At 66.3% G+C, this 55116-nt stretch carries 55 protein-coding genes, 1 pseudogene and 1 riboswitch (2 of these 57 running past the window's edge); of the genes and pseudogenes, 31 read left to right on the forward strand and 25 right to left on the reverse strand.

The window, feature by feature from the left end:
• Both NFC73_RS12890 and NFC73_RS12895 read left to right on the forward strand, forming a co-directional pair.
• Window positions 1-397, forward strand: partial view of an ABC transporter ATP-binding protein gene (locus tag NFC73_RS12890; RefSeq protein ID WP_254750788.1) — the 3' end only. 1193 nt of this gene lie to the left of the window's left edge; only the last 397 of its 1590 coding nucleotides appear in the window; its start codon lies beyond the left edge, outside the window; it ends in the stop codon at window positions 395-397.
• Window positions 394-1188 carry an energy-coupling factor transporter transmembrane component T family protein gene (locus NFC73_RS12895; protein ID WP_254750789.1) on the forward strand — a complete coding sequence of 265 codons (795 nt, stop codon included), beginning with the start codon at window positions 394-396 and terminating at the stop codon, window positions 1186-1188. The genes NFC73_RS12890 and NFC73_RS12895 overlap by 4 nt, the downstream gene beginning before the upstream one ends.
• 48 nt (window positions 1189-1236) lie before the next feature.
• Here NFC73_RS12895 and NFC73_RS12900 read toward each other — a convergent pair whose 3' ends face one another.
• Window positions 1237-2070 carry a glycoside hydrolase family 25 domain-containing protein gene (locus NFC73_RS12900; RefSeq protein ID WP_254750790.1) on the reverse strand — a complete coding sequence of 278 codons (834 nt, stop codon included), beginning with the start codon at window positions 2068-2070 and terminating at the stop codon, window positions 1237-1239.
• A 191-nt stretch (window positions 2071-2261) separates the two neighbouring features.
• Between NFC73_RS12900 and NFC73_RS12905 the strand changes: the two genes are divergently transcribed.
• Both NFC73_RS12905 and NFC73_RS12910 read left to right on the forward strand, forming a co-directional pair.
• Window positions 2262-3785 carry a UDP-N-acetylglucosamine 1-carboxyvinyltransferase gene (locus NFC73_RS12905; RefSeq protein WP_254750791.1) on the forward strand — a complete coding sequence of 508 codons (1524 nt, stop codon included), beginning with the start codon at window positions 2262-2264 and terminating at the stop codon, window positions 3783-3785.
• 64 nt (window positions 3786-3849) lie between these two features.
• Window positions 3850-5076 carry a glutamate--cysteine ligase 2 gene (locus NFC73_RS12910; RefSeq protein WP_254750792.1) on the forward strand — a complete coding sequence of 409 codons (1227 nt, stop codon included), beginning with the start codon at window positions 3850-3852 and terminating at the stop codon, window positions 5074-5076.
• A 95-nt stretch (window positions 5077-5171) separates the two neighbouring features.
• On the opposite strand, the gene NFC73_RS12915 is transcribed toward NFC73_RS12910, so the two are convergent.
• Window positions 5172-5795 carry a LysE/ArgO family amino acid transporter gene (locus NFC73_RS12915; RefSeq protein WP_254750793.1) on the reverse strand — a complete coding sequence of 208 codons (624 nt, stop codon included), beginning with the start codon at window positions 5793-5795 and terminating at the stop codon, window positions 5172-5174.
• A gap of 69 nt (window positions 5796-5864) precedes the next feature.
• Here NFC73_RS12915 and NFC73_RS12920 point away from each other — a divergent pair, with 69 nt between their 5' ends.
• Together NFC73_RS12920 and NFC73_RS12925 are read left to right on the forward strand one after the other, a co-directional pair.
• Window positions 5865-6767 carry a LysR family transcriptional regulator ArgP gene (locus NFC73_RS12920; protein WP_254750794.1) on the forward strand — a complete coding sequence of 301 codons (903 nt, stop codon included), beginning with the start codon at window positions 5865-5867 and terminating at the stop codon, window positions 6765-6767.
• An 80-nt stretch (window positions 6768-6847) separates the two neighbouring features.
• Complete coding sequence (locus NFC73_RS12925; RefSeq protein WP_254750795.1) at window positions 6848-7189, forward strand: DUF1905 domain-containing protein; 342 nt, start codon at window positions 6848-6850, stop codon at window positions 7187-7189.
• A gap of 89 nt (window positions 7190-7278) precedes the next feature.
• On the opposite strand, the gene NFC73_RS12930 is transcribed toward NFC73_RS12925, so the two are convergent.
• From NFC73_RS12930 to NFC73_RS12940, 3 genes are read right to left on the reverse strand one after another with little or no spacing between them, the layout of a single operon-like run.
• Window positions 7279-8487 (reverse strand): O-succinylhomoserine sulfhydrylase, encoded by a 1209-nt coding sequence (locus NFC73_RS12930; RefSeq protein WP_254750796.1) that lies wholly within the window; start codon window positions 8485-8487, stop codon window positions 7279-7281.
• Window positions 8484-8897 (reverse strand): rhodanese-like domain-containing protein, encoded by a 414-nt coding sequence (locus NFC73_RS12935; protein WP_254750797.1) that lies wholly within the window; start codon window positions 8895-8897, stop codon window positions 8484-8486. Before NFC73_RS12935 ends, NFC73_RS12930 begins: the two co-directional genes overlap by 4 nt.
• A complete protein-coding gene (locus NFC73_RS12940; protein ID WP_254750798.1) occupies window positions 8894-9151 on the reverse strand; it encodes a DUF1737 domain-containing protein in 258 nt (85 codons plus the stop codon). Before NFC73_RS12940 ends, NFC73_RS12935 begins: the two co-directional genes overlap by 4 nt.
• A gap of 13 nt (window positions 9152-9164) precedes the next feature.
• Window positions 9165-9280, reverse strand: a riboswitch (SAM riboswitch).
• A 125-nt stretch (window positions 9281-9405) separates the two neighbouring features.
• On the opposite strand from NFC73_RS12940, the gene NFC73_RS12945 reads away from it, so the two are divergent.
• On the forward strand, window positions 9406-9906 hold the full coding sequence (locus NFC73_RS12945; protein WP_254750799.1) for a hypothetical protein: 501 nt from the start codon (window positions 9406-9408) through the stop codon (window positions 9904-9906).
• Between the two features lie 8 nt (window positions 9907-9914).
• Here the strand turns inward: NFC73_RS12945 and NFC73_RS12950 are convergent, their stop codons facing one another.
• From NFC73_RS12950 to NFC73_RS12970, 5 genes are all read right to left on the reverse strand, one after another.
• Complete coding sequence (locus tag NFC73_RS12950; RefSeq protein ID WP_254750800.1) at window positions 9915-11111, reverse strand: acetyl-CoA C-acetyltransferase; 1197 nt, start codon at window positions 11109-11111, stop codon at window positions 9915-9917.
• 105 nt (window positions 11112-11216) lie between these two features.
• Complete coding sequence (locus tag NFC73_RS12955; protein WP_254750801.1) at window positions 11217-11774, reverse strand: GNAT family N-acetyltransferase; 558 nt, start codon at window positions 11772-11774, stop codon at window positions 11217-11219.
• A gap of 13 nt (window positions 11775-11787) precedes the next feature.
• Complete coding sequence (locus NFC73_RS12960; RefSeq protein ID WP_254750802.1) at window positions 11788-12252, reverse strand: pyridoxamine 5'-phosphate oxidase family protein; 465 nt, start codon at window positions 12250-12252, stop codon at window positions 11788-11790.
• 44 nt (window positions 12253-12296) lie between these two features.
• A complete protein-coding gene (locus tag NFC73_RS12965; RefSeq protein ID WP_254750803.1) occupies window positions 12297-12761 on the reverse strand; it encodes an NUDIX hydrolase in 465 nt (154 codons plus the stop codon).
• Window positions 12762-12825: 64 nt separating this feature from the next.
• Window positions 12826-13767, reverse strand: a complete 942-nt coding sequence (locus tag NFC73_RS12970; protein WP_254750804.1) for an aminodeoxychorismate lyase — start codon at window positions 13765-13767, stop codon at window positions 12826-12828.
• 128 nt (window positions 13768-13895) lie between these two features.
• Here NFC73_RS12970 and cls point away from each other — a divergent pair, with 128 nt between their 5' ends.
• Window positions 13896-15335 (forward strand): cardiolipin synthase, encoded by a 1440-nt coding sequence (cls, locus tag NFC73_RS12975; protein ID WP_254750972.1) that lies wholly within the window; start codon window positions 13896-13898, stop codon window positions 15333-15335.
• A gap of 76 nt (window positions 15336-15411) precedes the next feature.
• Here the strand turns inward: cls and NFC73_RS12980 are convergent, their stop codons facing one another.
• The 5 genes and pseudogenes from NFC73_RS12980 to NFC73_RS13000 all read right to left on the reverse strand — a co-directional run bounded on the left by NFC73_RS12980 (window position 15412) and on the right by NFC73_RS13000 (window position 20107).
• The gene (locus tag NFC73_RS12980) at window positions 15412-17565 is read right to left on the reverse strand and encodes a chorismate-binding protein (protein WP_254750806.1); all 2154 of its coding nucleotides are present in this window, start codon (window positions 17563-17565) and stop codon (window positions 15412-15414) included.
• Window positions 17562-17972, reverse strand: a pseudogene (locus tag NFC73_RS12985) (bile acid:sodium symporter family protein); the annotation flags it as partial. The pseudogene NFC73_RS12985 and the gene NFC73_RS12980, both read right to left, overlap by 4 nt.
• A gap of 37 nt (window positions 17973-18009) precedes the next feature.
• Window positions 18010-18633 (reverse strand): LysE family transporter, encoded by a 624-nt coding sequence (locus tag NFC73_RS12990; RefSeq protein WP_254750808.1) that lies wholly within the window; start codon window positions 18631-18633, stop codon window positions 18010-18012.
• A 91-nt stretch (window positions 18634-18724) separates the two neighbouring features.
• Window positions 18725-19546, reverse strand: a complete 822-nt coding sequence (locus tag NFC73_RS12995; protein WP_254750810.1) for a methyltransferase domain-containing protein — start codon at window positions 19544-19546, stop codon at window positions 18725-18727.
• A 45-nt stretch (window positions 19547-19591) separates the two neighbouring features.
• Entirely contained in the window at window positions 19592-20107 is a 516-nt protein-coding gene (locus NFC73_RS13000; RefSeq protein ID WP_254750812.1) for a MarR family winged helix-turn-helix transcriptional regulator, read from the reverse strand.
• A gap of 183 nt (window positions 20108-20290) precedes the next feature.
• On the opposite strand from NFC73_RS13000, the gene NFC73_RS13005 reads away from it, so the two are divergent.
• Complete coding sequence (locus NFC73_RS13005; protein WP_254750814.1) at window positions 20291-22519, forward strand: MMPL family transporter; 2229 nt, start codon at window positions 20291-20293, stop codon at window positions 22517-22519.
• Between the two features lie 28 nt (window positions 22520-22547).
• Here the strand turns inward: NFC73_RS13005 and NFC73_RS13010 are convergent, their stop codons facing one another.
• A complete protein-coding gene (locus tag NFC73_RS13010; protein ID WP_254750816.1) occupies window positions 22548-23477 on the reverse strand; it encodes an NAD-dependent epimerase/dehydratase family protein in 930 nt (309 codons plus the stop codon).
• 126 nt (window positions 23478-23603) lie between these two features.
• Between NFC73_RS13010 and NFC73_RS13015 the strand changes: the two genes are divergently transcribed.
• The 13 genes from NFC73_RS13015 (at window position 23604) to NFC73_RS13075 (ending at window position 36683) form a co-directional block, all read left to right on the forward strand.
• Window positions 23604-24401, forward strand: coding sequence for a TetR/AcrR family transcriptional regulator (locus tag NFC73_RS13015; protein ID WP_254750818.1), 798 nt, complete (start codon window positions 23604-23606; stop codon window positions 24399-24401).
• 50 nt (window positions 24402-24451) lie between these two features.
• The gene (locus NFC73_RS13020; RefSeq protein ID WP_254750820.1) at window positions 24452-24679 is read left to right on the forward strand and encodes a hypothetical protein; all 228 of its coding nucleotides are present in this window, start codon (window positions 24452-24454) and stop codon (window positions 24677-24679) included.
• A 221-nt stretch (window positions 24680-24900) separates the two neighbouring features.
• A complete protein-coding gene (gene dnaK, locus NFC73_RS13025) occupies window positions 24901-26781 on the forward strand; it encodes a molecular chaperone DnaK (protein WP_254750822.1) in 1881 nt (626 codons plus the stop codon).
• Window positions 26782-26783: 2 nt separating this feature from the next.
• Complete coding sequence (locus NFC73_RS13030) at window positions 26784-27428, forward strand: nucleotide exchange factor GrpE (protein WP_254750824.1); 645 nt, start codon at window positions 26784-26786, stop codon at window positions 27426-27428.
• Window positions 27429-27513: 85 nt separating this feature from the next.
• Window positions 27514-28485 (forward strand): DnaJ C-terminal domain-containing protein, encoded by a 972-nt coding sequence (locus tag NFC73_RS13035; protein ID WP_254750826.1) that lies wholly within the window; start codon window positions 27514-27516, stop codon window positions 28483-28485.
• A gap of 15 nt (window positions 28486-28500) precedes the next feature.
• Window positions 28501-28926 (forward strand): heat shock protein transcriptional repressor HspR, encoded by a 426-nt coding sequence (locus tag NFC73_RS13040; protein WP_308292683.1) that lies wholly within the window; start codon window positions 28501-28503, stop codon window positions 28924-28926.
• A 369-nt stretch (window positions 28927-29295) separates the two neighbouring features.
• The gene (gene urtA / locus NFC73_RS13045) at window positions 29296-30561 is read left to right on the forward strand and encodes an urea ABC transporter substrate-binding protein (RefSeq protein ID WP_254750828.1); all 1266 of its coding nucleotides are present in this window, start codon (window positions 29296-29298) and stop codon (window positions 30559-30561) included.
• A gap of 34 nt (window positions 30562-30595) precedes the next feature.
• Entirely contained in the window at window positions 30596-31480 is an 885-nt protein-coding gene (gene urtB, locus NFC73_RS13050) for an urea ABC transporter permease subunit UrtB (protein WP_254750830.1), read from the forward strand.
• Window positions 31477-32619 carry an urea ABC transporter permease subunit UrtC gene (gene urtC, locus NFC73_RS13055; RefSeq protein ID WP_254750832.1) on the forward strand — a complete coding sequence of 381 codons (1143 nt, stop codon included), beginning with the start codon at window positions 31477-31479 and terminating at the stop codon, window positions 32617-32619. Before urtB ends, urtC begins: the two co-directional genes overlap by 4 nt.
• Window positions 32616-33419: an urea ABC transporter ATP-binding protein UrtD gene (urtD, locus tag NFC73_RS13060; protein ID WP_254750834.1), complete on the forward strand. Its 804-nt coding sequence runs from the start codon at window positions 32616-32618 to the stop codon at window positions 33417-33419. The genes urtC and urtD overlap by 4 nt, the downstream gene beginning before the upstream one ends.
• Window positions 33419-34111 (forward strand): urea ABC transporter ATP-binding subunit UrtE, encoded by a 693-nt coding sequence (urtE, locus tag NFC73_RS13065; protein ID WP_254750836.1) that lies wholly within the window; start codon window positions 33419-33421, stop codon window positions 34109-34111. Before urtD ends, urtE begins: the two co-directional genes overlap by 1 nt.
• A 76-nt stretch (window positions 34112-34187) precedes the next feature.
• Window positions 34188-34634, forward strand: a complete 447-nt coding sequence (locus tag NFC73_RS13070; protein WP_254750838.1) for a hypothetical protein — start codon at window positions 34188-34190, stop codon at window positions 34632-34634.
• 156 nt (window positions 34635-34790) lie between these two features.
• Complete coding sequence (locus NFC73_RS13075; protein ID WP_254750840.1) at window positions 34791-36683, forward strand: FAD-binding monooxygenase; 1893 nt, start codon at window positions 34791-34793, stop codon at window positions 36681-36683.
• Here NFC73_RS13075 and NFC73_RS13080 read toward each other — a convergent pair.
• The 4 genes from NFC73_RS13080 to NFC73_RS13095 form a co-directional block, all read right to left on the reverse strand.
• The gene (locus tag NFC73_RS13080; RefSeq protein ID WP_141138661.1) at window positions 36673-37530 is read right to left on the reverse strand and encodes a prephenate dehydratase; all 858 of its coding nucleotides are present in this window, start codon (window positions 37528-37530) and stop codon (window positions 36673-36675) included. The genes NFC73_RS13075 and NFC73_RS13080 overlap by 11 nt on opposite strands.
• Before the next feature lie 173 nt (window positions 37531-37703).
• Window positions 37704-38423, reverse strand: a complete 720-nt coding sequence (locus tag NFC73_RS13085) for a GntR family transcriptional regulator (protein WP_254750842.1) — start codon at window positions 38421-38423, stop codon at window positions 37704-37706.
• Window positions 38424-38428: 5 nt separating this feature from the next.
• Window positions 38429-38941: a PTS sugar transporter subunit IIA gene (locus tag NFC73_RS13090; RefSeq protein ID WP_254750844.1), complete on the reverse strand. Its 513-nt coding sequence runs from the start codon at window positions 38939-38941 to the stop codon at window positions 38429-38431.
• Window positions 38938-39168, reverse strand: a complete 231-nt coding sequence (locus NFC73_RS13095; RefSeq protein ID WP_056341275.1) for a PTS sugar transporter subunit IIB — start codon at window positions 39166-39168, stop codon at window positions 38938-38940. Before NFC73_RS13095 ends, NFC73_RS13090 begins: the two co-directional genes overlap by 4 nt.
• Before the next feature lie 186 nt (window positions 39169-39354).
• Here NFC73_RS13095 and NFC73_RS13100 point away from each other — a divergent pair, with 186 nt between their 5' ends.
• The 5 genes from NFC73_RS13100 (at window position 39355) to NFC73_RS13120 (ending at window position 45715) form a co-directional block, all read left to right on the forward strand.
• The gene (locus tag NFC73_RS13100; protein WP_254750846.1) at window positions 39355-40629 is read left to right on the forward strand and encodes a PTS transporter subunit EIIC; all 1275 of its coding nucleotides are present in this window, start codon (window positions 39355-39357) and stop codon (window positions 40627-40629) included.
• A complete protein-coding gene (locus NFC73_RS13105) occupies window positions 40619-41914 on the forward strand; it encodes an N-acetylglucosamine-6-phosphate deacetylase (RefSeq protein ID WP_254750848.1) in 1296 nt (431 codons plus the stop codon). The genes NFC73_RS13100 and NFC73_RS13105 overlap by 11 nt, the downstream gene beginning before the upstream one ends.
• Window positions 41895-42707, forward strand: a complete 813-nt coding sequence (gene nagB / locus NFC73_RS13110) for a glucosamine-6-phosphate deaminase (RefSeq protein ID WP_254750850.1) — start codon at window positions 41895-41897, stop codon at window positions 42705-42707. Before NFC73_RS13105 ends, nagB begins: the two co-directional genes overlap by 20 nt.
• Before the next feature lie 86 nt (window positions 42708-42793).
• The gene (gene gdhA / locus NFC73_RS13115) at window positions 42794-44131 is read left to right on the forward strand and encodes an NADP-specific glutamate dehydrogenase (protein ID WP_254750852.1); all 1338 of its coding nucleotides are present in this window, start codon (window positions 42794-42796) and stop codon (window positions 44129-44131) included.
• 294 nt (window positions 44132-44425) lie between these two features.
• Window positions 44426-45715, forward strand: coding sequence for an ammonium transporter (locus NFC73_RS13120; RefSeq protein ID WP_254750854.1), 1290 nt, complete (start codon window positions 44426-44428; stop codon window positions 45713-45715).
• A 146-nt stretch (window positions 45716-45861) separates the two neighbouring features.
• Here the strand turns inward: NFC73_RS13120 and NFC73_RS13125 are convergent, their stop codons facing one another.
• The 3 genes from NFC73_RS13125 to NFC73_RS13135 form a co-directional block, all read right to left on the reverse strand.
• Entirely contained in the window at window positions 45862-46110 is a 249-nt protein-coding gene (locus tag NFC73_RS13125; RefSeq protein ID WP_254750856.1) for a glycoside hydrolase family protein, read from the reverse strand.
• Window positions 46107-46424: a glycoside hydrolase family protein gene (locus NFC73_RS13130; protein ID WP_254750858.1), complete on the reverse strand. Its 318-nt coding sequence runs from the start codon at window positions 46422-46424 to the stop codon at window positions 46107-46109. The genes NFC73_RS13125 and NFC73_RS13130 overlap by 4 nt, the downstream gene beginning before the upstream one ends.
• Before the next feature lie 92 nt (window positions 46425-46516).
• Entirely contained in the window at window positions 46517-48139 is a 1623-nt protein-coding gene (locus NFC73_RS13135) for an HNH endonuclease signature motif containing protein (RefSeq protein WP_254750860.1), read from the reverse strand.
• 87 nt (window positions 48140-48226) lie between these two features.
• Here NFC73_RS13135 and NFC73_RS13140 point away from each other — a divergent pair, with 87 nt between their 5' ends.
• Window positions 48227-49015 carry an HNH endonuclease family protein gene (locus NFC73_RS13140; protein WP_254750862.1) on the forward strand — a complete coding sequence of 263 codons (789 nt, stop codon included), beginning with the start codon at window positions 48227-48229 and terminating at the stop codon, window positions 49013-49015.
• 24 nt (window positions 49016-49039) lie between these two features.
• On the opposite strand, the gene NFC73_RS13145 is transcribed toward NFC73_RS13140, so the two are convergent.
• Window positions 49040-52507 (reverse strand): DEAD/DEAH box helicase, encoded by a 3468-nt coding sequence (locus tag NFC73_RS13145; protein ID WP_254750864.1) that lies wholly within the window; start codon window positions 52505-52507, stop codon window positions 49040-49042.
• Between the two features lie 192 nt (window positions 52508-52699).
• Here NFC73_RS13145 and NFC73_RS13150 point away from each other — a divergent pair, with 192 nt between their 5' ends.
• Window positions 52700-53551: a DMP19 family protein gene (locus tag NFC73_RS13150; RefSeq protein WP_254750866.1), complete on the forward strand. Its 852-nt coding sequence runs from the start codon at window positions 52700-52702 to the stop codon at window positions 53549-53551.
• 72 nt (window positions 53552-53623) lie between these two features.
• On the opposite strand, the gene NFC73_RS13155 is transcribed toward NFC73_RS13150, so the two are convergent.
• Window positions 53624-53773, reverse strand: a complete 150-nt coding sequence (locus NFC73_RS13155; RefSeq protein ID WP_254750868.1) for a hypothetical protein — start codon at window positions 53771-53773, stop codon at window positions 53624-53626.
• A 202-nt stretch (window positions 53774-53975) separates the two neighbouring features.
• Here NFC73_RS13155 and NFC73_RS13160 point away from each other — a divergent pair, with 202 nt between their 5' ends.
• Entirely contained in the window at window positions 53976-54611 is a 636-nt protein-coding gene (locus NFC73_RS13160) for a protein tyrosine phosphatase (RefSeq protein ID WP_254750870.1), read from the forward strand.
• A 154-nt stretch (window positions 54612-54765) separates the two neighbouring features.
• On the forward strand, window positions 54766-55116 hold the 5' portion of the coding sequence (locus NFC73_RS13165; RefSeq protein WP_141138651.1) for an RNA polymerase sigma factor. 228 nt of this gene lie beyond the right edge of the window; 351 of the gene's 579 nt are visible here — the first part of the coding sequence; the start codon lies at window positions 54766-54768; its stop codon lies beyond the right edge, outside the window.

Genomic DNA, 55116 nt, shown 5'->3' on the forward strand with positions numbered 1-55116 from the left:
GTTCGTTACCGGCCGCGTGCTGGACGAACTGATGTTCGGCCCGCGGCACCTGGGCCATGGCGAGGAGCGGGTTGATGAGCTGCTGGAACGGCTGCGCCTGACGCACCTGGTGGACGCCAATCCGTACACGCTCTCGGGAGGCGAAAAGCGGCGCCTCTCGGTGGCCACTGTCCTCGCGGCCCACCCTCGTGTGCTGGTCCTCGACGAGCCGACGTTCGGCCAGGATGCCAACACCTGGGCTGAGCTCGCATCGTTCCTCTCAGAACTGCTCGACGCCGGGACCTCCGTGGTTTCCGTGACCCACGACCAGGAGTTCAGCGCCGTCCTGGGCGGGGCCGAACTGCGGCTTGGACCGGCCTCACGCGGCGGCGCACGCCAGGAAGCGGGTGCGGCATGAGGGATGCCCTGACCCTCCGCAGCAACCACGCGCTGCTGACGCGCGCCAACCCGCTGGCCAAGTTCGCCGTCGTCTTCCTCATCACCCTGGTGCTGGCGCTCTCCATCGACTGGGTGTCTGCTTCGGTGGCGCTTGGGGCCGAGCTCGTGATCTTCCCGCTGGCGGGCCTCACCCTGCGCCTGCTGTGGCAGCGCGGCTGGCCGCTCATCATCGCGGCAGCCCTGGGCGGCTGGAGCACGGCGATCGTCGCGGCGGACGGCGGCGCTGTACTGCTCGACGTCGGGATCTGGTCGATCAGCGAAGGTTCCCTCCAGCTGGGAATCGGTTTTATGCTGCGCGGCCTCGCGATTGCCCTGCCGGCGATCCTGCTGATGACCTGCACGGACCCCACCGACCTTGCCGATGCGCTGGCCCAGAAGGCCCGGCTGCCGCACCGTTTTGTCCTCGGCACGCTGGCCGCGATGCGGCTGGTGGGACTTATGGCCGAGGAATGGCAGACCATCGGCATGGCGCGGCGGGCCCGCGGCGTGGGCTCGCAGGGCAGCCCGCTGCAACGGCTGCGGGCCACGCTCGGGCAGAGCTTCGGGCTCCTGGTCCAGGCCATCCGCCGTGCGTCCCGGCTGGCCATCACCATGGAAGCGCGCGGTTTTGGCACCGGCCTGCGGACATGGGCCCGGGAATCCACCTATTCGCCGTTGGACGCCTGGGTGCTGGCGGGCGGTGTGCTGATCGCGGCGGCTGCTGTGGTTGCCGCGGCCGGGATGGGGACCTGGAACTTCGTCTGGCGCTAGTCCGGGCGGGCCATGCTTCTGGATTCGGGCTACGGCGCGCTTTGCCTGCTAAATGCACGAGTGATCGTAGTCGAAGCCCCTGGAGACGAACTGGGTCAGGGTGACTGTGCCGCCGGGGGTTAACGGCGCATTCGAGCAGTTGGCGGTGGCTCCGAAGGCAGTGCGGGCGCCTGCCAGCCAGCTGGGCAGGGCATAAAGGTTGCTGGAGCTGCTGACGGTGCCCACGATCTGTACCCATTGATAGGCCGAGGAGTAGATGCCGACGTCGGCGCCGATGCTGTGAAAAAAGTCGGTCATACCTTCTAGGACGGCACGGTTGGCATTCTTGTCGAGGGACCAGCTGTTGCCTGTTTCAACATCGAGCCACCACAGGTAGTCCGAGGGGCTGCTGATGCCGCGGATGTAGGCGTCGTCGTATGCCTTGGCGTAGCCGTACATGTATGCGCACACCGGGCCAACGTCCTTGTCCTTGCAGGTGCCGTAGGGGTTGTCTACAGCGTGGGCAGCGGGGTAGTTGTTACTGGTCGGCCACCAGGAGCCAGCGTGCCCCGGGTTGGCGGTGTTGACGTAAAGGGCCACGGACGGCTGATCGGTCGGGTTCACCGTGATGGCTTTGGCCCAGCGGAGAAGTTCGGCGAGGCAGGGGTTAGTGGTGCTGGCCAGGCCATTGTTGACGCCCACGATCCCGAAAGCTGGAGCGGCGGGAAGCGCCTTGTCGCACTGAGGCCACGAGATATCGTTACCCAATGCTTGCTCGGCGCCCTCGCCCGGTGAAGGGGCGGCCACGGACGCCGGCGCCACGACAATCCCGCAAAGGGCCATGAGCAGGCACAAGATGGCACACGCTAAAGCACGGGATGCTGTGGCCGCATTCCCGTACATGGCAGGCCTCCTGCAGGGCATTCTTCCGTTGATCGGGTGAACCGGATGTCTCAGTCTCCCGCTGAGCGAGTGGCGGGTCAAGGACAAGCATTAAGGAGCCTCTATCTCATGAATCGGGTATTTCATGGAATCTCAGTCCATCCTTCCGCTGCGCGTGCCATGGAATAGCTCATCTGTGATATTTTTTATCTATGATTCAGGAAACTGCCGAGCACGTCGCCGCCACACTCAGGGACGCCCGGGCCGAGAAGGGCTGGACCCAAGGTCAGCTCGCGTCAGCGCTGGGAACCAGCCAAAGCGCCGTCGCCCGGATGGAGCAGGGCAAGCAGAACCTGAGCCTGAAGATGATCCAGCGGCTCGAAACCATTCTCGACCGCAGCATCGTCAAAGTGGGCAAACCGCAGATGACGCACCTGCGGATCGAAGGCGGCCGCACGCTTTCCGGGGCGGTGGATGTCAACAGCAGCAAAAACGCCGGTGTGGCGCTGCTGTGCGCCAGCCTGATCAACCGCGGCACCACCGTCCTGCGCCGCCTCGCCCGGATCGAAGAGGTCAACCGGATCGTGGAGGTCCTGACCAGCATCGGTGTCGAGTGCACGTGGCTTAACGACACCGATCTCCAGCTCCGCCGCCCCGCCGTCCTGGACCTCAGGGCCATGGATGTTGACGCGGCGCGCCGCACCCGCAGCGTGATCATGCTCCTGGGCCCGCTTCTTGACGAAGCCGCGGAATACCGCCTGCCGTATGCCGGAGGTTGCGATCTGGGCACCCGCACCGTGGAGCCGCACATGCAGGCTTTGCGCCAGTTCGGGCTCTCCGTGGAGGCGACTGCCGGTTTCTACGCCGTGCAGGCTCCACCGCCGGACACCCACGACCGGTCCTTTGTGCTGACGGAGCGCGGGGATACTGTCACCGAGAACGCCATCATGGCAGCGGCGCACCGCCGCGGCACCACCGTTATCCGTAACGCCAGCCCCAACTACATGGTCCAGGACCTCTGCTTCTACCTCGAGATGTTGGGCGTGCGCATCGACGGCGTGGGCACCACCACACTGAAGATCACCGGGCAGCCGCTGATCGACGTCGACATTGAGTATTTCCCGTCCGAGGACCCCATCGAGGCCATGAGCCTCATCACCGCCGGGATCGTCACCAACTCAGAGGTGACCATCCGCCGCGTGCCCATCGAGTTCATGGAAATCGAGCTGGCCACGCTGGAACAGATGGGCCAGAAGCTGGAGATTTCCGGCGAGTACGTGGCGCGCAACGGACGCACCCGGCTGGTGGATGTGACCACCAAACCGTCCGAGCTGCGGGCGCCGGAGGACAAGATCCACCCCATGCCGTTCCCGGGCCTGAACATCGACAACTTGCCGTTCTTCGCGGTCATCGCCGCCAACGCCCACGGCCAGACCATGATCCACGACTGGGTCTATGAGAACCGGGCCATCTACCTCACTGAACTCAACCGGCTCGGCGCCCAGGTGCAGCTGCTGGACCCGCACCGGATCTACGTCAAGGGCCCCACGAAGTGGCGGGCCGCCGAGGTGGGCTGCCCGCCGGCACTCCGCCCTGCCGCCTGCCTGCTGCTGGCCATGCTCGCGGCGCGGGGTGTTTCGGAGCTGCGGAATATCTACGTGATCGAGCGCGGCTACGAAGACCTGGCCGAGCGGCTCAACACCATCGGCGCCAAGGTGGAGTACTTCCAGGACTAGCGCTCGCAGAATCCGCCGACCCCGCGGGCTGCCGCGGGCCGGCCCGTTGCAGCACAATATAACCATGCGTACATTCGGCGTCGAGGAAGAACTCCTGATCGTTGATCCGGACACGGGGGAGCCGCTTGCCCTCGCGGATGCGATGTTGTCCGGCCGCCGGATGGCAGCCGACGACGCCCCGGAACGTCCCTATGCGCTGGCAGCCAAGGAAAAAACCGCTCACGACGACTGGACTGGCCTGACTGCCGAGCTGAAGCTCGAGCAGATCGAGACCCAGACCCGTCCCTGCCTCGAGTACGCAGAACTGCTGCAGCAGATCCGGGCCGGCCGGCTGCTGGCGGACCAGGCGGCCACCAAGAACGGTGCAAGGGTCGCCGCGCTGGCCACTTCTCCGTTCGGCCTTGCGAGCCACACCACTCCGGACGCCCGCTATGCCCGGATGCTGGAACGTTTCGGCCTGACCGCGCAGGAGCAGCTGACCTGCGGCTTCCACGTCCACACGTTCATCGAATCCAAGGACGAGGGCGTGGCCGTGCTGGACAGGATCCGGGACAAGCTGGCAGTGCTCACGGCATTGAGCGCAAATTCGCCGTTCTGGAACGGGATGCCCACAGGATTCGAGAGCTACCGAACCCAGGCCTGGAACCGCTGGCCTATGTCCGGTCCTTCGGCTATTTTCAGCACGTACTCCGCATATCGGAGGGTGGTCACGCGTCTGCTGGACAGCGGCGTCCTGCTGGATGAAGGCATGATCTACTTTGACGCCCGACTGTCCCGGAACCACCCCACGGTTGAGGTCCGGGTGGCCGACGTCTGCCTGCGCGCCGAGGACGCTGCCCTGATCGCGGTGCTGGTGCGGGCCTTGGTCGAATCGGCCAGCCGTGAGTGGCGCGACGGCGTGGAGCCGGCCCCGGTGCCCACGGTGCTGCTGCGGATGGCGGCATGGCAGGCGAGCAGCAGCGGCCTGAACGGTGAGTTGCTGGATTTTGGCACGTTCAGGCCGGCGCCGGCCGTCGACGTGGTGCGATCCTTGGTGGACTATCTGGCTCCGGTCCTCGCCGAGCAGAACGAGCTTTCCCTGGCCCGGCAGGGCATCGAGGACATCATTGCCCGCGGCACCGGCTCCACCGAACAGCGCAGGGTGCGGGACGCGGTGATGGAAGAATCGGCGCCCGACGACGGCGGGCTGGGGGCCGTGGTTGCCCACGCCGTGCGTGTCACGATGCGCGGCACCTCCGGGTTGCGTGAGGCGGACGAGGTCCCGGAGCTGCTGCGCGTGCGCCTGTCCTGACTTCTTCCTGAGGCTTTGCCCGAACGGGCAGATACTGCCCTGTTCTTCGCTGTGTGAGGGGCCCAAGTGTCCGTTCGCGCCAAGAAACGACGACGTCACGCACCGGCAGCCAGGCGCACACCCAACGTGAGCATGACCGCAGCGACGAGTCCGTCCAGGATGCGCCACGAGGAGGGCCGCGCGAAGAACGGCCGGAGGACCCTGGCCCCGAACCCCAGCGCACTGAACCAGGCGATGCTGGCGGCAATGGCTCCGCCCCCGAACCACCAGCGCACATCCTGCGCCTGCTGGTTGGCCACCGATCCGAGGAGCAGCACCGTGTCGAGGTAGACATGCGGGTTGAGCCACGTCAGGGCCAGTACCGTGCTGAGGGCGGCGCCGAGGCCGACGGCGGGCTGCCGCCCCGACGCCGTTAGTGCTCCAGGACGAACCGCCCGGCGCGCCGCCATAACGCCGTAGCCCACGAGGAAGGCGGCGCCGGCAAACCTGACCACGTCGACGATCACAGGACTCGACCGAAGCAGCGCTCCCACTCCGGCGATGCCCGCCGCGATGAGCAGGGCATCGGAGACGCTGCAGACCAGGACGACGGCGGCCACATGCTCGCCGCGGATGCCCTGCCGGAGGACAAAGGCGTTCTGGCTGCCGATGGCCACGATGAGGGCAAGCCCCGTGCCGAAGCCCAGCGCAGCGGGGCCCAGAAATGCGGTCAGATCCATATTCTCCAACGTACGGGCGGACGTAGGATTACTCCAGCTAAAGATTCTTAGCTCTATTAAGGAAAGCTAATGAAGACGTTCCAGTTCGAGCAGCTCCGTACCTTCGCGGCCGTCGTGGACGAGGGGACGCTCGAGGCGGCGGCCCGCAGCCTGTACGTCACGCCGTCGGCCATTTCCCAGCGTCTCAAGGCGATGGAGGACGCGGCCGGCCAGATCCTGTTGCAGCGCACCAACCCCGTCCGCCCCACAACCGCCGGGGAAGCCATCCTACGGTTCGCCCGGCAGGTCCGGCAGCTCGAATGGGACGCCCAGCAGGAGCTCGGCGGGAGCCGGGACCGCCCGACGGCGCCCATCCCCTTGGTGGTGAACGCGGACTCACTCTCCACCTGGTTCATGCCTGCCCTGGCAGGTCTTCCGCCGGATCTCGGCGCGTGCTTCGAACTCCGCAGGGAGGATGAACAGCATTCCACCCAGCTTCTGCGGACAGGATCGGTGATGGCCGCGGTTACCGCAACGCCGGAACCGGTCCAGGGCTGCAGCGTGGAACCGCTGGGTTCCCTGCGGTACCGGGCGGTGGCAAGCCCCGGCTACCTCCGGCACTGGTGGCCCGACGGGCCGGAACTTGTTGCAGGGAGCCGGGCACCGGTGGTGGACTTTGACCGCAAGGATGACCTGCAGGACGGGTTCTTCCGCACGATGACCGGCGCGGAACTGACCGCGCCGCGGCACTATGTGCCGTCGTCGGCCGAGTTCGCCCAGGCCATCCGGCTGGGACTTGGATGGGGGTTGCTCCCGGAGCAACAGTGCCTGGCGGACCTCCGCAGCGGCGCCCTCGTGGAGCTGGCCTCCGCGAGCCCTGTTGACGTGTCCTTGTACTGGCAGCGCTGGAAGATCGACTCCCCGGTGCTCAACCAGCTGACCGCCGCGGTCCGGGAGACGGCCTCCCGGGAACTGCGCCAGCCAGGCACCTGAGCCGGCATTAGCCCGAGCCGCCGTTCTCATACAGCCCGGCAGGGGATGCGTCCGGCAACGCGTCATGCCATACTCAGGCCGTGACGTCGTCGTACTCATTCCGGGCCGAACTGTGGCGCTATCCCGACGAATCCGGCTGGCACTTCCTGACCCTCCCGCCGGAGGTCGGGGACGACCTCCGGGACGAGGCAGCGGTGTTCCGGAAGGGCTTCGGCTCGGTCAGAGTCACCGCGGAAATCTCCGGCTGCACCTGGCAGACCTCGGTCTTTCCGGACAGCAAAAGCCGCTCCTACCTGTTGCCCGTCAAGAAGGCTGTCCGGGACGCGGCGGGCATCAGCGACGGTGATGACGTGGCCGTCCGGCTCGCGATCCAAGGCGAAGACGAGGCACGTACCGGGGAACGGACAAGCGGTACTGGCTGAACTCTGCCGGGAATGACGCTGGCCCCGAAAGACGCAAGAAACAGGGCCCTAACGTCCCTTCGCGCCAATCAGAACCAGGCCACCCCGAACTAGATCTGCTTCAGGGCCTGCTCCAGGTCGCCGATGAGGTCGTCCACATCCTCCAGGCCCACGGACAGCCGTACCACGCCGTCGCTGAGCCCGATGGCTGCGCGGCCCTCGGGACCCATGGCTCGGTGCGTGGTGGTGGCCGGATGGGTGATGAGGGACTTGGCGTCGCCCAGGTTGTTGGAGATGTCGATGATCCGCAGGGCGTCCAGCAGCGCAAAGGCGGCGTCCTTGCCCGAGCGGCCGCCCGTCGTCGCAAGTTCCAGCGTGAGGACGGTGCCGCCGGCCTTCATCTGCTTGGCGGCGAGCTCGTACTGCGGGTGTGATTTCAGCAGCGGGTACCTGACCCAGCTGACGGCCGGCTGCTGTTCGAGCCATTCGGCAATCCGCAGTGCGGACGTGGACGAGTGGTTGACACGCAGCGCCATGGTCTCCAGGCCCTTGGTGAGCACCCAGGCGTTGAACGAGGAGAGAGCCGGTCCGGTGTGCCGCATGAGCTGCTTGACCGGGCCGTCGATGAATTCCTTGGTGCCCAGGATGGCACCGCCCAGGACGCGTCCCTGGCCGTCGATGTGCTTTGTGCCGGAGTACACAATCACGTCTGCGCCCAGCTGGCCGCAGCGCTGCAGGAGGGGAGTGGCAAAGACATTGTCGACGACGACAGTGGCCCCGGCGGCGTGCGCCAGCTCGCTGACCGCTGCGATGTCCACGATTTCCTGCATCGGGTTGGACGGGGATTCGAAGAACACTGCGGTGGTGGGCTCCGACAGGGCAACCCGCCATTGTTCGAGGTCCGGGCCGTCAACAAACACGGTTTCCACGCCCCAGCGCGGCAGGATCTCGTTCAGGATCACAAAGCAGGAGCCGAACAGCGATCGCGCGGCAACCACCCGGTCCCCGGCCGCCAGCAGGGCACCCAGGGCCGTGAACACCGCTGACATGCCCGACGCCGTCGCAAAGCACGCTTCGGTGCCCTCAAGCAGGCGGAGGCGTTCCTGGAAGGTGGCCACGGACGGGTTGCCGTACCGGGAGTAAACGAAGCGTTCGTCCTCGCCGGTGAAGGCGCGCTCGGCGGCGGCAGCGGACTCGTAGACGAAGCCCGAGTTCAGGAAGACCGGCTCCGTGGTCTCCTGGAAGTTGGTGCGGTCCAGGCCGCCGCGGACCGCCTGCGTCTCGGCGCTCCAGCCGGCGGCGTCCGGGTTGAACGTCATTTGGCTATTCCCAGGTTTGTGGGCAGGCCGCGGTTCTTCCAGCCGTTGACGGTGCGCTCGCCGTAGCGGTCCGGCTCGCCTTCGAAACCCTCCAGGACGTTGTAGGAGGTGAAGCCGGCCTGCGTCGCGGCGATGGCGGCGGCGATGGAGCGCTGGCCCGAGCGGCAGAGGAAGACCAGCTCCGTGCCGTCGTCCTCCGGTGCCTGCTGCGTCAGGTCGGTGATGAAATCCGGGTTGGGGATGCCGCCGGGGAACGTCCACGGGATGAACAGGGGATCGTTGTCCGTGGCCTTGGTGTCGGGGATGCCGATGTGGGCCCATTCGCCTTCGGTGCGGACATCCACCAGGATGGCGCCCCGTTCGAGTTTGGCCCAAGCCTGCTGCGGGGTGAGGTCTCCGGCGTAGCTCATGCGTGGCCCTCGCCGTCGAAATCGAGGTCATCCACGGCGGAGGCGACGGCGGCGTCAGCGGTGGCGATGGCCGACGGGAGGATGAGTGCCTGCGCAACAATCACAACGCCTCCGTTGGACGTCGCGGCCGGGCTGCCGTGCAGGACATACCCTTCGGCCAGGGCAGTGGAAATCCGTTCACAGAAAGACCTGTCATCCGGCCCTGTAATGAGCCGGTAGGACAGTTTTTCTTCAGGGGCGGGTGCGTCAGACACGACGGGACTCCTTCTTTCACGCTTGCAGCTCGAATGGGTCGATATGCCGAGTATTCACCTGAGGCACCCCGCCGCGAAAGGGAGGGTTGCCGACCGGCCAGTCAGGGCTTGGCGCCGGTTCTCATTACTCCCCAAAAACGTAACATCCGGCCCGCCCGGCCGCACCGCCGCCGTCGTCATGTTCCGTAATTATCGCGTTTTTCCGTGATCCCGCAGTGCTTCCGTAACGCCGGCGCCGACGGGACAATCGGGTCATGGGGAACATTTTTGGGCATGCCCTGACGGGCGCCTGGGCACGCGTTTTGGCTGTGGCGTTGTGCGCTGTGCCGGTGCTGGCGGGGGTGACAGGTTGCCGGAACGTTTTCGCGCCGCCGCCCTGCATGCCGCCGGAGTTTTCCGTCTCGCCTGCCGCCGCGAAACCCGGTGACCGGGTCACCGTCAGCGCCCCGGATACCACCTGCGATGCCCGCTACGGCACCGATGCGCAGGTCCAGGTGACGGTCACGGATGCGACCGGTACCGCGGTGCTGGAAGAGCTCGCTCCCATGTCCGACGACGGCGGCTTCACTTTCGTGTTCACCCTCCCGGCTGGCGCGGCTCCCGGGAAGGCCGGGGTCACCGCTTACCCGTACAACCTGGACTGGTGCGACGACACAGGGGTGAACAACCGGGCGGCCCAGGCGCCGGCGGAACTGGTCCGGGTTTCGTGCGCGGAACGCCTGGTGCCGCTGGTGATCCTTGGACCCGGAGCCTGAACCTGGCGTCAGGCTTTGAGGATCAGGGCGTCGCCCTGGCCGCCGCCGCCGCACAACGCAACCACGCCCGTCCCGCCGCCGCGCCGTTTCAGCGCGAGTGCCTGATGCAGGACCAGGCGGGCCCCCGAGGCGCCCACCGGGTGGCCCAAAGCGATGGCGCCGCCGTCGGCGTTGATCCTGTCGGCGTCGATCCCCAGGTCCGTGGCGGACTGCAGCACCACCGAGGCGAAGGCCTCGTTGATCTCAATGAGGTCCACGTCGTCAATGGTCAGCCCTTCGACTTTCAGCGCTCGCTCAATGGCGCGGGACGGCTGGGAATGCAGGGATCCGTCCGGTCCGGCGGTCTGGCCGTGGCTGCCGATTTCCGCGATCCAGCTGAGGCCGGCCGCTTCCGCAGCTGCCTTGCTGGCCACTACCACTGCGGCGGCGCCGTCCGACAGCGGGGAGGCAGAACCGGCGGTGATGGTGGCCGTCGGATCCTTGGAGAAGACGGGCTTCAGTGCCGCCAGCGCCTCGATGGTGGTGCCGGCCCGGATGCCTTCGTCGGCATCAATCACGACGGCGGGTCCCCGGCGCTGCGGGACCTCCACCGGAGCGATCTCCTCAGCCAGGATGCCGGCCGCCCGGGCGGCCTCCGCCCGCTGGTGCGAAAGGGCGGCGACGGCGTCCTGGTCCTCGCGGCTGATGCCCAGGCGGGCGTTCCCGGCGTCCGTGGCGGAGCCCATCAGTTCACCGGAGACCGGATCCTGCAGGCCGTCAAAGTTCAGCGAATCCAGCAGCGGCGCATCGCCGATGGCCACGCCGCCGCGAAGCCGGGGCAGCAGGTGCGGGGCGTTGGTCATGGATTCCTGGCCCGCCGCCACAATGAAATCAGCCTCGCCGGCCCGGATCATCCGGGCGGCATCGATCACGGCCGTCAGGCCGGACAGGCAGAGTTTGTTGATGGTCACGGTGGGCACGTCCCAGCCGATGCCGGCGGCGAGGCTGGCCTGCCGGGCGGGTCCCTGGCCAGCGCCCGCCTGGATAACCTGGCCCACGATCACGGCCTGGATCTGTTCCGGCGCCACCCCGGACCGTTCCAGTGCGTTCCGGATGGCGTGGGCACCCAGCTCGCTGGAGGTGAGCCCGGAGAGGCTGCCGCGGAACTTGCCGAAGGGGGTCCGTGCGCCGCCCAGGATGACGGGGGTGCGAGCGTCGTTGCTCATGGTCTGCCTTTCGGTTGCGGATTCAAGAGTGCTTGAGGCCAGCTTAGGCGAACCGTGATGGGCGGGTTAGGTGGCGCGGGCACCTTGGATTCGGCCGCGATCGGGTCAGCCGTGGAGGAGCAGTTGGTGGAGCAGGTGGTCCTGCCAGCGGCCGGCGATCTTCAGGTACTGCGGCGCCGCTCCGATTTCCCGAAACCCGGCGCGTGTGAGGATCTTGCGTGAGGGCTCATTGTGGAGCAGCGTTGCCGCCTGGACCCGGTGGAGGCCCAGTTCTGTCCGGGCATGATCCGTGGCGAAGCGGACGGCGGCAGCTCCGATGCCCCGCCGGTTGAGGCCGGAATCAACCCAGTACCCGAGGTTGGCGTTGAGGAACGGCCCCCGGACGATGCCGGTAAGGGTGACGGCGCCGACGATGTACGCCGGATCGTCGCGGTTCACCAGCACCCACGGAACTTCCTGGCCCACGGAATGCTGGGCGAGCTTGGCCCGGATGATGTCCAGCTGATGCCTGGGGGTGAAAAAGGCTTCGTCCCGCTCCGGTTCCCACGCAGCGAGGTGCTGGCGGTTCCGGAGGTAGGCCTTGCTCAGGCCGGCCGCATCGCTCCGCCGCAGCAGCCGGATCCGGACCCCCGGGAGGAGCGGAGCCGGGGCCTCGCTGTCCACAAGCTCTCCCGCGCTACTCGAAGGAAGCACGACGGCGGTCCGACAACCGCGTGTTCCAAACGTCCGGTTTGGCAACCTGGAAGCGGCGGCCGGTCAGTGCGAGCGGGGTTAGCCGGATGTAGTAGTCCTTGGGTCCGGGCTGCCAGGGCTCCAGATGGAGCGCGTCGACGGCGTCCTTGTCGGCCTGTGCCTCGATCACTTCGGTGTCTCCGCGCGCAACCACACTCCAGGCCACCTCCGTGCGGGGATCGTATCCATCGATCTCCAGCGCCGCGGGACGGTCTGCCTTGGCGCCCCACAGTTTGGTGCCGCCGGCGCTGCGGAAGACGATGCTCCTGCGGTCCAGGACGTAGTTGACCGGAAAGATCTCCGGATGGCCGTCCACTACAAGGGCCAGGCGCCCCAGTGTGTCCACGGCAAGTAATTCCCAGCATTCGTCGAACGTCAATTTGTTGGTCGGCTGCGTGTGAGAGTTCATGCACCAAACCATACGGACCTGCGGGACGGACCAACAGGGTATTGTCACAATCCAACATGCTCCAGCAGGGCGTCCAGGAGGGGAAGCTGGCCCTTGACCAGCTTGCTGCGGGCCTCGGATTCGGTCACCCACCGGGCGTCGTCCACCTCGGGAAATTCCTGGATGACGCCGGATCCTTTGGGCCACTCCAGCGGGAACGTGTTGCTCACAATCCGTTCGGGCTGGAAGTCAGACTCAGCGGCGAACACCGTGATGATCTTTCCCGACGGTTGCCGGAACGCGCCCAGCTCAAAGTAGGCAACAGCTGGCGGCGGCGTGCCGATCTCCTCGTCAAACTCGCGCAGCGCGGCGAGCAGGGGTTCCTCGTCGGGAAGGTACTCGCCCTTGGGAACCGACCAGGACTGGGTTTGTTTGCGGGCCCAGAACGGTCCGCCCATGTGCGCTATCCACACTTCCAGCCCGCCTGCTCCCTTCCGGTACAGAAGGATCCCTGCGCTGCGAACCGCCATGGCTTAAAGCCTCCCTGCTGAACTTCGGAAAACTACGGGATCCGGAACTGCTGAACCCCGGAAACTACTGGATCCCGGCAAGCAATGCGTTGAGTTCGGCCGTCAGCTGCTTCTGCACCGCGGGCGTCCCGACTTCCTTGCCGTCGATGTGGTTCACCGGCGCGAGCAGTCTGATGCTGGAAATCAGCCACACGGCGTCGGCGTCCAGCAGGTCCCGCGGTTCCAGCGGCCCGTAGCCGAGCTCCCAGCCGGCTGCCTTGGCTGCCGCGAACAGGGCCCCCTGGGAGGTCCCGGGGAGGATCCCGCTGTCCAGCTGCGGGGTGATGAGGCGGCGCACCGTCCTGGTGGCGCCGGCGCCGTCGTCGGAGGTTTCCAGATGTGCCAGCAGCACAGTGGACGTGGGGCCTTCCAGGACCCGGCCGTCGGAGGAGGTGAAGATGACGTCGTCGGCGCCCTGTTTGTGGGCGTACCGCAGGGCGGCCATGTTCGTGGCATAGGACAGGGTCTTGGCGCCGAGCAGCAGCCACGGGGCCCGCTCGGCCGCGTCGCTGTCGTAGCCGCGGTCCAGGAGGATGACGTCGATGCCGGTTTCCCGCTGGCGGCGTCCGAGGGCGCCTACCGGGGAGACCTGAACCCAGCACGTGGGGGACCCTGTGCCTTCCGGGCCGCGGGTGACCACGAGTTTCACCACCAGCTCGTCCTCGGCGGGCGACGGCGCGGGGTGCTGCGTGCGGTGCGCCGCGAGGCCCGTGGCGATCGCCGCCCGCCACGCATCCTGCGCCGGAATCACCAGGTCCAGGGCATCCGCCGACCCGCCGAGCCGGTCCAGATGCGCCTGCAGCTTCCGCACCGCGCCGCCCACCGCAAGCATGGATTCGAACACGCCGTCGCCTCGGGTGGCGCCCTGGTCCGTGGCCATCAGCTGGGGCTGCGAAGCGTCGGCCAGCCGGCCGTCCGGGAATGCAGGGTCAAGGAAAACGAGCACCACGGGCGCAGGAGAAGTCATGGCTCCAGCTTAGTAGGGCCGGCCGCGGCTAAACTGTGGGCATTGCCCCGCCGGAACCGGTCCGCGGGTGCGCGCAATCCGGGGGTATTCCAGTGCTGTGGCCAGTTTCGCTTGTCGGTACCGCGCCGATGTGGGTGGTGGTGGTGCTCAGCATTGCAGACCTGGTCATCCGGGTGCTGGCCATCGGTATTATCCCCGGCAACAGGCGTCCCACCACGGCCATGGCCTGGCTGCTGGGCATCTTCTTCATACCGTTCCTGGGCCTGGTCCTGTTCCTGCTGTTCGGAAACTTCAAGCTCTCCAGCCGCCGCCGCCAGCAGCAGGAGGTCATCAATACCCGGGTGCGGTCCGGCATCTCGGCGCTCGCCGACGTCGTCAGCGAATATGAAGGGCCCGAATGGGTGACGTCCGCCGGGGAACTGAACCGGCGGCTCGGCTCCCTTCCCATGGTGGACGGCAATTCCGTGGACCTTCTTCCCGGCTACCCGGACTCGATCCTGGCCATGACCCAGGCCGTCCGCAGAGCCAAGACGTTCGTCAACGCCGAGTTCTACATCATGAGCACGGACCACATCACCGATGACCTGCTGACCGCCCTGGAGGAGGCCGCCGAGCGGGGCGTGGAAGTGCGCGTGCTGTTTGACCACATCGGCACGCTCCGCGTCAAGGGTTACCGCGACCTGCTCAAACGGCTGCGGGCGGGAAAGATCCAGTGGAAGCGCATGCTCCCGGTGCTGCCCATCCACGGACAATGGCGCCGCCCGGACCTGCGGAACCACCGCAAAATCATGGTGGTGGACGGCGAACTCGCCTTCACGGGCTCGCAAAACCTGATCGAGCCTTCCTACAACAATCCCAAGCACCGCAAGGCCGGCCGCGAATGGGTGGAGCTAATGGCCTGCCTGCGCGGACCGATCGTCACCACGCTCAACGTGGTGTTCGCCACGGACTGGCTGAGCGAAACCGACGAGTCCCTGGAACACCAGCTGCGGCTCCCGGACAACCCCGCACCGGGCAACGTGACGGCCCAGGTGGTGCCCAGCGGACCCGGGTTCAGCACCGAAAACAACCTGCGGCTCTTCAACACCCTGATCTACTCAGCCCAGCACCGGATCTCCATCTGCAGCCCGTATTTCGTGCCCGATGACTCGCTGCTCTACGCCATCACCACCGCAGCCCAGCGGGGCGTGGACGTGGAGCTGTTCGTCTCCGAAAAGGGCGATCAGTTCCTGGTCCACCACGCCCAGCGCTCCTACTACGAGGCGCTGCTGGAGGCCGGCGTCCGGATCTACCTCTACAAGGCGCCCTTTGTGCTGCACGCCAAGCACTTCACCATCGACGACGAAGTGGCCGTCCTGGGCTCCAGCAACATGGACATGCGCTCCTTCTCGCTGAACATGGAGGTCTCGGTGATGCTGCTCGGCGCGGAAACCGTGAACAACATGCGCGCGGTCGAAGACACATACCGCGACATTTCCAACGAGCTCATACTCGAGGACTGGGTGACGCGTCCCCTCGCGGCCCGGTATGTCGACAACGTCGCCAGGCTGACCGCGACGCTCCAGTAACCCTTGGAGTTTTTGTCCAGATAATGGGGCTTTTAGGGGTGTTTATCCCGCAGTATCTGGACAAAAACTCCGAGGGTCAGGCGGTGGGAAAGTCCGCACCCAGCGCGGACAGCACACCGTGCGCCTTCACACGGATTTCGTCGTACTCCTCGTCAGGTACCGAGTCGGCAGTGATGGCGCCGCCGACGCCGAGGCTGAGTTCCGCCGTCGACTCTTGTTCGCCGCCGTCCCCGGCCACCGCCGTGGTTACCAGGGTGCGGATCGCCACCGCCAGGTCCGTGGCCCCGTTGAGCGAAAAGTAGCCGATTGCGCCCGAATACAGGCCGCGCGGACCCTCCTCCAACCGGTCCAGGATGGCCATGGTGCTGATTTTCGGGGCGCCGGTCATGGAGCCGGCCGGGAAACAGGCGGCCACCGCCTCGGCCCGCGGCGAGCCGGGCAGGAGCCGCGCGTCGATGGTGCTGACCATCTGGTGCACCGTGGCGTAGCTTTCGATCTCGCACAGCCTGCTGACCGTCACCGACCCGGGCTCCGCGAAGTGGCTGAGGTCGTTCCGCAGCAGGTCCACAATCATGATGTTTTCCGCGCGGTCCTTCAGCGAGGTAACCAGGTCCTCCCGCAACTGCCTGTCACGTTCCGGATCAGCACCCCGGCGGCGGGTGCCCTTGATCGGTTCGGCGCGCATGCCGCCGTCGGACGTTATCCGCAGGAACCGCTCCGGCGACGTGCTGGCCACGGTCAGCCCGCCGAACCGCAGGTAGCTGGCGAACGGCGCGGGATTTTTCCACCGCAGCGCGAGGTACGTGTGCCACGGGGCCGCCTCGGCGGCGGGCAGCCGGGCCGTGAGCGTGGTGGTCAGGCACACCTCGTAGGAGTTTCCCTCATGGATTTCGTGCTGCGCGGCGGCGATTTTGGCCAGGTAGGAGGGCTCCGTGTCGCGGCTGCTGAACGCGGGCCTCACGGGACGGACGACGCCGTTGCTGCCGCCGGCGTGCGTACGCTGGTCCCCTGGTGTCGCGGCGGGGGCGCCAGCGACAGCGGCAGAGGCAGCGACGGCGGCGCGGGCGTGGGTCAGCCAGCGGTCGGCGTCGGGCGCCTCCAGGGCAAGGAGCCAAGCCGTTCCTTCCACGTGGTCCAAAACGACGGCCCGGCCCGCGAAGATCAGGGCCGCGTCAGGAGTCGGCGCCGCCACGTCCGTTCCGCCGGTCTCTCGCTTGAGCTCATAGCCCAGGCAGCCCAGCCAGCCCAGGGTGAAGTCACCCGGGTAGCCATCCGGCGTGCGGACCGCCCGGCGTCCCCAGACCGTGTCCAGCCAGCGGAAGAACGGTCCCGGTACGCGCGCCGTGGCGGAGCCTGCCGTGATGACGCTTTTGCCGGACCGGTGCGTGACGGACTGGCCGTACGTCCCGCCGTCGTCCGCCAGGATGCTGAAGCGGCTGCGCGCGGTGGCGGGCGACGGCTCCGGAAGGGGGCCTGCGGGTGCGCCGGGGGATGCGCTGGCGGAGGAATCTGGGTTGGGTGAGTCCGCGTTGGAGGAGTCCAGCCAGACGGCATTGGCCGAGCCGCCGTAGAGGTTCTCGAAGAGGGCCGCGGCGTCCGGCCTGGCGTCCAGCCGTTCTGCGCGCAGCCTGAGGCCGCGGCGGGCAGCAAGCTCGGGAACAAGCGCCGGTCCGAGAGCGGGCAGGTACGCGAGGGCCTGCATCACATCAGCGGTGGCGGAGCCGTCGGCGTTGTTGAGGACGCGGATATCGGCTTCCTGGGGGACGTCGTCGGCGGCGAGCCAGGCCTCCTCCTGCTCAGCCCACTGGTCCCAAAACGGCTCATAGGTGCCGCCGTCGCGGTCCAGGGCACGCTTCCGGCGGATGTCGTCCGGCGAGTCAGCCCAGATGACAGCGCTGAGCAGGGGCCGGGCGACCGCCGCCGCCGCCCCCACTCCCTCAACGATCACGATCTCGGCGGGCAGCGTGACACGGGTGTCGCCGTCGTAATGCCTTTCCCAGTCCCAGCTGGTCCAGGTGGCGGGCTCGGCGCGGCTCAACGGCGTGAGCACCGTGGAAACGTAGCGCTCGATGCCCGCGGTGAGGCCGTTCCAGCCCGGGTAGATGTCCTCCAGGTGGAAGAGCGCGACTTTGTGGTGGTTCCGCAGCTGCGCGGCCAGTTCGATGGCGAGAGTGGTTTTCCCTGCGCCGGATCGCCCGTCAATGGCGATGATCACAGGTGCAGGGGTCATGAAATAGAGCGTACCTGCTGCTGCATCAGCTGCTGGGCGTCCTGCAGCGGTCGCCGCGCGAGCCATGCTGCCACGATCGCGCCGGAGATGTTGTGCCAGAGCGAGAAAACGGCGGACGGCAGTGCGGCCAGCGGGGTGAAATGCGCGGTGGCCAGCGTGGCGGCCAAGCCGGAGTTCTGCATGCCCACTTCGAAGGCAAGCGCCCTCCGTGCTTTATCGTCCAGCCGGCCCAGTTTGCCCGCCAGGTAGCCCAGGCCCAGGCCGAAGCCGTCCCCCTTGGCCAGGAAGGCCATCACGTTCGAGGCGGTGCCGGACGGGGCACACCCCACCAGGATCAGGCCTACGGCAAGTTCCGGCTGAAGCTGGAGCGCCACGGCAATCAGCCAGCCCGCACCGGGCATGATCACGTCTCTGCGGCCGGAAGGCTTGACGGTGGATCCAGGCCTAGTGGATCAGCGCGAGGAGAATTCCTACCGCCACAAAGAGCACCCCGAAGATCCGGCTGAGGATCTTCTGGCCGCGGGCGTTGTGCGTGAACCGCTGGAAGGACTTGGCGGCAAAGGCGAAGAAGAACCACATCACCAGGATGTCGATCACCACCACGGTGGCTGTGAGCACAAGGTACTGCGGCAGGAGCGGCTGTTCCGGGCGGATGAACTGTGGCATAAACGCGAGGAAGAAAACGATGGCCTTCGGGTTGAGCAGGTTAACCCAGAGGCCGCGCCGGAACATTGACCAGGCGGGCTCGTTCCGTTGGGCGGCGGCCTGTTCCTGGTCCGCCTCCGGTTTGCTGAGGAACTGGCGGATGCCCAGGTACACCAGGTAGGCGGCTCCGGCGTAACGGATCACGTTGAAGGCCGCCGGGGAACTTGCCACCAGCACGCCGACCCCCAGGGCCACGATCACCACGTGGACAACCAAGGCTGCCTGCTGGCCAAGGATGCCCCAGATGGAGCGGCGGAATCCGGACGTCAGCGAGTTGCTCATGGTGTTGATGGCACCGGCGCCGGGCGTAAAGCTGATCAGGACGCCGGCGCCCGCGAGGGCGAGCCACAGGGAGAATTGCACCCGCCAAGTTTAGTGCCGTCGCCACCGCGGGAGTGACTCCCCGCAGTGCAGGAAGTGCTGCCCTCACCGCCGGTGGCCAAAGGCCCCAAAATCATGCCCGTGCGATGACCTCACCGTTCGGGATCAGGAACCAGCCGTCGTCGGTGGATCCCCAGCGGTGCCAGCCTGCCGAAATCCGGGCCAGGTCCGCTGGATTTGCGAAGCCGTATTCAAGGGCCTGCTCCGCGAAGGCAGAATGCAGCACTCGTTCGCCCCAGACCCGGGCCTGCCATCGCCGCTGTTGCCCCGTGGCATACAGCCAGTTGCTGCTGGTGGGCGCCACGTTACTGAAGCCTGCGGACTGGGCCCAGGACACGAGCCGGCGGCCGGCGTCGGGCTCGGCCCCGTTGCGTCGGGCGATCCGCTGGTACAGGTCCATCCATTCGTCCAGCTCAGGGATGGCGGGGTACCAGCTCATGCCGTGGAAGTCGGCGTCGCGCACTGCCACAATGCCGCCCGGCTTTGCCACGCGGCGCATCTCGCGCAACGCCTCCACCGGGTCGGTCAGGTGCTGGAGCACCTGGTGGGCATGGACGACGTCGAACGTTTCGTCCTCGAAGTCAAGGTCGTAGATGTTGCCGGCCAGGAACTCCGCATTGGCCACGCCGCGTTCGGCGGCCAGCGCCGTGGCCTGGGCAATGATGTCCGGTGACCGGTCCAGGCCGGTGACCTTCCCGGGCGCTACCAGCCCGGCGAAATCGCAGGTGATGCTCCCAGGGCCGCAGCCGACGTCGAGCACTGAAACCCCGGGCGTGAGGTGCGGAATGACAAAGGCCGCGGAGTTCTCCGCGGTCCTGGAAGCGTGGGCGCGGACCACCGACTCGTGGTGCCCGTGCGTGTACACATCGTCGTCGTCAGGCTGCTGCTCACTCATAATGAAACGCTACCCCTCCGCAGTGAAAAACAGGCGGAACCTGGCCTAACTGGGCTTGGGAGGGGAGGCCGGGCCGCCGTCGGACGCTTCCTCGCGGGCCGCCACGGTGGCGTCCACCATGGCCGTCATGAAACGGGTGACAAGCTCCAGTTCTTCGGGGGAGAAGTCCGCCATGGCGTTGCCCATGTGGCGCGAAAGCGGCATGAACATTGCACTGCCGTCCCGGAACGCCTTGGGTGTCATGCGCAGTTGGACCTGCCGCCGGTCCGGCCCGAGACGCTCCCTGACCACGTGCCCGGAACTGTCCAGCCGGTCGATGAGGGCCGTGGTGGCTGGCGAGCTGAGGTTGAGTTCCTTGCGCAGGATCCCGGGCGTGACCACCAGGCCCTTGGCGGTGTGCCGCATGATCACCGCCAGCGCGTTGAGGTCGGTGCGGTGCATGTCGTTGCGGCCGCCGGCGGTGTCCACATAGCGGTTGGCCTCCAGCGTGAAGTCCTGGAGCAGGCGGACCAGGGCGAAAGGTGCGGAGTCCGGTGGGCGCTGGAACGCTTCGTCTGTCATGGTTCCGCCTCCGTTCGCTTGCTGGTGCCCGAGATCCGGCCTGGTGCCCTGACGGATACTACTGCAGCGATGCCGGATGGGCAGTTCCAAGCAGGAAAACCATCCCGAATATTTATCTCCATGGCAGATATACTCTAGGATGGAATCAAGTGTATCGCGGCCACCCCGAGCGAAGCAGGAATCATGAAATCAAGTCCCCTACACGGCGCGAGGGTTCCGTTCTGGCTTCGCTGGCTCCTTCCCGTTTTGCTGGTGCTCGCGTGGCTGGCCATTGCCGGCGTGGGCGGACCCACGTTCGGCCGGCTCGATGAGGTTTCCTCGAACGACCAGGCTTCCTTCCTGCCTGCGAGCGCCGAGGCCACCGCCGCGCAGGACTGGCAGTCAAAGTTCCGCGATTCAGACGAAGTGCCGGCAGTCATCGTCATCGAAAACGACGCCGCCATCAGCCCCGCAGAGCTTGGCAAACTGGCATCCCTGAAGGACGGCCTGGAGGGCCTTCAACTGGGCAGCGCCGTGATCGGCCCCATCCCGTCCGAGGACGGGAAAGCGGTCCAGTTCATCGCTCCGATCGGCTCCTCCGGCGAGCTGAAGGAATCCGTCCGGGAGTTGCGGGACTTCCTGGTGGATTCCGCCCCTTCAGGCATGCAGACCTTCGTCACCGGCCCCGCGGGCCTGACCGCAGACCTGGTCAGCGCCTTCGCCGGCATTGACGGCATCCTGCTGCTGGTGGCGCTCGGCGCGGTCTTCCTGATCCTGCTGATCGTCTACCGTTCACTCCTGCTGCCCATCGCCGTCCTCCTCACCTCGGTTTTTGCGCTCTGTGCCGCCATCCTGCTGGTGTTCGGCATGGCCAAGCTCGGCTGGATCCAGCTGAGCGGCCAAAGCCAGGGCATCCTGTCCATCCTGGTGATCGGTGCGGCCACGGACTATGCCCTCCTGTACGTGGCCCGGTTCCGCGAGGCCCTGACCCACACGCGCAACCGGACCGAAGCCGTGCTGACCGCATGGAAGGCTTCGTTCGAACCCATCCTGGCCTCCGGCGCCACCGTCATCATCGCCCTCCTCTGCCTCCTGTTCTCCGACCTGAACTCCAACAAGGCGCTTGGTCCGGTGGCGGCCGCCGGCATCCTCTGCTCGCTCTTCGCCGCGCTGACGCTGTTGCCTGCGCTGATGGCGCTTTTGGGCCGGGCCGCGTTCTGGCCGTTCCGCCCCAAGCTGGTCCCTGCCGGCGAGCGCGAACCCGAGCTGGTCACCGGAATGGAGGGGCAGAAGGGAGTCTGGCGGGCCACGGGTTCACTGGTCTCGCGCCGCCCGCGCACAGTCTGGGTCGTGTCGGTCCTCCTGTTGCTGGTGGCTTCGGCGGGCGTGCTGCAGCTGAAGGCCAACGGCGTGCCGCAGACCGACGTCATCCTCACTGCGTCGAACGCGGTGGACGGTCAGGACGCGCTGGCGCGGCATTTCGACGCCGGCAGCGGCAGCCCCGCCGTCGTCATCGCGGACGAAAGCAAAGCCGATGACGTGCTGGCAAAGGTCAGAGCGACCCACGGCGTGGGGGACGCCTACCTCCTGGCTGAAGGCAGTGTGCCGATCACCGGCGCCCCCGGGACTCCCAGCGCGCCGGACGTCCATGACGGCAAGGTGCTGATCAACGCCACCCTCAACTACGCCGCGGATTCCACAGAGGCAGAGGATGCCGTCAAGGCTCTGCGCGTGGAACTAAAAACGGTCGACGCCGGCGCTTTGGTTGGCGGCGTGACCGCCACTGCCCTGGACACCAACACCACCGCCCAGCGTGACCTGGTGATCATCATCCCCATCGTCCTGGCGGTCATCCTGGTCATCCTGATGCTGCTGCTTCGCTCCGTGGTGGCGCCGGTCCTGCTGGTGCTCTCCGTGGTGCTGTCGTACGGCGCGGCCATGGGCGTTTCGGCCGTGGTCTTCAACAGCCTGCTCGGATTCCCCGGCGCCGACGCCACCGTGCCCCTGTTCGGGTTTGTGTTCCTGGTTGCCCTGGGCGTGGACTACAACATCTTCCTGATGAGCCGGGTGCGGGAAGAGTCGCTAAAGCACGGGACCCGGCCGGGCATCCTTCGCGGACTCGGCGTGACCGGCGGAGTGATCACGTCGGCCGGCGTGGTGCTGGCCGCCACGTTCGCCGCCCTGGGCGTCATCCCCATCATGTTCCTGGTGCAGCTGGCCTTCATTGTGGCGTTCGGCGTACTGCTGGACACCGTCCTGGTGCGCTCGCTGCTCGTCCCCGCGCTGGCGTACGACATCGGCCCCCGCATCTGGTGGCCCGGCAAGCTCGGCAAGCCCGAGTTGGGCGCGGCCTCGCTGCGGGAGGCTGGCCCGCTGGAGACCGGTGCCGTGGATGCCGACCGTGAACCGGCAGAGGACGCCGGCCGCCGGTAGGACTGGAGCCCGCCCGACGCCGGTTTCCTCACCCCTGCGCACGCCACCAGGCCACCGTGGCCGCGGCCGCCTCGGGCAGGGGTGTCGGGCGGAGCCCAAACGCGGCTTCACTGATGGCTGAGTCCATCACAAACGGCCGCTCGAACTGATAGAGCAGTTCCGCCAGTTCCCGCATGTCCTTCGAAAACACACCCAGGGTCCGGAGCCCCCAGCCCGGAATGGCTCCGAGCCTCGGCGCCTGCACTCCGCCAGCCTCGGTGAACGCTGTGGCCAGCTGACGCTGCGTGACTGCCGGACCCGTGGGCGTGTGCCACACCTTGTTCCACAACGACGGCGTCGCCGCGGCATGGACCATCGCGGCGGCCAGGTCCGGGACATACGTGAATGAATGGGGTTGATCGGCGCTCCCGATGACCCAGACTTTCTTGCCGGCCAGGACGGCGGGGACCACGCGCTCTCCGGCATGTGAGGTGCGCACCCGAGGGCCAAAGAAATCGCCGGCAACCACGCTGACGGTGTTGGTCGGGGACGCGTCCCGCGCCTTGAGCAGCGCGGTCCGGACGCCCCGCTTGCCGCCTCCGGCAGTCCGCGGACCCGCCTCGACCATGGGGCGTCCAGGCTCGCTGTACGAGTAAAGGCTTTCGGGAAAAACGACGACGGCGCCTGCCTCGCCTGCTGCGGACAGCACCGTTTGCTCGGCCCGGGGCAGTTCTGCTTGCCAGGCGTCCGCAGTGTAGGAGGAGCCGTGGATGCAGTGGAAGACGGCGGTGGCGCCCGCGAAGGCGTCCCGCAGCTGGGCGGCATCCTGGACGTCGGCCTTCACCCGCTCCACCAGCGGGTGGTCGGGGCCGCTGGTGGAGCGGGTGAGGATCCTGACGTTTTTCCCCTGCTCCGCCAGCTGTTCTGCGATCGTCCAGCCCACAGGCCCCGCGCCCGTAACTACTTGCAGATCGTTCATGACTTCCCTTCAAGATTTCGCTATTGAGAGCACCGCTCTCTCAATAGTGTGTACTCCCGGCCGACGGCTGTCAAGAGCAGTGCTCTCAATTGTTGACACTGCTCTGCTTTGTGTGATGCTGGACCGATGGATACCCCTGCCGCAGACGCGGAAACCACCCTTCGGACACCGCGGGAGCGCGCCCGCGCCCAGACCATTGCCGACATCGTCAGGCTGGGCAGGGAGCACCTGGCAACGCACGGCGCGGCCGCCTTGTCCCTCCGCGCCGTGGCAAGGGATCTTGGCGTGGTCTCCTCCGCGGTCTACCGCTACGTGGCCAATCGCGACGAGCTGCTCACGCTGCTTCTGGTGGATGCCTACAGTGAGCTCGGCGACGCCGTGGATGCCGCAGTGAACGCAGTGCCGGAGCACGACTTCGATGGCAGGTTCAAGGCGCTCGGCCGGGCTGTCAGGGCATGGGCGTTGCGGGAGCCTGCGCGCTACGGCCTGCTGTTCGGGAGCCCGGTCCCCGGCTACCAGGCCCCCTCGAGCCAGACCACAACCCCGGGAACGCGCGTGATCTACCGCCTGATCGGCATTCTGGACGGCGCCTACCGGGCAGGGGCGCTGACCAAGCCGGCGCGCACCGCCGTCGTGCCTTCTGCCCTGTCCGACGACCTGGAAGTGATCCGCAGCGAACTCGGCCTCGCCATGCCGGACGAACTACAGGCGAACGGTGCCCTCGTGTGGACGTCGATCTTCGGGGCCGTGAGTTTTGAGGTTTTTGGCCAATATGGCCCGGATGCGTTCCGTGCCCGGGGCGAACTCTTTGAACATCACCTCACTGTCCTCGCGGCGATGGCGGGGCTCGTGCCTGACGGAAACCCGCGGGACGCCCCGGGGGCAGCGGCCACCCCTCTGTATAGCCGGCCTCCGGCTGAGTAGACTCCAAATGCGCCCGGATGGACGCGGAAACTCGAAGGAGAGATCACGTCATGACTGAGAACACCGCACCTGAAGAAGATCGCCGCAAGGGCAGCACCGAACCCGGGCCGGAGGGTGAGGGTGGCCAGTATGAAGAAGGCGACTACGGCGAGGCCGGAGTGGTGGGCGGCACGGAGAATCAGTCCGAGGAAGCTGGCTATCCTGAGGGCGACTACGGCGCCGCCGGCTCTGTTGACAGCGCACGCGAGGTGGAAGTGGACGAGGACAAGACCCCTTAGCCGCCGTTCACGCACAGCGAACTACTGGCAGAGAAGCGGATTTTCTGCCTGAAACCCCCGGAATTCCAGGGGTTCAACTGACGGTGCCGTGACCCAAAAATCCAAAGTTGAGCGTACTCCGCTCAACTTTGGATTGACATGGCTTGCGCGATGAGTAAAGTTGAGTGCAGAACGCTCAACACGAGCGCCAGCAAGTTTCCAAGGAAAGAAGGAAGCAACACATGTCACGTGCAGTAGGTATCGACCTCGGAACCACCAACTCCGTCGTCTCCGTTCTCGAAGGTGGCGAGCCCACCGTTATTGCCAACGCCGAGGGCGGCCGCACCACGCCGTCCGTCGTTGCATTCTCCAAGTCCGGCGAAGTCCTGGTTGGCGAGATCGCCAAGCGCCAGGCCGTCAACAACATCGATCGCACCATCGCCTCCGTTAAGCGCCACATGGGCACTGACTGGTCCGTCTCCATCGACGACAAGAAGTACACGGCGCAGGAAATCTCCGCCCGTATCCTCATGAAGCTGAAGAACGACGCCGAGTCGTACCTGGGCGAGAAGGTCACCGACGCCGTCGTCACCGTGCCTGCCTACTTCAACGACGCCCAGCGCCAGGCCACCAAGGAGGCCGGCGAAATCGCAGGCCTGAATGTCCTCCGCATTGTCAACGAGCCCACCGCGGCAGCACTGGCCTACGGCCTGGACAAGGGCAAGGAAGACGAACTCATCCTGGTCTTCGACCTCGGCGGCGGAACCTTCGACGTCTCCCTGCTCGAAGTGGGCAAGGACGAAGACAACTTCTCCACCATCCAGGTCCGTTCCACCGCGGGTGACAACCACCTCGGCGGCGACGACTGGGACCAGCGCGTTGTTGACTACCTGCTCAAGCAGCTCAAGGTCAAGGGCATCGACCTCTCCAAGGACAAGATCGCCCTGCAGCGCCTCCGTGAGGCATCGGAGCAGGCCAAGAAGGAACTCTCTTCTTCCAGCAGCACCAACGTCTCCCTCCAGTACCTGTCCGTCACCCCCGACGGCCCGGTCCACCTGGATGAGCAGCTGACCCGCGCCAAGTTCCAGGACCTCACCAAGGACCTGCTGGACCGCACCAAGAAGCCGTTCCAGGACGTCATCAAGGAAGCCGGCATCAAGCTCTCCGAGATCGACCACATCGTCCTCGTGGGCGGTTCCACCCGTATGCCCGCCGTGTACGAGCTCGTCAAGGAACTCGCCGGCGGCAAGGAGCCGAACAAGGGCGTCAACCCTGATGAGGTCGTGGCCGTCGGTGCTGCACTCCAGGCCGGTGTCCTCAAGGGCGAGCGCAAGGACGTCCTGCTGATCGACGTCACCCCGCTGTCCCTCGGCATCGAGACCAAGGGTGGCGTGATGACGCACCTGATCGAGCGCAACACCGCCATCCCCACGAAGCGGTCCGAGACCTTCACCACGGCTGATGACAACCAGCCGTCGGTGGCCATCCAGGTCTTCCAGGGCGAGCGCGAGTTCACCCGCGACAACAAGCCGCTGGGCACGTTCGAGCTGACCGGCATCGCGCCGGCTCCGCGCGGCGTCCCGCAGGTCGAGGTCACTTTCGACATCGACGCCAACGGTATCGTGCACGTCTCCGCGAAGGACAAGGGCACCGGCAAGGAACAGTCCATGACCATCACCGGCGGCACTGCGCTCTCCAAGGAGGACATCGACCGCATGGTCCGTGACGCCGAGGAGCACGCCGCCGAGGACAAGGCCCGCCGCGAGGCAACCGACACCCGCAACACGGCCGAGCAGCTCGCGTACTCCGTGGACAAGCTGATCGTCGACAACGCCGACAAGCTGCCCGAAGAGGTCAAGACCGAGGTCAAAGCCGACGTCGACGCCCTCAAGAAGGCCCTCGAAGGCACCGATGACGCAGCCGTGAAGACCGCGTTCGAGAAGCTCCAGGCTTCCCAGTCGAAGCTCGGCGAGGCCATCTACGCCCACGCCGGTTCGCCGGACGGTGCCACCGGTGCCGCAGGCGCCGAAGGCACCGCTGGTGGAGCCTCCGCCGGTGACAAGGCTGCTGACGAGGACATTGTCGACGCCGAGATCATCGACGAAGACGAAGCGAAGAAGTAGCCATGCCGCACCACGGTAACGAGGAAGAGCACAACTCATCCGCGAACCAGGAGCCGGTCATCCGGGACAACCGCAAGGTTGATCCGGTGACCGGGCAGGCCCGGCACCCGGAGGGCGAGCCTCCAGTTGGCGAGCCTGTTGACAGCGACGGCGATGCACTCGCCCAGGCCGAGGAAATCCTGAACGGCATCGAGGTGCCGGCGGAGGAATCGGTGGCACAGGGTGCAGGACAGGCTGAGGCTGCCGAGCTGAAGAACGATCTCCTCCGCCTCCAGGCCGAATACGTCAACTACCGCAAGCGCGTTGAGCGCGACCGGGCCGTGGCAGGGGAGATGGCCGTCATCGGCGTCCTGAACTCCCTGCTGCCGGTACTGGACGACGTCGATGCTGCCCGCCAGCACGGTGACCTGACCGACGGCCCTTTCGCCGCGATCGCCACCAAGCTGGAGAACGCACTGAAGACGTACGGATTGGTCCGCATTGACGAGACCGGAGTGGAGTTCGATCCCACGATCCACGAGGCCCTCATCCAGCAGCCGGGCGAGGACATCGAGGTTGACACCGTCAGCCAGGTGCTCCGCTCCGGCTACAAGTCAGGCGAACGCGTCCTCCGCGCAGCACAGGTCATCGTCGCAGTTCCGGCCTAGCATTACCCCGGTGGTTGAGCTTGTCGAAACCCAGGTTTCGGCAAGCTCAACCACCGACCCATTAACTTCTTGAAAGGAAACGCCATTGGCTAGCCAGGATTGGGTGGACAAGGACTTTTACGCGATCCTTGGTATCGCCAAGGACGCTTCCGACGCCGACATCAAGAAGGCCTACCGGAAACTTGCCCGCCAGCATCACCCGGACACCAACGCCGGGAATGCCGCTTCGGAGAAGAAGTTCAAGGACATCTCCGAGGCCTATTCGGTGCTTTCGGACCCCGACGAGCGGCAGCAGTATGACGCGATCCGGGCAATGGGCGGCGGCGCCCGGTTCGCTCCGGGCGGGGCCGGTGCCGCCAACGGCGGGTTCGAGGACATGTTCGGTGGCCTCTTCACCGGTAGCACCGGACGCCACGCCGGCGGCTTCAGCACGGCCGGCGGCATTCCGCCTGAGTTCGCTGACCTGTTCGGTGGCGGCTTCGGGGCCCAGCCTGGCTTCCAGCGGACCCCGCAGAAGGGTGCGGACCGCACCGCTTCGACCACCATTTCCTTCGCGGGCTCCATCCGCGGCACCTCCATCGGCCTGCGCGAGCCCAACGGTGAAGTGATTGATGTCCGTGTTCCCGCCGGGATCAAGGACGGCCAGAAGGTCCGCGTCCGCGGCAAGGGCCAGCCCGGCCCGGCCGGTAACGGGGACCTCATGGTGGCCGTGTCCGTCAAGCCGCACGAGTTTTACACGCGCGACGGCGACAACCTCCGCATCCATGTCCCGGTCACCTTTCCGGAAGCTGCCTTGGGCGCCGACATCCAGGTCCCCACCATCGACGGCGAGACCGTCAAGGTCCGTGTTCCGGCCGGCACGCCATCGGGGCGTACGCTCCGGGTGAAGGGCCACGGCGTGAAGACGTCCAAGGCCACCGGTGACCTCCTGGTGACCATCGACGTCGCGGTTCCCAAGAACCTGAACAAGGAAGCCGAGGCGGCCGTGAAGGCCTTTGCCGAAGCCACCGCCGACGCCGATGTCCGTGAAGGCCTGGCCGCCAAGGCCCGGCTCTAAGCAACGGAGCAGACCGTGGACATCAGCGCTGACCAGCCGATCTTCGTGATCTCCGTCGCGGCTGAACTGGCGGATATGCACCCGCAGACGCTCCGGCAGTATGACCGGCTGGGCATTGTCTCGCCCAGCCGGGCGCCGGGGAAGTCCCGCCGCTACTCGCAGCGGGACATCAACATGCTGCGCGAAGTCCAGCGGCTGTCCCACGAGGGCGTCTCGCTCGAAGGCATTAAACGGATCCTTGAGCTCGAGAACCAGGTGGCCGCGCTGCAGCGCAGGGTGAGCGAGCTGACCGAGGAGCTGGGCCGCCGTCGTGACCCCCTCGATTCGCGGATCTTCGCAGCCGGTGCCGCCGGCGACGTGGTGAGCCTGGCCCGCGGCCAGCGTCCCCGCGCGCGGTCCCAGTCCGTCGTGGTCTGGCGGCCCAGGGCACTGGGCGAATAGCGCCACTCAGGGAGCCGGCCGACGCGCAAATAGCCCTGCCCGCCGCTCGGGTGTTGCGCATAGCCGCAGGTGAGAGCCGTTTCCCGGCGTCCGGACCGGATTATGTCCGGCAACCGGGCCAAAGTTACGCCGCGGCAGGTTTCCCGCAGGTTAACTCTCCCAGGGCCTGCTTTCCCGCGGTTTTCTCCCGCCCGCCTGCCGTGTGCCTCAACTCGCGGCCGGCCCGGCGAGCGCCCCGAAACGGTCTCGAAACCAACCGGGCAGGCGTTGAAACAATTCGCTCCTACGTTCATCGCAAGGGGTCACTTCTGACGGACCTCGGAGGCGAGCCGCTGCCCAGCGCAACGGCGGAGTGAGAAGCAGGTACACATGACGGTTTCGGTCACCAAACGCGCTTTCTATTCCTTGGCGGCAGCCGCCATGGCCACTGTCCTGGCAGGCTGCGGCAGCCAGATCTCGGATCCGGCGTCCGCACGCTCCACCGCCAGCAGCGGCACGTCCTGTGTGGACACCTCGGGCAGCAGCGTCAAAGTCGGGTTCATCAACTCGCTGTCCGGCACCATGGCCATCAGCGAGAGCACCGTCTTCGACTCCCTGTCCCTGGCTGCCGAGGAAATCAACGCTTCCGGCGGTGTCCTGGGCAAGCAGCTCGAGGTCATCAGCGAGGACGGCGCCAGCGAACCGACCAAGTTCGCGGAGCGCGCCGGGAAACTGATCCAGCAGGACTGCACGGCCGCGGTATTCGGCGGCTGGACCTCCTCAAGCCGCAAGGCGATGCTCCCTGTGTTTGAGGCCAACGACGCGCTGCTGTTCTACCCGGTGCAGTACGAGGGCCTGGAGTCGTCGAAGAACATCTTCTACACCGGTGCCACCACCAACCAGCAGATCATCCCGGCGTTGGACTACCTGGCCGAGCAGGGAACCAAGTCCCTGTTCCTGGTCGGCAGTGACTACGTCTTCCCGCGAACAGCCAACAAAATCATCCAGGCCTACGCCGCGGCCAAGGGCATCGAAGTCCTCGGCGAGGAGTACGCCCCGCTGGGCTCCACGGAATTCTCCACCATCGTTAACAAAGTCCGGGACTCCAAGGCCGACGCGGTCTTCAATACCCTCAACGGCGACAGCAATGTGGCCTTCTTCCGCCAGTACAAGAGCGTTGGCCTGACCGCCGACACCATGCCCGTGGTCTCCGTGTCCATCGCCGAGGAGGAAGTCCCCGGCGTCGGCCTGGACAACGTCGAAGGCCAGCTGACTGCCTGGGACTACTACCAGACCCTGGACACGCCGGCCAACAAGAAGTTCGTCGCGGCGTTCAAGGCGAAGTTCGGCACCGAGCGCGTAACGAGCGACCCCATGGAAGCCGCCTACACCTCCCTGTACCTCTGGACGGCAATGGTGGAGAAGGCGGGATCCTTTGAGGTGGACAAGGTGCAGGCCGCCGCGGACGGGGTGACCTTCGAGGCGCCTGAGGGCCTGGTCACGGTCAACGGGGAGAACAACCACATCACCAAGACCCCCCGCATCGGCAAGATCAACGCGGAGGGCCTGATCGACACGGTGTGGTCATCGCCGGCGGCGGTTGAACCGGATCCGTTCCTGGCCACTTACGACTGGGCCAAGGACCTGGCCAAGTAACGGCCGCGGAAACATCGAGGAAAGGCCTGCTGGAATGGAACTCCTGATAGGGCAGATGTTCGCCGGACTCAGCCTCGGCTCCGTGCTGCTCCTGGCGGCACTGGGACTGTCGTTGACCTTCGGCCAGATGGGGGTCATCAACATGGCCCACGGCGAGTTCATGATGGCCGGGGCCTACACGGCCTTTGTGGTCCAGCAGGCCATCTCCGACGCCGGCGTATCGCTGCTGGTGTCCATTCCCGCAGGCTTCCTGGCGGGAGGTGTCCTGGGGCTGGTGCTCGAAGCGGTGCTGTTGCGCCGCATGTACCACCGGCCCCTGGACACCCTCCTGGTCACTTTCGGCGTGGCCCTGATCCTGCAGCAGGCCGCACGTGACATCTTCGGGGCACCCAGCGTCGATGTCCGCGCACCGGGGTGGTTGCAGGGGAACATCGAGTTGCTGGGCGCTCCCATCCCGCTGACCAGGCTCTTTATCCTGGGGCTCTCGCTGCTGTGCCTCGCCGGCCTGGTCCTCCTCCTGAAGGCCACGCCGCTCGGGCGCCGTATCCGGGCCGTTGTGCTGAACCGGGACCTCGCGGAAACGAGTGGGGTGTCAACCCGGCGCAGCGACCAACTGACGTTCTTCATCGGTTCGGGCCTGGCAGGCATCGCCGGCGTCGCGGTCACACTCATAGGTTCAACAAGCCCATACCTCGGCACCAACTACATTGTGGATGCCTTCCTGGTGGTGGTGGCCGGGGGTATCGGCCAGATCAAGGGGGCAGTCATCGCTGCCTTTGCCCTGGGAGTGCTGCAGTCCGTCTTCGAGTACTCGACGACGGCCAGCATCGGCAAGGTCCTGATCCTGATCGTGATTGTGGTGTTCCTCCAGCTTCGGCCGCAGGGCATCTTCAGCCTCAAAACAAGGAGCCTGGCATGAAAAGCCTGTTGCGCGGGCGCTTGGGAACCGTGGCCGGATTCACCCTTGGTGCGGTCCTGCTCCTGGGCGTTGCACCCGCGGTGCTTCCGGCGTTCAACCTCGGCCTGCTGGGGAAGTTCCTCTGCTTTGCCATCGTGGCAGTCGGCATCGGCCTGGCGTGGGGACGCGGCGGCATGCTGACCCTGGGCCAGGGGGTGTTCTTCGGACTCGGGGCCTACATCATGGCCATGCACATGAAGCTGGCCGACGCATCGCTCTTCGGCGGCTCGGGGGTGCCGGACTTCATGTCCCTCTACGGCAGCGGCGACGTTCCCGGCTGGTGGGAACCGTTCCGGAGCCCCGCAGTGACGCTCCTCGCCGTGGTCCTGGTTCCGGGGCTGGTGGCACTCGTCCTGGGCTTGGCGATCTTCAAGCGCCGCGTCAAAGGTGCCTATTTTGCGATTCTCAGCCAAGCGCTGGCGGCGGCCTTCGCAGTGTTCCTGATTGGCCAGCAGGCTACAACCGGAGGGTCCAACGGACTGAACGGATTCCGGTCCTTCTTCGGTTTTGACCTGAAGGACCCGAACAACAAGCTCATGCTGTACATGATCGCGGCGGTGGTCCTACTGCTGTCGCTCGCCATTGCCCGGCAGCTGATGCACAGCCGTTTCGGCGAGCTGCTGGTGGCGGTCCGGGACCAGGAGGAGCGCGTCCGCTTCCTGGGCTACGATCCGGCGACCGTCAAAACCGTCATCTACGTGGCTGCCGCCGTCCTGGCAGGCGTCGCAGGGGCGTTGTTCGTCCCGATCGTCGGGATCATCTCGCCTGCGGACGTTGGCGTGATCCCGTCCATCGCATTCCTTATCGGCGTCGCAATCGGCGGCCGCGGCACCCTCCTGGGGCCGGTCCTGGGCGCCGTCTGCGTCGCCGCGGCCCAGTCCAGCCTGTCATCCACTTTCCCGTCCTTCTGGGTGTACTTCCAGGGCCTGCTGTTTGTCCTGGTCATCGGGTTTATGCCGGGCGGGCTTGCCTCATTGCCGGCGCTGCTGGGCAGGCGGCGCAGAACGCCGCCCGACGCGTCAACTCCCGTAGCGCCGCCCGACGCGCCAGATCCCGACGTTGAAGAGCGAGCCACCAAGCCTGAGGAGGTCAGCAGATGACGACGCCCACGCTGCTCCCTGACGGGGAGCCCCAGGCCGGGGGATGGCGCCGCGGCCGGCCAAAATACCTCGAAGTCCGTAACCTCTCGGTTTCCTTTGACGGATTCCTCGCCGTGGACAACGTCGACCTTGAGGTGATCCAGGGCGACCTGCGGTTCTTGATCGGACCCAATGGTGCCGGGAAAACGACGGTAATTGATGCCATCACCGGCCTGGTGCCGGCCACGGGATCGGTCAACCATACGGGCACAGAGATCCTCGGCCGCAAAGTGCACCAGATCGCCCGGCTGGGCGTAGGGCGCACGTTCCAGACCGCAAGCGTGTTTGAGAACCTTTCCGTACTCCAGAACCTCGATATCGCAGCGGGCTCCGGGCGGAGCCCGCTCCAAATGCTGCGCCGCCGGAACTCCGTGGAACCAGCCGTGGAAGAGGCCCTGGAAATCATCGGCCTGGCAGGCGCGGCGGACAAGAAGGCAGGGATCCTCGCCCACGGACAGAAGCAGTGGCTGGAAATCGGGATGCTCCTGGTGCAGAACTCGGACGTGCTCCTCCTGGACGAGCCAATCGCGGGGATGAGCCAGGACGAGCGCGGGGAAACCGGCGAGCTACTGCGCCGCATCGCAGCCAACCGGATCACGCTGGTTATTGAGCACGATATGGACTTCGTCCGGGAGTTCGCTACATCGGTCTCTGTCCTTGCCGCGGGCAAGGTCCTCAGTGAGGGAAGCGTAGCGCAGGTGCAGGCCGACAAGAAGGTGCAGGACGTGTACCTGGGGACCTCGGCAACGGAAGGCCACTGATGCTCGAAATCGAAAATCTGCAGACCGGTTACGGCCGTACCCAGGTGATCTCCGGGGTGAGCGTGAGCGTCCGGGAGGGAGCCGTCGTCTCGGTTCTGGGGCACAACGGCGCCGGCAAAACGACGCTGCTGCGCGCCGTCGTCGGGCTCCTCAAACCCATGGCCGGACGCATCACCCTGGACGGGGAGGACATCTCGGCCCTCCGCCCGCACCAGCGGGTGGCGCGGGGCATGGCCTATGTACCGCAGGGCCAGCAGGCATTCGGGCAGCTGTCCGTTATGGAGAACCTGCAGCTCATCGCGGACGGGCGCAGGAACGGCACTGAACGCGTGGCAGAGGCCCTCGATCTGTTTCCCGCGCTCCGGCCGCTGCTGGCACGGCGGGCCGGGCTGTTGTCGGGTGGCCAGCGGCAGCAGCTTGCCATTGCCCGGGCATTGATCACCGGGCCGCGCCTTCTGATCCTGGACGAACCAACCGAAGGCATCCAGCCCAACGTTGTAGCCGAGATCGAAGCGACCATCCTCAAGCTGTCCCAGCGCAACGGCATGAGCATCCTCCTGGTGGAGCAGCACATCGGTTTTGCCCTCCATGCCGCGGACAGCTACTACGTCCTTTCGGCCGGAAGGGTTTCCTCCTCGGGAGCCGGCGGCGCCGGATCGGCGGCCAATGTGCGGCAGGCGATGCTCATCTGAGGCAAGTACAACGCTTGTCTGATGCCGGAAAAGCGAGTACCCACTACTCGTGACCGGACCACCCCCACTGGCTTGAATGGAACTGCAGCTGGGTCTCACAGCGCAGGGTTCGAGCCTCTGGGGGTTTATCGTGTTTGGTTCTTCAGTCCTTATGTTCGCAGGGTCCAGCGTTGGGCTGATTCTGCTTGCCGCCGGTCAGGCCGTCGTGGTGGTGTGCATGTGCTTTGACATGGTGCGGGCGCTGTCCGTACCGAGGTCGCACCGGCGCTACGTGGCCAGCACGGTCTTCCGGACGCTGGCCGTTCCGTCCATCATCGCCTCCGGCATGAGTGTACTGATCGACGCGCTGGCCTGGTCCTGGATGGATGTTGGCATGTCGATGTTTGTGATGGTGGCGATCATCTTCCGCCTGCACCACGACAAGGACGAGGACAACTGGTGGAAGGGCAAGGGCAAGAAACTCGCCCGCTGGGCCCGCCGCCAGTTCAGTTCCGGAACTTCGGTAGCGCCGGCGATGGGGTAGGACGCCGGTGACCCGGGCTCACGGACGAACGGGCCGGTTGTGGCCTGCGTCACGGCCGCGTAGACTTCCACTTCAAGGCGGGATTCATATATAGAACATCGAGTTCTATTATCGAACTCGATGCCTGCCAGCCACACAACGAAGTGAGGAAAGCCCGTGCAGTTCCACCACCACGGTTATGTATCCGGTGACCCGCGGGTCCAGCCAGCATCCGGCGTCGGTCTGGACCGGCCTGCCGAGCTTCCCGACGACGTGGATGTGCTCATCGTGGGCACCGGTCCTGCGGGCATGCTCGCTGCGGCCCAGCTTTCCCGGTTCCCCGGCGTCACCACGCGCATCGTGGAGCGCCGCCCCGGGCGGCTCGTCATCGGCCAGGCGGACGGTATCCAAGCCCGCAGCGTCGAAACCTTCCAGGCGTTCGGGTTCGCGGAGCGCATCACCGCCGAGGCGTACCGCATCACCGAAATGGCGTTCTGGAAACCGGACCCCGCCGACCACTCCCGGATCGCCCGTGCCGCCCGCACGACGGACGACCCCACGGGCATCAGCGAGTTCCCGCACCTGATCGTCAACCAGGCCCGCGTGCTGGACTACTTCGCCGAGTACATGGCCAACGCGCCCGCGCGGATGTCGCCCGACTACGGCTATGAGTTCCGCAGCCTCGAAATCGGCGACGGCGAATACCCGGTCGCCGTGAGGCTCGTCCACACTTCAGGACCTGACGAGGGCAAGACCCGCGTTGTCCGGGCCAAGTACGTCGTCGGCGCGGACGGCGCCCGCAGCAAGGTGCGCGAATCGATCGGCTGCACCATGGCCGGCGACCAGGCCCATCACGCGTGGGGAGTCATGGACGTCCTCGCCGTCACGGACTTCCCCGACATCCGCACAAAATGCGCCATCCAGTCCGGTGCGGGCGGCAGCATCCTGCTGATCCCGCGCGAAGGCGGGCACCTCTTCCGCATGTACGTTGACCTCGGCGAGGTCGCGCCGGAGGACCACGGCGCCGTGCGCAGCACCACCATCGAGCAGATCATCAGCCACGCGAACACCATCCTGCACCCCTATACCCTGGATGTCCGCAACGTCGCCTGGCACAGCGTGTATGAGGTCGCCCACCGCCTCACGGACAGGTTCGACGACGTCCTGCCGGACCAGCGCGGGGCGCGCACACCCCGCGTGTTCATCACCGGCGATGCCTGCCACACGCACAGCGCCAAGGCCGGCCAGGGCATGAACGTCTCCCTGCAGGACGGCTTCAACCTCGGCTGGAAGCTCGGACATGTGCTCGAGGGCCGCAGCCCCGCCAGCCTGCTGGCCACATACTCGGCCGAGCGCCAGGTGGTGGCGAAGAACCTGATCGATTTCGACAAAGAGTGGTCCACCATGATGGCGAAGAAGCCGGAGGAGTTTGCCAACCCCTCCGAGCTTGAGGACTTCTACGTCAGCACCGCCGAGTTCCCCGCGGGCTTCATGACCCAGTACATGCCGTCCATGATTACCGCAGAACCGGTGCACCAGCACCTGGCCGCCGGCTTCCCCATCGGCAAACGGTTCAAGTCCGCGCCCGTGGTGCGGGTATGCGACGGCAACCCGATGCATCTCGGCCACCACGCCACAGCGGACGGCCGGTGGCGCATCTACGTCTTCGCCGACGCGGCAGCGGCCGGGCACGCGTCGTCCGTCTCCGGCTTCGCCGAGTGGATCGCGAACTCGCCGGAATCACCGCTGGCTGCTACGCCGTCGGGCGCTGACCGGGACGCGTGGTTCGATGTGAAGGTCATCTACCAGCAGGACCACACAAACATTGATATCGGTGCCGTTCCGGCGGCGTTCAAGCCGTCAGTGGGGCCATTCCGCCTGACGGACTACGAGAAGGTCTACGCCACCGATCCCGCCGCTGACATCTTCGAGCTCCGGGGCCTGGACCGCGGCGGCGTGGTGGTGGTGGTGCGGCCGGACCAGTACGTGGCCAACGTCCTGCCACTGGGCGGGACGGCTGAACTCGCCGCGTTTTTCGCTCCCCTCCAGCGGCCGGCGATCAGGCAGTGACTGCCTGCGCGGTCCGGAATTCGGCGGCGGGATAGACGCCCAGGATGCGGACTTCGGTGGTAAAGAAATCCAGTTCCTCAAGGGCCAGGCGCAACGGCAGGTCCTCGGGGTGTCCTTCCACGTCCACCATGAACATGGTGGCGGCGAATTCGTCGCCCACCATGTAGCTTTCCAGCCGGGTCATGTTCACGCCGTTGGTGGCGAAGCCGCCCAGCGCCTTGAACAGCGCCGACGGGACGTTCCTGACGCGGAACACAAAGCTGGTCACGGCCGGTCCGGGCAGCTCTTCCCGGGTGGGCAGTTGCTTTTCCCGCGCCAGGACCACAAAACGGGTGGTGTTGGAGGGGTCGTCCTCGACCCGCGATGCCAGCACTTCAAGGCCGTAGATCTCGGCCGCGAGCGGGGGAGCGAGGGACAGCTTGGTGGGGTCGTTCCACTCGCGGACCTCCCGGGCGGATCCGGCGGTGTCCCCGGCAATGACGGGACGCAGTCCGGCCTCCCGGATCAGGCGGCGGCACTGGCCCAGGGCGTGGATGTGGCTGTGTACCTCCGTGGCCGCCTCGATGGTGCTGCCCGGAATGCCCAGCAGGTCAAAGTGGATGGGCAGGAAGAATTCGCCCACGATCTGCAGGTGCGACTGGGGGAGCAGGATGTGGATGTCCGCCACCCTGCCGGCGATCGAGTTCTCAATCGGAATCATCGCCAGCTCCGCCTCGCCGCTGGAGACCAGCTCGAAGGCGTCCTCGAAGCTGGCGCAGGGAACGCTTTCCAGCTGGGGGAACATCTGCATGCACGCGATATTGGAGTTGGCGCCGGGCTCACCCTGGTACGCAATCTTCTGGGCCATGGTCCGTATGGTTTCACGTCAGGTGCCTACCGGCCCAACTAAGTAGCGTCAAGTGACGGTTTGCGCGCTCAAAACGATGCTGAAAACGACTGATAGCGCTACTCAGTTGGGGAACGGGGGCGGGATGACACCAGCCAGAGCCAGAGGCATTCGTGCGGCGCGGCAGTCCTGCCTTAGCCCGCGCCCAGCCGCATGGACACCTGGTACCGGTCCGAGCGGTACGTTGAGACGGCGTATTCGATGGGCGTGCCGGGGTCCTCCTGGCCGGTGAACGAACGCCGCCGGAAGAGCAGGACGGGCGCCCCCGGTTCGATGTCCAGCAGGGCGGCGGTCTCCTCCGGGGCGGCGGCGGCCTCGACGGTCTGTTCGGCATGCTGCACCGGGTGCCCCGCGGCGCCGAGGGCCAGGTAAAGGGACCCCGTCAGGTCTTCCGAGAGCAGCCCGGGGACCAGCGCGGGCGGCAGCCACGATTCGTCCACACTGACGGGAGCGCCGTTTGCGAGCCGCAGCCTGCGGACGCGAAAGGCAGTTTCCCCGGGCGCCAGCCCGAGGTGATCGGCGGCCGCCGCCGGCGGCACTGCCGAGGAGGCGTTGATGACCCGTGTGCTGGGTTCGAATCCGGCTGCCCGCATGTCCTCGTTGAACGAGGCCAGGTGCAGGGTGGAACGCACCAGCCCGTGGGAGACGAACGTGCCCTTCCCCTTGATCCGCACCAATGCGCCGTCCTGTACCAGGTCAGAAATGGCTCGCCGCACCGTGATCCGCGAGACGCCGAACTGCTCCTCCAGCTGCCGCTCGCCCAGCAGGGCGTCCCCGGGCCGCAGCGTGCTGGACACCAGGTCCTGGAGTTGCCTGCGGACCCAGACGTGTTTTAGTTCCCCTGCCGTATCCATGTCTCCTATTTTCCGGGAATTTTGAACAGGTGGCCGCCTGCTTCCACGCGGCCACCGGAGGCCGGAGGTTCGATGGCGTCCGCCGCGCTGTCCAGGATCACCACGGGACTGCACATGCTCAGGTCCATTGAGCGGACCAGTGTCACGTCCACGGTGATCATGGGGTCCCCGGCACGGACCTGGTCGCCCTTCTGCGCGAGCACGGTGAAGCCCTCGCCCTTCAGGCCGACGGTGTCGATGCCGACGTGGACCAGCACGGCCGGCCCGGACGCGTGCTGGACGATGTAGGCGTGGGGCATGACCTTGATGACCCGGCCGTCCAGCGGTGCGACGGCGGTGAGGACGCCGGCGTCGTCGTCGGGGACTACGGCGGCGCCGCCACCCACAAGCCCCTTGGCGAACACGGGGTCCGGGACCTCATTCAGGGGAATGAGCCGGCCCGGCAGGGGGGAGACAACGCTGATGACATGGGCCGGTGCCGTGCTCACGTCCGGCGTGCTCACCTCAGGGCTGCTCACATCAGGTCCTGGATGTCTTCGGCGAGGCTTTCGGCTTCCGGGCCCACAACCACCTGGACCACGGTGCCGGACATCATGACGCCGTGGGCACCCGCGGCCTTGAGTGCGGCCTCGTCAACCCGGGAGGAGTCCACCACCTCGGTGCGCAGGCGGGTGATGCACCCCTCGATTTCTTCGACGTTCTCGGCGCCGCCAAGGGCGGCGAGGATGATTTCTGCTTTGGACATGTCCACTCCTGAGTTCGTTTCGCGGTGAATGACGCCGGGTCCGGAAGCTTTTTTACGGCTTGAGGTTGACAACTGAGGTCGGCGCCCTTCACAGTGATGGTTGTCACTGGTTATAACCAGTTAGCTAGACTCTACTGAATCAACCATCCCCGCACAAGCGCCACCCTCTTCGAGACGAGGAACATTATGACCACGGAAAACCCATCAGCTTCCGCCGGGGCCGCCCCGCTGGCCGCCCCGGTCCCGGGCAAGGCCAAGGGCAGCGGCAAGGCTCTGCAGAACATGCAGCGCTTCGGCCGAAGCCTTATGCTGCCCATCGCGGCCCTCCCCGCGGCGGCGCTGCTTTTGCGCCTGGGCCAGGACGACCTGCTGGGAAGGTTCGAATCCCTGACCACCGTCGCCCAGGTCATCGGCGCCGCCGGCGGCGCCCTGTTCGAGAACCTGCCGCTGCTCTTTGCCGTCGGCATCTCCTTCGGCTTCGCCAAAAAGGGTGACGGTTCCACGGCCCTTGCCGCCGTCGTCGGATTCCTGGTCCTGACCAATGTCTTCAAAGTCATGGCCCCGCTGGTGCTGGGAGCCGCCCCGGAGGGCGGCAAGGACCCCGTCATCAATTACGGCGTGCTGGCCGGCATTGTGATGGGCCTGACGACGGCGCTGCTTTGGCAGCGTTTCCACCGCACCACCCTGCCGGACTGGCTGGGATTCTTCGCGGGCCGCCGCCTGGTGCCCATCCTGACGTCCTTCGCCGCGATCGTGATCGGCGTGGTCATGGCGCTGCTGTATCCGCTGTTCAACAACGGGCTGACTGCCGTGGGCAACACGGTGGCGGACAACACCGTGGTGGGCAGCGGGGTCTATGGTGTCCTCAACCGGCTGCTCATTCCGCTGGGACTGCACCATATCCTGAACTCCATCGTCTGGTTCATCATCGGCGACTATGACGGTGCCCACGGCGACCTGAACCGGTTCTTCGCCGGGGATCCCACCGCCGGCGTCTTTATGACCGGATTCTTCCCCATCATGATGTTCGCCCTTCCCGCGGCCGCCCTTGCCATCTGGCAGGAAGCCAAGCCGTCGCAGAAGAAGCTCGTGGGCGGCATCATGCTCTCCACGGGTCTCACGGCCTTCCTCACCGGGATCACCGAACCGCTGGAATTCTCGTTTATGTTCGTGGCCTGGCCGCTGTACGTCGTCCATGCCTTCCTGACCGGGACGTCCATGATGCTGGTCAACTTCCTCGGCATCCATCACGGGTTCGGCTTCTCGGCAGGGGCGATCGACTACGTCCTGAACTTCGGCATCGCACAGAATCCGCTGTGGCTGATCCCCATCGGGCTGGGCTACGCCGCCATCTACTACGTGGTGTTCCGCTTTGTGATCCGTCGCTGGAACCTGCGCACCATGGGCCGCGAAGATGAAAACGACGAAAACGGCTCCATGGCCAAAGCCGATGCCAGCTGAGCCTTCGTCGGCCCGGGGCAGCGCGGCCGGCGGCGGGGTGGGGCTGCGGGGCCGCCTCGTCACCGGACTCCCCGGTACTGCGGTGATCGACGACGGCACCGTGGTGATGGCCGGAGGGAACATCGTGTGGTGCGGCCCGACGTCGGACCTGCCGGACGGTTTCGACGCCGACCTCCGGCAAGTGCCGCTCATCCTGCCAGGACTCGTGGACGTGCACTGCCACGGTGCCGTGGGGCACACTTTCTCCGCGGATGCGGACGGCGCGCGCTTGGCTGCCGGCCACCATGCAGCGCAGGGCACGACGTCGGTGCTCGCCTCGCTGGTCTCGGCGCCGTCGCAGGTACTGCTGGAACAGATCGAGGTGCTGCGGGACCTGGTGCAGGACGGCACCCTGGCCGGCCTGCACCTGGAAGGACCCTTCATCACCACAAGCATGTGCGGGGCCCAGGACCCGGCAGCCATCATCGACGGCGACCCGGCGCTCCTGCAGCAGTGGCTTGAGGCGGGACGAGGGACCGTGCGGTCAATGACTCTTGCCCCCGAAACCCCGCACTTTGCCGAGCTGGTGCAGCTCTGCCGGGATCACGGCGTCGTGCCTTCCCTTGGCCACACCGCCGCTACGGCTTCCCGCACCCGGGAAGTCCTGGGCGGCGCAAACGGTGGGGTTGGCGGCCCGTGGTCGGCCACGCACCTGTTCAACCGGATGCCCCCGCTGGGCCACCGCACGCCCGGACCCATCGCAGTCCTGCTGCAGGCGGCCAAGCAGTCTCCCGGGCAGATGGTGCTGGAACTGATTGCCGACGGCGTGCACCTGGACCCGGAGATCGTCCGTATGGTCTTCGGGCTGGTGGGACCCCGCTCCATTGCGCTCATCACGGATGCGATGGCAGCGGCGGGCATGTCCGACGGCCAGTACACTCTCGGCAGCCTGGACGTGCTGGTCCAGGACCGGGTGGCGCGGCTGAAACCGGCAAGGGGAGGGGCCCACGCAGGGGAGGTGTCCGGTCCCGGGGCGATCGCCGGAGCGACGAGCCACCTGCTGGAGAACGTCCGCCGCTGCGTTGAGTGGGGCGTTCCCCTGGCCGATGCCGTCGTGGCGGCATCCTCCACTCCGGCGCGGCTGATGGGCCTGGATCGGCTTGGCCCCCACCGGGTGGGAGCCATTGCCCAGGGTTTCCGGGCGGACGTGCTGGTGACCACCGAAGAACTTGAACTCGTGCAGGCCTACCGCGCCGGCACACCACAAACGCAGGAAAGGAATGACCGTGCAGATAGTTCTGTGTGAGTCCGCCGACCACGTAGGAGCCCGGGCAGCGGACATCATCGAAGCCCGGGTCCGGCAAGGGCCGGCAGTGCTGGGGCTGGCGACCGGCGGCTCCCCGCGATCCACCTACCAGGAGCTCATCCGGCGGCACCGTGAGGAGCAGCTCAGCTTCAGCCAGGTCACCGGCTTCACGCTGGACGAATACGCGGGCCTGCCGCCGGAGCACGGGCAGTCGTACTACTCCACCATCCGGCGGGAGTTCGTCGACCAGGTGGACCTGCCCCTGGAACGGCTCTTTACCCCGCAGGGAGACGCGTCGGACCTGGTGGCCGAAGCTGACCGTTATGAGGCAGCCATCGCCGCCGGCGGGGGTGTGGACATCCAGATCCTGGGCATCGGCGCCAACGGGCACATCGGGTTCAACGAGCCGACGTCGTCCCTTGCCTCGCGGACCCGGGTGAAGACCCTCGCCGGGGCCACGCGGGCTGACAACGCGCGGTTCTTTCCCGACGGCGATGTGCCCCGGCTGTGCCTGACGCAGGGCCTCGGGACCATCCGCGACGCCAAACTGGCAGTGCTGGTGGCAATGGACGAGAACAAGGCAGCCGCTGTCCAGGCCATGGTGGAAGGGCCGGTCAGCGCCCACTGCCCCGCGTCGGTGCTCCAGCTGCACCGGAGGGCCGTGGTCATCCTGGACCCGGGAGCCGCTTCCCGGCTGAGCCTGCTGGATTACTACCGGGAAGCCCAGGACTTCAACGACAGGCTGGGCCAGACACCCACGAGGCCCTGGCTCCGGCAGCCGGTCAGCCGTTGAAGAGTGTGACATTCGCGGCATTGGATTCCGCAAAATGAAATTTTGCTACCATTGGGTGGAATAACTGTTGAATTAGAGGAGGCGGCGTGGACGCTCGGCTTGAGGCCATCCGGAGTACGGTACTGGCGCGGAACCCAGGTGAAGCTGAATTCCACCAGGCAGTGACCGAGGTCTTTGAGAGCCTTGGCCCCGTCCACGACCGGCACCCCGAGCTGCTTGAAGCCGCCATCCTGGAGCGGCTCTGCGAGCCCGAACGCCAGATCATCTTCCGCGTCCCGTGGACCGACGACTCCGGCCGCGTGCAGATCAACCGTGGCTTCCGGGTCGAATTCAACTCCGCCCTTGGTCCCTACAAGGGCGGCCTGCGCTTCCACCCCTCTGTCTACCTGGGCATTGTGAAGTTCCTGGGCTTCGAGCAGATCTTCAAGAACGCCCTCACCGGCATGCCCATCGGCGGCGGCAAGGGCGGCTCGGACTTCGACCCGCGCGGCCGCAGCGATGCCGAAGTGATGCGGTTCTGCCAGTCGTTCATGACCGAGCTCTACCGTCACATCGGCGAGTACACCGATGTACCGGCCGGTGATATCGGCGTCGGCGGCCGTGAAATCGGTTACCTCTTCGGGCAGTACAAGCGCATCACGAACCGCTACGAATCCGGCGTCCTCACCGGGAAAGGCATGTCCTGGGGCGGCTCCCTGGTGCGGCCGGAAGCCACCGGCTTTGGCACCGTCATCTTCACCCAGGAGATGCTGAAAACCCGTGGGTCCTCCTTCGACGGGCAGCGCGTGGTGGTGTCGGGTTCCGGCAACGTGGCCATCAACGCCATTGCCAAGGCGCAGACGCTCGGTGCCAGCGTGGTGGCCTGCTCCGACTCCTCCGGCTACATCGTGGATGAGGCGGGAATCGACGTCGCGCTCCTCCGCGAGGTCAAGGAAGTTGAACGCGGACGCCTCAAGGATTATGCAGTGCGCCGCCCCGGCGTTTCCTATGTGGAAGCCGGATCGGTGTGGGATGTCGACGCAACGGTGGCGCTGCCCTGCGCCACGCAGAACGAGCTCGACGGCGATGCTGCCGCGCGGTTGGTCCGCAACGGCCTGGTCGCGATCGGCGAAGGCGCCAACATGCCCTCCACCCGCGACGCTGTCTCGGTGTTCCAGGATGCCGGTGTGCTGTTCGGGCCGGGCAAGGCCGCGAACGCAGGCGGCGTGGCGACGTCGGCGCTGGAGATGCAGCAGAATGCCAGCCGCGATTCCTGGTCCTTCGAGCACACAGAACAGCGGCTCACCGAGATCATGGTGGGAATCCACCACCGCTGCGCTTCAACCGCCGACGAATACGGCGAGCCCGGCAACTACGTACTGGGCGCCAACATCGGCGGCTTCGTCAAGGTAGCTGACGCCATGCTTGCGCAGGGTCTCATCTAGCGCACACTCAGCACGCGAGTTCACCATGGAAACGGGCGACTCACCCCTGCTCGGCCGTGGTCCCGGAATTCCCTGGATCCAAAGTTCGTTTGAGTGACCTGTGAAACTCGCGTGCCCGTGACTGAAACGTTGATTTTACCGGCCAGAAACCCACCGCGGAACTGCAGCCATACAGTTGGAACCAGACGGCACTAGCTGCCCTCCGATAAACGCGGACTGACTCCGCGTCCCTCCTCCGGAGCGGCTCTGACGGGCAATTTCCGTTCTCTCTTCGCATCACGAAAGGGGTTTCCCATGGATTCGGGAAATGTCGCTTGGATTCTGGCCAGCTCGGCGCTGGTCTGCATGATGATCCCGGCCCTGGCCCTGTTTTACGGGGGCATGGTGGGGTCTCGACGCATTCTTAACATGATGATGATGTGCTTCGGAGGCGCCAGCCTGGTGGCTGTGCTCTGGGCACTCTTCGGCTACTCGATGGCCTTCGGCAATTCCGTGGGCGGCCTGGGACTGATCGGTGACGTCACCGAATTCCCGGGCATGGGGCAGTTGCTCGCCGCAGACGAGGCAGCATCGATTCCAGTCATACTCTTCGCTGCATTCCAGCTGTTCTTCGCGTGTGTCACAACTGCCCTGGTTGCGGGAGCGGCAGCCGGACGCATGAAGTTCGGCGCCTGGATGCTGTTTGCCGGGATCTGGGCCACCATCGTCTACTTCCCCATCGCACACTGGGTGTTCGCATTCTCCTCGGCCGATGGCAGCGTCACCGGCGGCTGGATCGCCAGCGGCATCAAGGCAATCGACTTTGCCGGCGGAACGGCAGTGCACATGAACGCCGGTGCCGCGGCCCTGGCCCTGGCGCTTGTCCTAGGCAAGAGCTCTGGCTGGCCCAAGATGGAACACACCAAGCCGCACAGCCGGCCGCTAGTGCTGGTTGGTGCAGGGCTCCTCTGGGTGGGCTGGTTCGGCTTCAATGCCGGCTCCGCACTCTCCGCAGGCCAGTCCGCCTCGGTCGTCTTCCTCAACACTGCCGTGGCCGCCTCCGCCGGGCTCCTCGCCTGGGCGCTGGTTGAGCGCCTCCGCCACGGCGCAGCCACCAGCATGGGCGCAGCGTCCGGCCTGATCTCGGCCTTGGTTGCCATTACGCCTGCTTGCGGCGCGGTCAGCCCGCTGGGCGCACTTGCCATCGGCGCCATCGCCGGTGCCGTCTGCTCCCTCGCCATCGAACTGAAGTTCCGCCTTGGCTACGACGATTCGCTCGACGTCGTGGGCGTCCACCTGGTGGGCGGCATCCTTGGCACCCTTCTGATCGGCCTGTTCGCCACCGATGCGGCCCCGAACGCCGTCAACGGCCTGTTCTACGGCGGCGGCGTTGAACTGCTGGGAGTCCAGGCCCTGGCCACCGTCACCGTGCTGGTGTACTCCTTCGGCATCACCTGGATCCTGGCCAAGATCCTGGACCGGACGCTGGGCCTTCGCATCAAGCCCGAGGACGAAATGCGCGGCATCGACCTCGCCGCCCACTCGGAACTCGCCTACCTTACCGACGAAGACCCGGTGGAACTCGGCTCCCCGCGGCGGGCCTGATAACCAGTGGGGCCTGAACTCAGATAGATATGCCGGGCGGCGCCCATTGGCGCCGCCCGGCGCGAGCCCGGCAAAGGGCCGAACATCCGGACCGGTGCCAGCGACCGCTGGCTTATAGTTCCGGAGTTCGGCCTTTTGTCGTGCCGTCAGGCGTCAATACAGACCAAGTCGCCGTTGTGAACCTGTAGCACTGCGGCCCGAATGTGGCTGAGGTGGCTCTTGGGGTCCGCCGTCATGCCGTCGATATCCTCGCCGCTCCAGTGCGGATGTGTGAAGTACACGATGAGCGCCCGTTCCTTGCCCTCTGCCGTGGGCTCCAGCGGCACCACGTCCGCGTGCCGTCCTACTACCGGACCGCCCGGCCGCTTCAGGAGCCGTGAGGATGAGGCCGTCAAGGTACTCCTGGCGGGACCAGTCCGTCCAGCGTGCCCTGAAACTGCCAGTTGAGTCCGCCGTCGGATGAGCGGGCCACTCCGATTGCCGTGCCGTGGACCCACTCGACGCCGGTCAGGCCGGTTTCCGTGGCCCGTCGCTGCGTGTAGAAAAGCACCCAGTCGCCGGTCACGTGGTCGGGCACCAGGACGGGATCTGTGGGGCCGTCCCAGATTGGATCCCGGTAGGGATTCCTGAAGGCATCAGCGCTGAGCGGCGAGACGCTGGATGCTCCAGGTTCACGGATTGAATCTGAAGCGGTGGCTTCGGTGCGCACGGGAATCTCCAGGTGGCTGCGTAGTCGGAATTCCGTACAGCGTATGCGGGAAAGTGCTTTCCCGCAGCCGCTTCCCGGCCGCGTGACAGGGCTCATCCAGTGTTAGCGCAGGGGACTGGAGATGCTGCACCGGCCCCAGCTGGAGGTGCCGCGCCGGCCCCAGGCTGCTGTGTCAGCCAGAGGAAGTCGGGTACGGAGGGGTAAGGTACGGGTTCTGGTTCTTGGAGGCGACGCAGCCATTTCCGCTCCGGCTCTGGGTCTGCCGGTAGATGGCATTCGGGCAGGGCAGGGCCAGGTTCCTTATGGGGGAGTTGGTCCATTATCTGGTTTGGCCAGAATGGTGGTTCCCAGTCGGGGTGTTCGCTGGCGTAGTGGCGGCCTGTGGGTGAAATCCAGCCGGGTGGTTCGGTGGAACTCGCCGTGGTGGGTTTCCAGGGTGTGGTGTGTTTGAGCCGGTGGTGCTTGGGGCAAGGCTGACCGAGATTGCTGATCCCGGTGGTTCCGCCCTGGTGCCAGGCGAGGAGGTGGTCGGCTTCGTTGTCCAGGGACTGGTTGTTGCAGCCGGGGAACGGGCACTTCCCGTCCCGCAATCTAAGCCATTGGCGCATCGCTTTGGGGATGCGGTAGCTGTCACGGCCGATTTCCAGCGGTGCTCCGTCGCTGGGGTCCGTCAGGACGCGGTGGAACGAATCGGCGCCGTCGGTGACGAGGGCCCGCGCCATGGACGGCGGGATAGGCCCGTACCCGTCGAGCACCGCGGGTTCATCGGTCAGGCCCATCAGCGCAAACACCGGCACGGTCACGAGGACCTGGGCCTTGGGTGACGGGATCAGATCGGCCTGCCCGCCCAGAAGCCAGGCCGCAGCGCTGTCGACGCGGAGCTGGGTGAGGGTCCTGGACTCGGTGGGGCCCTGCAGGGCGCGGGCGGCGGCGGTGGCGCGGTCCCAGATCCCGGAGGCCTGATCGGCCGGGAGGTAGGCGGAGAGCCAGGCCATGCCGTCCCGGTCCGGGGAGTACTCAAGCCGCCGGTCCGCCGCGCTGCGGGTGTGGCGTTTTTCGATGCTGTCCGGGTGGTGGCGCTCGCGCCAGGTCCGGGCCTTGTGACGGAACCGGGACGGGACCATTTCCCTGGCCGGGCCACCCCGTGCCGGATTGGGAGCGTCCGGGTCCAGGAAGTGTGCCTCCAACGCGTGCGCGGCAGCAGGATCCAGGTTGAGGGTTTCGTCCACCATTATCCGGGCGTGCTGCCACAAAATGGTCCCTGCTTCCAGGGCGGCGAGGGTCAATGGCAGGGCGGTGGTCAGGCGGTGTGCCTCGCCCAGCAGCGCGTCACCCGCGCGTTCGCTGACGGTCAGGGCGCAGGCAACCTCGGCCACGATGCCCATGTCCTGGGCGGTCTGCTCCTGCGGGGAAGTGATGGGGCCCGCGATGGCCTGAGCGGCGTCGTCGTACCCGCTGGCGGCATGGACCTTCACGGCAGCGAACATGGCTTCCATCCCCGCCGTCCCCGACAGGACGGTCAGGCAAAGCTCAGCCTGCCAGTGAGCCAGGTCCCCACACGTCGCGGACGGAGCAGTCACTGCAGGGGCTTCAGCCGGACCAGTTGCAGCCGGGCTGGCTGCTGGATCCACGGCCGTCCCACGCAGCACACCGGCCATCTGCAGGGCAGAGGCCGCTATGGTCTCCAGAATCTCTGCCGCTGCTGTGTTATCCATACCTCCATCATGTCGAGGGGGTACGACATTTTGGGGTGACAGACTCCACACGCGGCATGACAGGTCAGAACGCCCGGCGCTAGTAGCATGTTCACCTCCGCCGCACTCCTGAAGGACATAACGATCAACCGCTCCGCCGCCACCAAAGCACTCACGCTGTTCACCACGCTTCTTCTCGCCGGCGTCCTCACCAGCGCCCTCACCGGTTGTGACGCCGCGGCCCGGGCCGCAACGCAGGCCGCAAACAAGGTGGCCGAAGCGGTCAGGGAAGCACCGCCGTCGGGCAACTCCGGCGAATCTTCTGTGAGCCCAGCCGACCTGGCAACGGCCCGCGCCCAGCTGGAGACCATCCCGGTGAAGGGGCGCGCACCCAAGACCGGCTACACCCGCGAGGAATTCGGCCCCGCGTGGACGGACTTCGACCGAAACGGCTGCGATACCCGAAACGACATCCTCGCCAGGGACCTCGACGGCGAGACGTTCAAGCCCGGCACGCAGAACTGCGTCGTCGCGACCGGTACGCTGGCCGACAAATACACGGGCACAACCATCAACTTCGTCCGCGGCAACACCACCAGCTCCACCGTCCAGATCGACCACGTGGTTGCCCTCAGCGACGCCTGGCAGAAGGGCGCCCAGCAGCTCAGCGCCGAACAGCGCAGGCAGCTGGCCAACGATCCCCTGAACCTCATGGCCGCCGACGGTCCCACCAACAGCGCCAAGGGCGACAAGGATGCGGCCACCTGGCTCCCGCCAAACAAGGCGTTCCGGTGCGAATACGTAGCCCGCCAGACCGCCGTGAAGGCCAACTACAGCCTGTGGATCACCCAGGCCGAGCGGGACGCGATCGCAGGTATCCTGGCAGCCTGCAGTTAGACGCCCCGGGACGCGAACGAGAGCTCAGTCCTTGAACAGGCCCGCGAGGTCCTCGGCCGTGATCGAACCGCTGGACAGGGCGTCGCCTTCCATCACATCCGCGAACAGCTGCGACTTCCGGGCTTTCAGGGCCATGACCTTTTCCTCGATCGTGTCCTTGGCCACCAGCCGGTAGACCATCACGTTCCGGGCCTGCCCGATCCGGTGCGTCCGGTCCACGGCCTGCGCCTCGGACGCGGGGTTCCACCAGGGATCCAGCAGGAAAACGTAGTCGGCCTCGGTCAGGTTCAGGCCAAATCCGCCGGCCTTCAGCGAAATCAGGAACACCGGTGCGCTGCCGTTTTTGAATTCGTTGACGACGTCGGTACGGTTCCGGGTGCCGCCGTCGAGATAGCAGAACTCGATCTTCTCCTCCACCAGCCGCTCGCGGACTTTGCCCAGGAACCCGGTGAACTGGCTGAAGATCAGCGCCCGGTGGCCCTCCGCCACCAGATCGTCCAGCTGCTCGAACAGCACGTCCAGCTTCGAAGAGCGGACCCCGGACAGCGACGGATCCACCAGCGACGCGTCCAGGCTGAGCTGACGCAGCAGGGTCAGGGACTGGAAGATGGTGAAGCGGTTCTTGTTCACGTCCTCGATCAGGCCGAGGATCTTCTGCCGTTCACGCTGCAGGTGTGTCTGGTAGACCTTCTGGTGCCGCGGGTTCAGGACCACTTCCAGGATCTGCTCCTGCTTGGGCGGCAGGTCCTGGATGACCTGGTCCTTGGTGCGGCGCATCATCAGCGGACGGACCCGACGGCGGAGCTTGTCCAGCTGCCCCTTGTCGCCGTTCTTTTCCACCGGCTTCTGGTAGTACTCGGCGAACCGTTTGGGGCTGGAGAACAGGCCCGGCGCCACGATGGACGTCAGCGCCCAGAACTCCATGAGGTTGTTCTCCAGCGGGGTGCCGGTGATGGCCAGCTTGAACGCCGCGGGCAGCTTCCGGGCGCATTGGTAGGCCTTGGACTGGTGGTTCTTCACAAACTGGGCTTCATCCAGCACCAGCCCGGCCCAGGTCTTGGAGGCATAGGAGTCATAGTCGATCCGGAACAGCGCGTAGGACGTGATCACGATGTCCGCGCCGGCGAGTTCAACGGCCGCGTCCTGGCTGTTCTTGGCAAAGGTTTCGCTCACGATACGGACCGTGAGGCCGGGAGCGAAGCGTGCGGCTTCCGCCGCCCAGTTGCCCACGACGCTGGTGGGGGCCACCACCAAAAAGGGAGTCACGCCGTCGGGCGCTGGAACGTCGGGCGCCGGAACTTCCGCCCCGGCAGAATCAGCATCCTCAGGCACAGACGCAGCCTGCTCCTTCGCGGCGCACATCAGGGCCAGTGCCTGCACGGTCTTGCCCAGGCCCATGTCGTCGGCGAGGATCCCGCCGAGGCTGTGCCGGTACAGGAAGCTGAGCCAGTTGTAGCCCTCGAGCTGGTACGGCCGCAGCTCCGCATTGAGCGAGGGAGGCAGCGGCAGCCCGTTGATCCCGCCTTCGAGCAGCCCGCCCACGGCCTCGCGCCAGGCGGCGGCCTGTTCATCGACAATGCCAAGCTGCGCGAGCTCGTCCCAGAGCCCGGCCTGGAAACGGCTGATCTGCAGCGGTGCGTCCTTGTTGTCCTGCAGCGACCGGGCCTCTTCGATGAGGGCGCGCAGCTGGTGCAGTTCCGGCAAATCCAGCGAGAAGTAGGCGCCGCTGGGCAGCAGCATCTTGGTCTGGCCTGCGGCAAGTGCGGAGAATACGGCGGCAAAAGAAACCGGCTGCCCCTCCAAAGAGATCTGGATGCCAAGGTCGAACCAGTCGCGCTGTTCGGTGGCCTTGGTGGAGATGGAAACCACCGGCGCTTCCTCGGCCTCGCGGTAGTCGGCGATGTCGCCGGCAGTGTCCACTGATACGTCCGGCGCGTTCCGGAGCTCGGGCAGGACGTCTTCCGTGAAGGCCAGGGTGTCCAGGCCGCTGAGTTCGGCGGACGCGGACAGGCGGGGCGTGCCCCAGCCGCCGGTGGCCGATTCGCCCAGGGCCGGAACAACGTTCCACGGCTGGCCGATGCCCTCCAGGATGCGGGCCTCGGCGGTGTCGTCGCGGTAGCCGTGGTCGCCGGGGTGCCGCCACAGCGGTTGGGCCGTGACCAGGGTTCCGGACTTGTAGTGCCATTCCCAGTGCAGCCGGACCCGGTGGTCCGCGCCGTAATTGGCCAGCAGGGAGAGCGTCGGGAGGGCCAGGGCGGGCAGCGCCACGGACTCATCCGTCGCCGTGACCCGGGCAGCCTGCTTCAGCTTCGGGTAGAAGCCGGTGAGGAAGCGCGTCTCGTCCTTCGCCGGAATATGCAGGGTGCTGCCGGCCGTCACGAAGGTCAGCAGTTCCTCGCTCAGCCCGCTTTCCAGCGGGGCCAGCGTGATCACATTGTCCGCGGAAATCCCGGGCAACGCCTCCCCGCCCGTGGTCAGGAAAATGCCGTGCGCGGGGCGGCCGATGGTCCCCACCGACGCCGGATCAACGTCTTCCCCCTCAACGGTGATGGTGGGCGCGAGCTCCAGCCCGCCGTCGTCGTGCGTTGCGCCCGGAGCCGCGGCGTCCCCACCCACGGGTGAGCCGTAACGGCTCAGATTAAGCCCGACGGCGGCGGGAGACTCCGCGAGCCGCACCGGCTCGGTGCCGCGGCTGTGGACCAGGGCGAGGCCGATCTTTTTGGCGTCGGTGAGCAGGCTCCACATGTTCTTCCCGGCGAACGTGTTCAGTCCCAGCCACAGCGCGGAGGAGTTATGAACCCGGTTGGCGGCGGCGGTGTGGGCGGCCAGGAATGCCTGCATCCACTCGATGTGCGCCTCGTTGCATTCGCGGCGGAAGTTCAGGTAGCTCAGGGTGTTCCAGGAGACGTCGCCGCGGATCCACTTGCCCTTGGCGCCCATGATCACGGGCCGGGCCTTGAGCTGGCGGACGCTGCGGAGCGGGTCGCGGCGGCCTGTGTAGGAGAAGTGCGGCGCCGGTTCCTCGATCTCGAACTGGAGGGCCAGCGGGATGCCGCTGATGGACTGTGTGATGCCCGGCTGCGAGATGAGCGGGCTGAGGGCCTGCTCCCAGTCAGCCAGGTCCAGGCTGGCGGGCTGGCGGGAAAGCCGGGAAACTTCAGCCGGGGCCAGGAGCTGGACGCGGATGGCCGGGTTGTCCTCGGCGGCGAACAGCAGCGCGGCCACATGCTTGCAGTCCTTGCGGACGGGGCAGCTGCAGACACCCACAGTGCAGCTCCAGCCGCCCGATTTCCGCACCAGCTTGGCTGTGGTGGAGTAAGGGACGTCGGCACCTCCCCGGACCTTGCCCAGCATCAGCCCGGTGGCGGCGTCGAACGACATTCCGGAAACCCGGCTTCCCATGGCATACGCCAACCCGGCCGCGAGGGAGCGGTCGTTAATGGCGGGGGTCTGTATTGCCAGTGCCGCACTCTCGTCCGGTTGGGATGGCATGGTGCGCGCTACTTTCAGCTGGCCACGGGGGTGCCGTGTCCGATCGGAGGTTATCTGCTTCATCTTAGTTCGCCCGGCGGGAGCCTGAAACTTCGCCTGACGTTCACTTCCGCCTCAACACAGCGCCGCCCCCGCCGACGTAGCGTGAAAGTGTCCTGAGCAGCACCGAAGCATTCAGCAGTGAGGAATCCCATGACCATGAGCCAGAACCCTGTCGTCCTGACCAAGGCCAGCATCGATGCAGGCAGCGAGGAGGTCGTAGATGCCAACGTTTACGTGGTGAACGCCATGTACGGGAAACTGCTCGACGCCGGCGAGATCGCGCCCGCAGCGCTCGGCAGCTACTACGTTGACTTCTACGTCACGCAGTCCCTGGAGGGCGGCTTCGCCCAGTACGTGTTCACCGCGGACCGCGACGAGGTGGACCCGCTCATCCGCGTGGGCCTCGCCGGCATGGGCGCCACCGCCCACCTGGAGCTCTTCAACCGGACCGTTGCGGCGTTTGATGCGTTGTCCGACGAAGACGAAGAGCGCTACCTCGACGGCGACCTGGACACTGAGGAAGAGTCCAACGACGCCGTCCGCACCATCGAAGAGCTCGACGGCGAGTTCGAGGAACTGTTCGAAACCGAAAACATCACGGCCCTCAACGCCGCCTGGCTCCTGTCCCAGGAGGGCCTGCTGGTCCTCGACGAAGAAGAACTCGACGCGTACATCGAGCGTCAGGTGGCGCTCATCCCCAACCTCGAGGAACGCCAGGCCGCCGCCGACGAGGAAGCACTGGAGGACGCCCCGGACTTCGAGGTCATCATCCGCGAACTGTGCGACATCGCCGGCTATGCGCTGCAGAAGATCACCATGGGCGACCCCAACTACATGCACGACGGCGAAAAGACGCTGGCCTGGCACTTCACCACGGACCACGGCGACTTCATCATGGTCGAGGACGACGAAGAGGCGTTCATGATCAACCCGGAGACCCAGGAAATCGTCGCCGCCGTTGAGTTCGAGGAAGCGGACGACGACGAGATGATCGACGCGTAGGACCCTCACCACGATCCCGGGCCGGGTTCGTCGGAAGTTTTCCGGCGGCCCGGCCCGCCGCCGTTCCAGCTGTCAGGTGTTCTGGTCCAGCGCCCTGGCGAGGATTTCCAGCAGTTCCTCGTCCGCCTGGTCCGACGCAGCGCGACGTCCACGGCGGTAGTGGTGGTCCGGGTGACCTCGCCCCGTCCTTCGCAGGAGCAGGGCTTTGTTGCTGTCCACCATGGTCTGCCAGGTCTTGGCCGTTTTCTGCTGCTCCGGAGTGATCGCGCTGCCTCGATGCTAGTGCGGTCCATGGGCTGGAGCCGGGCCCTGGAAAAAGAATCCGGGAGGCGCCGTAACTTTCCCGGTCCGGCCAGCGATGTAGGGGGTGAAAGGTTCCTCACGGAGCCGGATCTGAATTGTTCTCTAGGTTTTGGAGTGTCATATGTCGTTGTTCACTGTTCTCGCCACCAGCAAAATCGCCGCCGGAGTACTCGCAGCGGGCACCCTGGCCGTCGGTGGAACCGGCGTCGCAGCTGTTTCCGGTGCCCTCCCGGCCGACGCACAGCAGACCGCCCACGAACTTCTCGGCGCCCCGGCCCCCAAGCTGGCCGCTGACGCCACCGAGTCGGCTTCCGCAAACGCTTCCGGTGATGCAGCAGTAACCGGCGAAGCAGCCGTTTCCGACGATGAGGTCGCAGCCGAGGCCAACGCCTCCGCCGCTGCCGGCACCGCGGTGGACGCAGCTGGCGCCGCAGCCTTTGGCCTCTGCACCGCTTTCACCCACGGTGGACTGAACGCGTCCTCCGAAGGCTTCTCCTCGCTGGTCATCGCCGCCGAGGGCGAAGGCAACGTTGACGCTTTCTGCGCCGATGTTGTTGCGAAGGGTGCCGCGTCTGCCGACGCCGACGCTGCTGGCGAGGGCTCTGCCGCCGTCAAGGCTGAGCGCCCCGAGCTGCCTGCTGTTCCTGCTGTTCCTGCCGTTCCCGCGGTGCCGGCGGTTCCGGGTGTCGACGGCGAGTCTTCCGTTCCCGCCGTGCCGGGCGACGTTGTAGACGTTCCCGCCGTTTCGGGCCACTAGGACCTGCTCAGCTAGTGTGGACTGCGGGAACCGGCTCCGGACGGAGCGGACTCCCGCAGTCCACATGGCAGCCAGATAGCTGACCGACCGCAGCTGAGCGACAGCAGCGGAGCACGCCGCGCCGAATACCGGGAGAGCGACTACGCTGCCCGGGATGGAGGAGCCACTGGTGCTAGACACTTTGGCTGAAGAAGACATAGATACATTTGCAGACACAGCCGGTGCTGATCCGGCTGTGCTCTTCGGCGCTGTCTATCGAACCTTGTCCGGAGCGGTCCTGGGTTACCTCAAGGCCCGTGGCGTGGATGATCCCGAGGCTGTCACCCAGGATGTGTTCCTGGCGTTTTTCCCCAAGATTGGTGAGCTGACCGGCGGGCTTCAGGGCGCCAAGTCGTTGGTGTTTTCCATCGCCCACGCCCGGATGGTGGATTACTACCGGCGGGTTGAACGCCGGCCGGACTTCACTCCGTACGACCCCCTGCAGGACGGACGCAGCACGGCGTCA

Source organism: Pseudarthrobacter humi (genome assembly GCF_024294965.1).
In the GTDB taxonomy this organism is placed as follows: Bacteria; Actinomycetota; Actinomycetes; order Actinomycetales; family Micrococcaceae; genus Arthrobacter; species Arthrobacter humi.

Bases quoted from the DNA above. Each gene is read 5' to 3' on its own strand.
- NFC73_RS12895 (WP_254750789.1), top strand. From the start codon at position 394: ATGAGGGATGCCCTGACCCTCCGCAGCAACCACGCGCTGCTGACGCGC.
- NFC73_RS12900 (WP_254750790.1), bottom strand. From the start codon at position 2,070: ATGTACGGGAATGCGGCCACAGCATCCCGTGCTTTAGCGTGTGCCATC.
- NFC73_RS12905 (WP_254750791.1), top strand. From the start codon at position 2,262: ATGATTCAGGAAACTGCCGAGCACGTCGCCGCCACACTCAGGGACGCC.
- NFC73_RS12910 (WP_254750792.1), top strand. From the start codon at position 3,850: ATGCGTACATTCGGCGTCGAGGAAGAACTCCTGATCGTTGATCCGGAC.
- NFC73_RS12915 (WP_254750793.1), bottom strand. From the start codon at position 5,795: ATGGATCTGACCGCATTTCTGGGCCCCGCTGCGCTGGGCTTCGGCACG.
- NFC73_RS12920 (WP_254750794.1), top strand. From the start codon at position 5,865: ATGAAGACGTTCCAGTTCGAGCAGCTCCGTACCTTCGCGGCCGTCGTG.
- NFC73_RS12930 (WP_254750796.1), bottom strand. From the start codon at position 8,487: ATGACGTTCAACCCGGACGCCGCCGGCTGGAGCGCCGAGACGCAGGCG.
- NFC73_RS12935 (WP_254750797.1), bottom strand. From the start codon at position 8,897: ATGAGCTACGCCGGAGACCTCACCCCGCAGCAGGCTTGGGCCAAACTC.
- NFC73_RS12945 (WP_254750799.1), top strand. From the start codon at position 9,406: ATGGGGAACATTTTTGGGCATGCCCTGACGGGCGCCTGGGCACGCGTT.
- NFC73_RS12950 (WP_254750800.1), bottom strand. From the start codon at position 11,111: ATGAGCAACGACGCTCGCACCCCCGTCATCCTGGGCGGCGCACGGACC.
- NFC73_RS12960 (WP_254750802.1), bottom strand. From the start codon at position 12,252: ATGAACTCTCACACGCAGCCGACCAACAAATTGACGTTCGACGAATGC.
- NFC73_RS12965 (WP_254750803.1), bottom strand. From the start codon at position 12,761: ATGGCGGTTCGCAGCGCAGGGATCCTTCTGTACCGGAAGGGAGCAGGC.
- NFC73_RS12970 (WP_254750804.1), bottom strand. From the start codon at position 13,767: ATGACTTCTCCTGCGCCCGTGGTGCTCGTTTTCCTTGACCCTGCATTC.
- cls (WP_254750972.1), top strand. From the start codon at position 13,896: ATGTGGGTGGTGGTGGTGCTCAGCATTGCAGACCTGGTCATCCGGGTG.
- NFC73_RS12980 (WP_254750806.1), bottom strand. From the start codon at position 17,565: ATGACCCCTGCACCTGTGATCATCGCCATTGACGGGCGATCCGGCGCA.
- NFC73_RS12995 (WP_254750810.1), bottom strand. From the start codon at position 19,546: ATGAGTGAGCAGCAGCCTGACGACGACGATGTGTACACGCACGGGCAC.
- NFC73_RS13000 (WP_254750812.1), bottom strand. From the start codon at position 20,107: ATGACAGACGAAGCGTTCCAGCGCCCACCGGACTCCGCACCTTTCGCC.
- NFC73_RS13005 (WP_254750814.1), top strand. From the start codon at position 20,291: ATGAAATCAAGTCCCCTACACGGCGCGAGGGTTCCGTTCTGGCTTCGC.
- NFC73_RS13010 (WP_254750816.1), bottom strand. From the start codon at position 23,477: ATGAACGATCTGCAAGTAGTTACGGGCGCGGGGCCTGTGGGCTGGACG.
- NFC73_RS13015 (WP_254750818.1), top strand. From the start codon at position 23,604: ATGGATACCCCTGCCGCAGACGCGGAAACCACCCTTCGGACACCGCGG.
- NFC73_RS13020 (WP_254750820.1), top strand. From the start codon at position 24,452: ATGACTGAGAACACCGCACCTGAAGAAGATCGCCGCAAGGGCAGCACC.
- dnaK (WP_254750822.1), top strand. From the start codon at position 24,901: ATGTCACGTGCAGTAGGTATCGACCTCGGAACCACCAACTCCGTCGTC.
- NFC73_RS13030 (WP_254750824.1), top strand. From the start codon at position 26,784: ATGCCGCACCACGGTAACGAGGAAGAGCACAACTCATCCGCGAACCAG.
- urtA (WP_254750828.1), top strand. From the start codon at position 29,296: ATGACGGTTTCGGTCACCAAACGCGCTTTCTATTCCTTGGCGGCAGCC.
- urtB (WP_254750830.1), top strand. From the start codon at position 30,596: ATGGAACTCCTGATAGGGCAGATGTTCGCCGGACTCAGCCTCGGCTCC.
- urtC (WP_254750832.1), top strand. From the start codon at position 31,477: ATGAAAAGCCTGTTGCGCGGGCGCTTGGGAACCGTGGCCGGATTCACC.
- urtD (WP_254750834.1), top strand. From the start codon at position 32,616: ATGACGACGCCCACGCTGCTCCCTGACGGGGAGCCCCAGGCCGGGGGA.
- urtE (WP_254750836.1), top strand. From the start codon at position 33,419: ATGCTCGAAATCGAAAATCTGCAGACCGGTTACGGCCGTACCCAGGTG.
- NFC73_RS13070 (WP_254750838.1), top strand. From the start codon at position 34,188: ATGGAACTGCAGCTGGGTCTCACAGCGCAGGGTTCGAGCCTCTGGGGG.
- NFC73_RS13080 (WP_141138661.1), bottom strand. From the start codon at position 37,530: ATGGCCCAGAAGATTGCGTACCAGGGTGAGCCCGGCGCCAACTCCAAT.
- NFC73_RS13085 (WP_254750842.1), bottom strand. From the start codon at position 38,423: ATGGATACGGCAGGGGAACTAAAACACGTCTGGGTCCGCAGGCAACTC.
- NFC73_RS13095 (WP_056341275.1), bottom strand. From the start codon at position 39,168: ATGTCCAAAGCAGAAATCATCCTCGCCGCCCTTGGCGGCGCCGAGAAC.
- NFC73_RS13100 (WP_254750846.1), top strand. From the start codon at position 39,355: ATGACCACGGAAAACCCATCAGCTTCCGCCGGGGCCGCCCCGCTGGCC.
- NFC73_RS13105 (WP_254750848.1), top strand. From the start codon at position 40,619: ATGCCAGCTGAGCCTTCGTCGGCCCGGGGCAGCGCGGCCGGCGGCGGG.
- NFC73_RS13120 (WP_254750854.1), top strand. From the start codon at position 44,426: ATGGATTCGGGAAATGTCGCTTGGATTCTGGCCAGCTCGGCGCTGGTC.
- NFC73_RS13135 (WP_254750860.1), bottom strand. From the start codon at position 48,139: ATGGATAACACAGCAGCGGCAGAGATTCTGGAGACCATAGCGGCCTCT.
- NFC73_RS13140 (WP_254750862.1), top strand. From the start codon at position 48,227: ATGTTCACCTCCGCCGCACTCCTGAAGGACATAACGATCAACCGCTCC.
- NFC73_RS13145 (WP_254750864.1), bottom strand. From the start codon at position 52,507: ATGCCATCCCAACCGGACGAGAGTGCGGCACTGGCAATACAGACCCCC.
- NFC73_RS13150 (WP_254750866.1), top strand. From the start codon at position 52,700: ATGACCATGAGCCAGAACCCTGTCGTCCTGACCAAGGCCAGCATCGAT.
- NFC73_RS13155 (WP_254750868.1), bottom strand. From the start codon at position 53,773: ATGGTGGACAGCAACAAAGCCCTGCTCCTGCGAAGGACGGGGCGAGGT.
- NFC73_RS13160 (WP_254750870.1), top strand. From the start codon at position 53,976: ATGTCGTTGTTCACTGTTCTCGCCACCAGCAAAATCGCCGCCGGAGTA.